This is a genomic window from Collinsella sp. LCP19S3_D3 (assembly GCF_052121455.1).
Taxonomy (GTDB): Bacteria; Actinomycetota; Coriobacteriia; order Coriobacteriales; family Coriobacteriaceae; genus Collinsella.
Genome location: NZ_JBQKEF010000005.1, coordinates 57,672 through 115,342, shown reverse-complemented (window position 1 = coordinate 115,342; position 57,671 = coordinate 57,672). Strand labels below are relative to the sequence as shown.

Annotated in this window: 46 protein-coding genes, 4 tRNA genes, 1 other RNA gene and 1 pseudogene; 41 read left to right on the top strand and 11 right to left on the bottom strand. The window is 61.9% G+C overall.

Annotated features, from left to right (window positions below; genetic code table 11):
- The first annotated feature begins 115 nt into the window (after nucleotides 1-115).
- Entirely contained in the window at nucleotides 116-1,366 is a 1,251-nt protein-coding gene (locus ACTQXM_RS03480; protein ID WP_427719692.1) for an MFS transporter, read from the top strand.
- A 1,407-nt stretch (nucleotides 1,367-2,773) separates the two neighbouring features.
- Here the strand turns inward: ACTQXM_RS03480 and ACTQXM_RS03475 are convergent.
- The 3 genes from ACTQXM_RS03475 to trpS all read right to left on the bottom strand — a co-directional run bounded on the left by ACTQXM_RS03475 (nucleotide 2,774) and on the right by trpS (nucleotide 5,380).
- Nucleotides 2,774-3,136: an MGMT family protein gene (locus tag ACTQXM_RS03475; RefSeq protein WP_199407147.1), complete on the bottom strand. Its 363-nt coding sequence runs from the start codon at nucleotides 3,134-3,136 to the stop codon at nucleotides 2,774-2,776.
- Nucleotides 3,137-3,330: 194 nt separating this feature from the next.
- Nucleotides 3,331-4,170, bottom strand: coding sequence for an HAD family hydrolase (locus ACTQXM_RS03470; RefSeq protein ID WP_441031853.1), 840 nt, complete (start codon nucleotides 4,168-4,170; stop codon nucleotides 3,331-3,333).
- 160 nt (nucleotides 4,171-4,330) lie between these two features.
- Complete coding sequence (trpS, locus tag ACTQXM_RS03465; RefSeq protein WP_441536918.1) at nucleotides 4,331-5,380, bottom strand: tryptophan--tRNA ligase; 1,050 nt, start codon at nucleotides 5,378-5,380, stop codon at nucleotides 4,331-4,333.
- A 298-nt stretch (nucleotides 5,381-5,678) separates the two neighbouring features.
- Between trpS and ACTQXM_RS03460 the strand changes: the two genes are divergently transcribed.
- Nucleotides 5,679-6,068: a hypothetical protein gene (locus ACTQXM_RS03460; RefSeq protein WP_118098410.1), complete on the top strand. Its 390-nt coding sequence runs from the start codon at nucleotides 5,679-5,681 to the stop codon at nucleotides 6,066-6,068.
- Nucleotides 6,069-6,155: 87 nt separating this feature from the next.
- Here the strand turns inward: ACTQXM_RS03460 and ACTQXM_RS03455 are convergent, their stop codons facing one another.
- Nucleotides 6,156-6,914: an HAD family hydrolase gene (locus ACTQXM_RS03455; protein ID WP_441536919.1), complete on the bottom strand. Its 759-nt coding sequence runs from the start codon at nucleotides 6,912-6,914 to the stop codon at nucleotides 6,156-6,158.
- A 315-nt stretch (nucleotides 6,915-7,229) separates the two neighbouring features.
- On the opposite strand from ACTQXM_RS03455, the gene rpsA reads away from it, so the two are divergent.
- The 3 genes from rpsA (at nucleotide 7,230) to ACTQXM_RS03440 (ending at nucleotide 10,093) form a co-directional block, all read left to right on the top strand.
- Nucleotides 7,230-8,396, top strand: a complete 1,167-nt coding sequence (rpsA, locus tag ACTQXM_RS03450; RefSeq protein ID WP_154515317.1) for a 30S ribosomal protein S1 — start codon at nucleotides 7,230-7,232, stop codon at nucleotides 8,394-8,396.
- 341 nt (nucleotides 8,397-8,737) lie between these two features.
- Nucleotides 8,738-9,099: RNase P RNA component class A (gene rnpB, locus ACTQXM_RS03445), an RNA gene on the top strand.
- Between the two features lie 355 nt (nucleotides 9,100-9,454).
- Nucleotides 9,455-10,093: a YigZ family protein gene (locus tag ACTQXM_RS03440; RefSeq protein ID WP_441535886.1), complete on the top strand. Its 639-nt coding sequence runs from the start codon at nucleotides 9,455-9,457 to the stop codon at nucleotides 10,091-10,093.
- A gap of 67 nt (nucleotides 10,094-10,160) precedes the next feature.
- On the opposite strand, the gene ACTQXM_RS03435 is transcribed toward ACTQXM_RS03440, so the two are convergent.
- Nucleotides 10,161-10,667: a C-GCAxxG-C-C family protein gene (locus ACTQXM_RS03435; RefSeq protein WP_427727569.1), complete on the bottom strand. Its 507-nt coding sequence runs from the start codon at nucleotides 10,665-10,667 to the stop codon at nucleotides 10,161-10,163.
- Nucleotides 10,668-10,837: 170 nt separating this feature from the next.
- On the opposite strand from ACTQXM_RS03435, the gene ACTQXM_RS03430 reads away from it, so the two are divergent.
- From ACTQXM_RS03430 to ACTQXM_RS03415, 4 genes are all read left to right on the top strand, one after another.
- A complete protein-coding gene (locus ACTQXM_RS03430) occupies nucleotides 10,838-12,121 on the top strand; it encodes an O-acetylhomoserine aminocarboxypropyltransferase/cysteine synthase family protein (protein WP_427719685.1) in 1,284 nt (427 codons plus the stop codon).
- 141 nt (nucleotides 12,122-12,262) lie between these two features.
- Entirely contained in the window at nucleotides 12,263-12,652 is a 390-nt protein-coding gene (locus tag ACTQXM_RS03425; RefSeq protein ID WP_441536920.1) for a hypothetical protein, read from the top strand.
- Nucleotides 12,610-13,188, top strand: a complete 579-nt coding sequence (locus ACTQXM_RS03420; protein ID WP_154515325.1) for a xanthine phosphoribosyltransferase — start codon at nucleotides 12,610-12,612, stop codon at nucleotides 13,186-13,188. Before ACTQXM_RS03425 ends, ACTQXM_RS03420 begins: the two co-directional genes overlap by 43 nt.
- 83 nt (nucleotides 13,189-13,271) lie before the next feature.
- Nucleotides 13,272-13,652 (top strand): peptide chain release factor family protein, encoded by a 381-nt coding sequence (locus ACTQXM_RS03415; RefSeq protein WP_441536921.1) that lies wholly within the window; start codon nucleotides 13,272-13,274, stop codon nucleotides 13,650-13,652.
- Nucleotides 13,653-13,739: 87 nt separating this feature from the next.
- On the opposite strand, the gene ACTQXM_RS03410 is transcribed toward ACTQXM_RS03415, so the two are convergent.
- Both ACTQXM_RS03410 and ACTQXM_RS03405 read right to left on the bottom strand, forming a co-directional pair.
- Nucleotides 13,740-14,702: a diacylglycerol/lipid kinase family protein gene (locus tag ACTQXM_RS03410; protein ID WP_441536922.1), complete on the bottom strand. Its 963-nt coding sequence runs from the start codon at nucleotides 14,700-14,702 to the stop codon at nucleotides 13,740-13,742.
- Nucleotides 14,703-14,789: 87 nt separating this feature from the next.
- Nucleotides 14,790-16,211, bottom strand: a complete 1,422-nt coding sequence (locus ACTQXM_RS03405; protein ID WP_441536923.1) for a chloride channel protein — start codon at nucleotides 16,209-16,211, stop codon at nucleotides 14,790-14,792.
- 210 nt (nucleotides 16,212-16,421) lie between these two features.
- Here ACTQXM_RS03405 and ACTQXM_RS03400 point away from each other — a divergent pair, with 210 nt between their 5' ends.
- From ACTQXM_RS03400 to ACTQXM_RS03255, 30 genes and pseudogenes are all read left to right on the top strand, one after another.
- The gene (locus ACTQXM_RS03400) at nucleotides 16,422-17,684 is read left to right on the top strand and encodes a molybdopterin molybdotransferase MoeA (protein WP_441536924.1); all 1,263 of its coding nucleotides are present in this window, start codon (nucleotides 16,422-16,424) and stop codon (nucleotides 17,682-17,684) included.
- 10 nt (nucleotides 17,685-17,694) lie between these two features.
- Nucleotides 17,695-18,174: a MogA/MoaB family molybdenum cofactor biosynthesis protein gene (locus ACTQXM_RS03395; RefSeq protein ID WP_441536925.1), complete on the top strand. Its 480-nt coding sequence runs from the start codon at nucleotides 17,695-17,697 to the stop codon at nucleotides 18,172-18,174.
- Nucleotides 18,175-18,379: 205 nt separating this feature from the next.
- Complete coding sequence (gene modA, locus ACTQXM_RS03390) at nucleotides 18,380-19,252, top strand: molybdate ABC transporter substrate-binding protein (protein ID WP_441536926.1); 873 nt, start codon at nucleotides 18,380-18,382, stop codon at nucleotides 19,250-19,252.
- A 68-nt stretch (nucleotides 19,253-19,320) separates the two neighbouring features.
- A complete protein-coding gene (gene modB / locus ACTQXM_RS03385; RefSeq protein ID WP_441536927.1) occupies nucleotides 19,321-20,763 on the top strand; it encodes a molybdate ABC transporter permease subunit in 1,443 nt (480 codons plus the stop codon).
- Nucleotides 20,764-20,766: 3 nt separating this feature from the next.
- Nucleotides 20,767-21,837 carry a sulfate/molybdate ABC transporter ATP-binding protein gene (locus tag ACTQXM_RS03380; RefSeq protein ID WP_441536928.1) on the top strand — a complete coding sequence of 357 codons (1,071 nt, stop codon included), beginning with the start codon at nucleotides 20,767-20,769 and terminating at the stop codon, nucleotides 21,835-21,837.
- A 429-nt stretch (nucleotides 21,838-22,266) separates the two neighbouring features.
- Nucleotides 22,267-23,433: a double-cubane-cluster-containing anaerobic reductase gene (locus ACTQXM_RS03375; RefSeq protein WP_441536929.1), complete on the top strand. Its 1,167-nt coding sequence runs from the start codon at nucleotides 22,267-22,269 to the stop codon at nucleotides 23,431-23,433.
- A 155-nt stretch (nucleotides 23,434-23,588) separates the two neighbouring features.
- Nucleotides 23,589-24,353, top strand: coding sequence for an acyl-CoA dehydratase activase (locus tag ACTQXM_RS03370; protein ID WP_441536930.1), 765 nt, complete (start codon nucleotides 23,589-23,591; stop codon nucleotides 24,351-24,353).
- An 84-nt stretch (nucleotides 24,354-24,437) separates the two neighbouring features.
- Nucleotides 24,438-25,487: a selenide, water dikinase SelD gene (gene selD, locus ACTQXM_RS03365; RefSeq protein WP_427795784.1), complete on the top strand. Its 1,050-nt coding sequence runs from the start codon at nucleotides 24,438-24,440 to the stop codon at nucleotides 25,485-25,487.
- 60 nt (nucleotides 25,488-25,547) lie between these two features.
- Nucleotides 25,548-26,174: a sulfurtransferase-like selenium metabolism protein YedF gene (gene yedF, locus ACTQXM_RS03360; RefSeq protein ID WP_441536931.1), complete on the top strand. Its 627-nt coding sequence runs from the start codon at nucleotides 25,548-25,550 to the stop codon at nucleotides 26,172-26,174.
- 19 nt (nucleotides 26,175-26,193) lie between these two features.
- Entirely contained in the window at nucleotides 26,194-26,445 is a 252-nt protein-coding gene (locus ACTQXM_RS03355) for a DUF3343 domain-containing protein (RefSeq protein WP_427795782.1), read from the top strand.
- A complete protein-coding gene (locus tag ACTQXM_RS03350; protein WP_441536932.1) occupies nucleotides 26,442-27,581 on the top strand; it encodes an aminotransferase class V-fold PLP-dependent enzyme in 1,140 nt (379 codons plus the stop codon). The genes ACTQXM_RS03355 and ACTQXM_RS03350 overlap by 4 nt, the downstream gene beginning before the upstream one ends.
- 67 nt (nucleotides 27,582-27,648) lie before the next feature.
- Nucleotides 27,649-29,007 carry a branched-chain amino acid transport system II carrier protein gene (brnQ, locus tag ACTQXM_RS03345; RefSeq protein WP_441536933.1) on the top strand — a complete coding sequence of 453 codons (1,359 nt, stop codon included), beginning with the start codon at nucleotides 27,649-27,651 and terminating at the stop codon, nucleotides 29,005-29,007.
- A 91-nt stretch (nucleotides 29,008-29,098) separates the two neighbouring features.
- Nucleotides 29,099-29,175: transfer RNA gene (locus ACTQXM_RS03340), tRNA-Pro, on the top strand.
- A 6-nt stretch (nucleotides 29,176-29,181) separates the two neighbouring features.
- Nucleotides 29,182-29,255, top strand: a tRNA-Gly gene (locus ACTQXM_RS03335).
- Between the two features lie 421 nt (nucleotides 29,256-29,676).
- Nucleotides 29,677-29,826, top strand: a complete 150-nt coding sequence (locus tag ACTQXM_RS03330) for a hypothetical protein (protein ID WP_427747744.1) — start codon at nucleotides 29,677-29,679, stop codon at nucleotides 29,824-29,826.
- Nucleotides 29,827-29,837: 11 nt separating this feature from the next.
- Nucleotides 29,838-30,047, top strand: coding sequence for a hypothetical protein (locus ACTQXM_RS03325; protein WP_441536934.1), 210 nt, complete (start codon nucleotides 29,838-29,840; stop codon nucleotides 30,045-30,047).
- 39 nt (nucleotides 30,048-30,086) lie between these two features.
- Nucleotides 30,087-30,926, top strand: coding sequence for a formate/nitrite transporter family protein (locus ACTQXM_RS03320; protein WP_441068074.1), 840 nt, complete (start codon nucleotides 30,087-30,089; stop codon nucleotides 30,924-30,926).
- Nucleotides 30,927-31,066: 140 nt separating this feature from the next.
- The gene (selA, locus tag ACTQXM_RS03315) at nucleotides 31,067-32,524 is read left to right on the top strand and encodes an L-seryl-tRNA(Sec) selenium transferase (RefSeq protein ID WP_441536935.1); all 1,458 of its coding nucleotides are present in this window, start codon (nucleotides 31,067-31,069) and stop codon (nucleotides 32,522-32,524) included.
- A complete protein-coding gene (gene selB, locus ACTQXM_RS03310; protein ID WP_441536936.1) occupies nucleotides 32,521-34,488 on the top strand; it encodes a selenocysteine-specific translation elongation factor in 1,968 nt (655 codons plus the stop codon). The genes selA and selB overlap by 4 nt, the downstream gene beginning before the upstream one ends.
- Before the next feature lie 36 nt (nucleotides 34,489-34,524).
- Nucleotides 34,525-34,621: transfer RNA gene (locus ACTQXM_RS03305), tRNA-Sec, on the top strand.
- 349 nt (nucleotides 34,622-34,970) lie between these two features.
- On the top strand, nucleotides 34,971-36,326 hold the full coding sequence (gdhA, locus tag ACTQXM_RS03300) for an NADP-specific glutamate dehydrogenase (protein ID WP_154515369.1): 1,356 nt from the start codon (nucleotides 34,971-34,973) through the stop codon (nucleotides 36,324-36,326).
- Between the two features lie 133 nt (nucleotides 36,327-36,459).
- Nucleotides 36,460-37,362: an FAD binding domain-containing protein gene (locus ACTQXM_RS03295; RefSeq protein WP_441536937.1), complete on the top strand. Its 903-nt coding sequence runs from the start codon at nucleotides 36,460-36,462 to the stop codon at nucleotides 37,360-37,362.
- A pseudogene (locus ACTQXM_RS03290) lies at nucleotides 37,362-37,805 on the top strand ((2Fe-2S)-binding protein); the annotation flags it as partial. The gene ACTQXM_RS03295 and the pseudogene ACTQXM_RS03290, both read left to right, overlap by 1 nt.
- Before the next feature lie 180 nt (nucleotides 37,806-37,985).
- Nucleotides 37,986-40,193: a xanthine dehydrogenase family protein molybdopterin-binding subunit gene (locus tag ACTQXM_RS03285; RefSeq protein ID WP_441536970.1), complete on the top strand. Its 2,208-nt coding sequence runs from the start codon at nucleotides 37,986-37,988 to the stop codon at nucleotides 40,191-40,193.
- Between the two features lie 270 nt (nucleotides 40,194-40,463).
- Nucleotides 40,464-40,547 (top strand) — tRNA-Leu (locus ACTQXM_RS03280).
- Nucleotides 40,548-40,635: 88 nt separating this feature from the next.
- Nucleotides 40,636-41,937, top strand: a complete 1,302-nt coding sequence (tig, locus tag ACTQXM_RS03275; RefSeq protein ID WP_441068066.1) for a trigger factor — start codon at nucleotides 40,636-40,638, stop codon at nucleotides 41,935-41,937.
- A gap of 163 nt (nucleotides 41,938-42,100) precedes the next feature.
- Nucleotides 42,101-42,721, top strand: a complete 621-nt coding sequence (locus ACTQXM_RS03270) for an ATP-dependent Clp protease proteolytic subunit (RefSeq protein ID WP_022095182.1) — start codon at nucleotides 42,101-42,103, stop codon at nucleotides 42,719-42,721.
- Between the two features lies 1 nt (nucleotide 42,722).
- Nucleotides 42,723-44,138 carry an ATP-dependent Clp protease ATP-binding subunit ClpX gene (clpX, locus tag ACTQXM_RS03265; protein WP_441536938.1) on the top strand — a complete coding sequence of 472 codons (1,416 nt, stop codon included), beginning with the start codon at nucleotides 42,723-42,725 and terminating at the stop codon, nucleotides 44,136-44,138.
- Between the two features lie 309 nt (nucleotides 44,139-44,447).
- Complete coding sequence (locus ACTQXM_RS03260) at nucleotides 44,448-47,144, top strand: valine--tRNA ligase (RefSeq protein ID WP_441536939.1); 2,697 nt, start codon at nucleotides 44,448-44,450, stop codon at nucleotides 47,142-47,144.
- 246 nt (nucleotides 47,145-47,390) lie between these two features.
- Entirely contained in the window at nucleotides 47,391-48,734 is a 1,344-nt protein-coding gene (locus ACTQXM_RS03255; RefSeq protein ID WP_441536940.1) for a bifunctional folylpolyglutamate synthase/dihydrofolate synthase, read from the top strand.
- A 239-nt stretch (nucleotides 48,735-48,973) separates the two neighbouring features.
- On the opposite strand, the gene ACTQXM_RS03250 is transcribed toward ACTQXM_RS03255, so the two are convergent.
- The 4 genes from ACTQXM_RS03250 to ACTQXM_RS03235 form a co-directional block, all read right to left on the bottom strand.
- Entirely contained in the window at nucleotides 48,974-50,062 is a 1,089-nt protein-coding gene (locus ACTQXM_RS03250; RefSeq protein WP_441536941.1) for a M24 family metallopeptidase, read from the bottom strand.
- A 467-nt stretch (nucleotides 50,063-50,529) separates the two neighbouring features.
- Nucleotides 50,530-50,928 (bottom strand): DUF1667 domain-containing protein, encoded by a 399-nt coding sequence (locus tag ACTQXM_RS03245; protein WP_427728710.1) that lies wholly within the window; start codon nucleotides 50,926-50,928, stop codon nucleotides 50,530-50,532.
- Between the two features lie 2 nt (nucleotides 50,929-50,930).
- Nucleotides 50,931-52,352: an NAD(P)/FAD-dependent oxidoreductase gene (locus ACTQXM_RS03240; RefSeq protein ID WP_441536942.1), complete on the bottom strand. Its 1,422-nt coding sequence runs from the start codon at nucleotides 52,350-52,352 to the stop codon at nucleotides 50,931-50,933.
- 1 nt (nucleotide 52,353) lies between these two features.
- Nucleotides 52,354-53,826, bottom strand: a complete 1,473-nt coding sequence (locus ACTQXM_RS03235) for an NAD(P)/FAD-dependent oxidoreductase (RefSeq protein ID WP_441536943.1) — start codon at nucleotides 53,824-53,826, stop codon at nucleotides 52,354-52,356.
- A 797-nt stretch (nucleotides 53,827-54,623) separates the two neighbouring features.
- On the opposite strand from ACTQXM_RS03235, the gene ACTQXM_RS03230 reads away from it, so the two are divergent.
- A complete protein-coding gene (locus ACTQXM_RS03230; RefSeq protein ID WP_441536944.1) occupies nucleotides 54,624-55,055 on the top strand; it encodes a double zinc ribbon domain-containing protein in 432 nt (143 codons plus the stop codon).
- A gap of 255 nt (nucleotides 55,056-55,310) precedes the next feature.
- The gene (gene thrS, locus ACTQXM_RS03225; RefSeq protein WP_441536945.1) at nucleotides 55,311-57,074 is read left to right on the top strand and encodes a threonine--tRNA ligase; all 1,764 of its coding nucleotides are present in this window, start codon (nucleotides 55,311-55,313) and stop codon (nucleotides 57,072-57,074) included.
- The last annotated feature ends 597 nt before the right edge of the window (nucleotides 57,075-57,671 follow it).

The following is a 57,671-nucleotide window of genomic DNA, read 5'->3' as shown; positions in this document are numbered from 1 at the left end:
CTCTAGATTTGGAAAGGGGAGCTGCACCATGCTTGCTTCCATTTGGCTCTAGCCACGGTCGCGTGAGCGACCGGTACTTCGCTGCATACCACCGATCGCATCAAAGGATTATTCCATGACACAACCGAACCCCTGCGCTTCTTGGAAGCGCTCGCTCGCCATCGTCTGGATCGGCGAGTTCTTCTCCGTGCTCACGAGCTCCATTCTGCAGATGGGTCTCATCTGGCACGTCACCCTCACCACCGGCTCCGCGAGCGCCCTGTCGTTCGTGAGCCTGGCGGCCTTCTTGCCCATGGCGCTCCTCGGCGCCTTCGCGGGCACCATCGTGGACCGCACGTCCATCAAGCGTCTCATGATCGGCGCCGATCTCTTCATCGCGGCCGTGAGCCTCACGCTTGTCTTCGGCTCGCTTCGGGGCGACCTTTCTGTCGCCGTTGTGGCGGCGGTGCTGTTCGTCCGTGCGCTGGGCAGCACGCTCCATACGCCCGCCTTCAACGCGCTCACACCGCTCATCGCCCCGCCCGAGGTGCTCGGCAAGCTGGCGGGCATGCTGCAGTTCATGCAGTCGGGTAGCTATATCATCGGCAACGCCATCGCCGCGGCGGTCTACCCGGCGTTTGGTCTGACTTTCATGATCGCGCTCGATGTCGCCGGGGCGGTGCTCGCGAGCATCGCGGTGGCGACCTCCGGCATCAAGACGCCGGCGCCCGAGCGCCATACGCCCGAGGAGAACGCCGAGGCGTCGCACCGCGCGGTGCGGGCCTTCCTATTGGAGACGGCCAACGGGTACCGCGAGCTCAAACGCCATCACGGTCTGTTCGCCATGCTCTGGATCGGCTTCGCCTTCTCGGTCCTGTTCTCGCCCATATCCGCGCTGTTCCCGCTCATGGTGTTCGACCATTTTGGGGGCACCACTACGCAGTCGGCTATCGCGGAGATCGCGTTCTCGGTCGGCATGATCGCGGCGAGCGGCTGGATCGGGGCGACGGGTGGCCTTAAGAACCGCGCTCTTTCGTGCACGCTGGCCATCGGCCTCATCGGAGCCGCCGCGCTCGCGGGCGGCCTCGTGCCCCCTTCCGCGCTCGTTGTGTTTCTGGGGCTTACGTTCGCGATGGGGGTCTCGAGTCCGCTGTACAGCGCGCCGCAGATGGCGCTCATGCAGGAGCGCGTCGATCCCGAGTGCATGGGCCGCGTCTTCGGTCTGTACGGAGCGGTCTGCAGCTGGGCTATGCCCGTGGGGCTCGTCGCATCGACCTTGTTCGCGGACGCCATCGGCGTAAGCGCGTGCTTCGTGCTCATCGGTGCTGCAATGGTGATCCTAGCAGGCATCACCTGGGCGATCCCGAGCATCCGCAAGATTGGGTAGCGCTCTGGCGGAGTGCGTTTCGTTTCGGACGGCTCGTAGGGTCGCTGCGACGTGAAGGGTGGTCGACGGTGCGCCTGCGAGGGCGCCGTCGACCACCCTTTTGTTTAATTCGTCTGGCCCGGCGCCGATCATCATCTGTTCGCCGGGCGATTGCGATGCCGCCGCTTGCCGATACGCGGCTCCTTACGTTGTGCGCATCCCATCGTTCTGGCAGCGTTTCCTGCAGTTAATCTCCAGAGCTCGAGGCGGTGGCCCCTATGAGTAATCTGCTCGAATCCATTCTGCGCGTCGGTATGACCGTGTTCATCGTCGGCCCGCTCACTGCATGGGTCGCCCGCCGCGGCGCGAGCGAGCGCAGCGAGGCAACGGACAGCCTCGATTGCTTCACGGTGCGCATGCCCGCAGCCATCCGCACGATCATCGCCTGCTGCGCCGTCGCGTTCGAACTGCTCATGCTGGGTGTCTACGTCTGGCAGGGCGTCTCGCTGGGCGAGTGGGACCACGAACTTGTGTGGTTCGGTCATGCCATGGCGCTCGCGGGTATGGCTATCTGGGCCTTGCTGAGCATCCCGCGTATCGACGTGGACGGTGGGCGCATTCTCTCGCGTAACGCCTTCGGCATCCGCAAGGAGACGACGTTTGGCAACATCACCCGTGCAACGCTTCACGCGCAGATGATGAGGATCGACCTGTTCGAGGGCGACCGGAAGTTCTGCTCGATAAGCCTCGAGGGGGTGTGCTCGCTCAACCTCCTCGCCCGTCTGGAGGAAGAGGGCATCGAAGTCTCGGACGCCGTCGACGGTCCCATGACCAAGGCGGGCCTGTGTTGGTCTGCCATCAAGCCGTTGACGATTGTTTTCAACGGCATGGCCCTCGTCTTCTCGCTCGTCCTCGCCTTCATGGCGGTCTTCACCGACGAGGGTGCGCGCCTGCTCGTGCTCATCCCGTTCCTGTTCCTGTTCATAGGGGGGTTCCTGCCCCTGCTCATGCTCGGCATGCCGGCCCGCGGCATCCTCGAGATCGGCAGGCAGGAGCGCGCGCTCGGTTTCTCCTTCTCCGAGGAGATGGCAAGCCGAGGTGCCACGGGTACTTCGCTTGTCGATGACGATTGGTTCATCGAGATCAGCAACGCCCGCGTCGTGGCGTTTCGCCGCGATTACCTCAAGAAGATCACGGCGCACGAGAACAGCGAGAGCGGCGACCGCTGCACGGTGACCACGAGGGGTGGTCGCAAAATCAAGGTGTATGCAAGTGGGCAGCACGCTCGAGGACCTGCGCACGTGGTTCAAACAGGGTGCCAAGGTCAGAAGCACACTCGACCGCGCGGGGGACGCACTCGAGGCGACCGTTTGATTGGGTTGCCTGCCAAGGATCCAAAACGGGAAGGGGCGCTGTCGGCGCCCCTTGTCATACCAGGCCCGCTGGCCAGCGAGAGGCCTGCAGGTCGACATGTCCGTTGGCGAGGAAGGCAACGCCTTCGTCCTCGAGCAGTGTGCGCTGCGCCTCGGGCCCACCGAAGGCGAACCCCTCCGCGAGGCGTCCGTCGGCGAATACGATGCGATGACAGGGGATGGTGCCGGGTTCCGGATTGACGTGCAGGGCGTATCCCACGTATCGGGCTCGACGGGGCTCACCAACGAGCTTGGCGATCTGACCATATGTGGCAACCATGCCGCAGGGCACCTGGCGTACCATGTCGTATACGCGGTTGAAGAATCCGTCGGTGTCCCGGTCTGCCATGCCGCCCTCACTTTCAATCGATATCGCCATTGTAGTCAAGAAAGGCGCCCCACATGCGCGGGGCGCCTTTCCAAAGAGGTGTTGCGCGAGGGGAGGGAAGGCGCAACGTTCGTGTCGAAGGTCTTTAATTCGCCTGTGCCTTCATTAAGTTAACTATAGCTAATTCTCTGAGACCCAAGTCGTAGACCGACGAGCACACAGCCTCTCCATAAGTTAATCAAGGGTTACAAATAGAAAGACACAGCGACATGTGGTCGTTGGGGTTCAAGGAATCGCTCGATGAGTTCGGAGAACGCACCCTCAGTCCCAGCCGTTTCAAGGACGACATCGCAATACGGCCGCACGTCGTCGGTGACATTCGCCACGCCGACGCCCAGTCCCGCCGCCTTGATCATGGAGAGGTCGTTTGCGGAATCACCAACGGCGATGACCTCGGACATCGGAATTCCCAGCATATCGGCAAGGCGCGTGAGCCCCGTCCCTTTGTCAACGCCTGCGGGCATGAGTTCGAGGTAGCGCTTGGAGGAGAAGGTGATGTCAACGCCGAGTCGCTCGGCCATCGGCGCGAGCTTGCGGCCCAATTCCTGCAGCTCATCGAAGTCCCAGTCGACGTACAGGATCTTCACGATGCCACGGCCTTCAAGGAATGAGAGGTCGGGATGGTCAGATCCGCGAAAATGAGTGACCCCGGTGATCGATTCCAGATAGTCGCGCTCCCGTGTGGGTGCGTCATTCACGAACACGTGGCCGTCGGCGACGTTGACGTGCATGCAGAGTCCGAGTTCGAGCCCCTTTGCATAGATCGCGTTCGCGCATTCGTTGGAAAGGCCGCAGGTGGTGAGCGGGGTGGGGTCTCCCACGCGGTTGATGAAGCCGCCGTTATAGGAGAGCACATAGCCGTCTTCGATCAGCTCGCGGGCCTCCCCCGAGAAGTTGTCCATGATAGAGGAATACCATCGCCCGCTCGAAGGGACGAACAGCACACCGAGCTCCCTCATGCGTTTGAGTGCTCGGAGATTGGACGCCGGGATGGCGTGGTCGGCATCGAGAAACGTCTCATCCATATCGCTGGCAACAAGTCGGTACATGCAATCCCCCATACAACGTAAAAAACGAGGCGGGCTTATTATCGCCCACCTCGTAAGACCTTGGCTATGTCGAAGGCGTGGACACGTGAAGATGGCCCATTCGCGTGTCGCGGCGCGTTTCCGCGAGCCGGATGGCTTAGTACACCATTCCCATGGCTTCGCGTACCTCGGCGAGCGTGGCCTCGGCGACCTCGTTAGCGCGGCGGTTGCCCTCGTGCAGCACGTCCTTCACATAGTCCAGGTCGTTCTCATAGCGCTGGCGACGCTCGCGGATCGGCGCGAAGTACTCGTTGACCGCCTCGGTCACGTATTTCTTAAGCTGACCGGAGCCGCCCATGCCAATCTCTTCGGCAATCTCAACCTCTGAACGACCGGTGCAGATGGCGGCTGTCGAAAGCAGACCGGACACGCCGGGGCGGTTCTCGGGGTCAAACGTGATCATGCGCTCGCCGTCGGTCTGGCTCTTCTTGATGCGCTTGGCCGTCTCCTCGGCGGTCATGGAGATGTTGATGGCGTTGCCGTAGGACTTGCTCATCTTGCGCCCGTCAAGGCCGGGCAGCAGCGGCGTATCGGACAGCAGCGCGTCGACCTCGGGGAACACCTTGCCGTAGCGGTTGTTGAACTTGCGTGCGATGGTGCGGGTGAGCTCGATGTGCGGCAGCTGGTCGCGCCCGACCGGCACCACGTTGCCCTTGCAGAACAGGATGTCGCACGCCTGGTGCACGGGGTAGGTGAGCAAAAGGCCGGTGAGCTCATGACCGCTGGCCTCCATCTCGGCCTTGACGGTGGGGTTGCGCTGCAGCAGGGCCTCGGAGACGAGCGACAAGAACGGCAGCATAAGCTGGTTTGCCGCGGGCACGGCGGAGTGCGTGTAGATCATCGTCTTGTCGGGGTCCAGGCCGCAGGCCAGGTAGTCGATGACCATGTTGTAGACGTTGTCCTGGATGTTATCGGTGCTGTCGCGGTCGGTGATGACCTGGTAGTCGGCGATGAGCACGTTGGTGTGCACGCCCATGTTCTGCAGCTCGACACGGCTCTTGAGCGTGCCGAAGTAGTGGCCCAGGTGCAGACGGCCGGTGGGGCGGTCGCCGGTGAGCATGGTGTACTTCTCGGGGTGCTGCGGCAGGTCGGCGCGGATCTGGCTGCTGCGCTCGAGGCTGACCTCATAGCTGAGCTCGTTGGGCATGCTGTCTCCTTTTGGGTTAAGTGCCTGGCCGGCATTGTCGGTCTGGGTTGAAGATGAAGGTACCAGAGAAACGGCGTCTCTTGCCGGAATCAACGATGGTTTTCGCCGTGTCGTCCCGCAGGGTCGTTTCCCTTCTTGGGAAGGAGCCCCTCGATATGCTCGAGCCGCTCCTCATGGGCCACGTGCGCCGCGCGTTCCTCGGCGGCGAAAGCGGGGTCTTCGGGCGTGACGGTCTCATCTCGCTGTCGACTCCGGTAACACCGCGACGGCGCTCCTGAGCCTGCTCGTCGACAAGCCGGTGACTATCTACACCACCAACGGCTATGCATGTCGGTTTACGGGCGAGCTTGCTGCTAAGGTGGTGGTAATTGGCGGCGACTTCAACCCCGTTACCTGCTCGCTCACCGGTCCTATGGTTGAGAGCGCGCTGCGCGAGCTGTACTTTGACCGGGCGTTTATAGGTGTCAACGCGGTGGACGAGGACCGCGGTATCATGACGCCAGGTTATCCCGAGGCTATCAAAAAACGTATCGTGATGCAGAATTCCCAAGCGAGTTACGTACTCGCCGATAGCTCCAAGTTCCACGTGTTTTCAAATGTAAAGGTGTGCGACCTGGAGGGCTTTACTGTTATTTCCGACAAGCGCGACGCCAAAATCGGCGAACGCGTCAAAATGATCACGGCCTAGGACACTGGGGCATCGCATCTTGCCCTCAAGCCGTTGCCCACGTAACGAAGCGTGGGGCAAATGTGCGCCCCATTCCTGATTTGGGGACTAGCTTAGTTCGTCGGCTATTTGGTGCTCGTAGAAGGCTTCTACTACGGCGTTAAAGTCGCGGGCGAAGTCTTCCATGGTTCCACGCCAGGTGGCTCGGCCGGGCTTTCCTTGGCCCACATAGGCGGTTTGAATGCCGCAGTCGGGGCTGGGGAAGTCGCGCTTGGGGTCGTTGCCCACCATAAGGACCTCGTGCGGCTCGAGCCCCATGACCTGCAGCTGCTCTAGATAATATGTGGCATCGGGCTTGCAGCGCGTGGCGTTGCCCATGTGCGTTACGAGCTCGAAGGGCGCGTCTGCCAGCTCGCCCCAGCCCATGCGGCACTCGATGGCCCCTTGGGGAAAGCTGGGGTTGGTGAAGAGCGCGCAGCGCAGCCCCGCGTCCTGTACGGCTTGAAGCGCGGCGTGCGCACCCGGCATGGCTTTTGCGTTGATCATGTCATCGTTCTTGTACGGCAGAACTTCGTGATCGTAGTAGGTAAACGCCTCGTAGATAAGTGGGTCCGAGAGGCAAATGCCGCACCGGCGCTCGACCTCGGTCTGGTAAAACTCAAGATTGGTGCGATTGTCCGTGCTGCTGCGGCGATTGGCGTTGAGGTCGACCAGGATGGTGCCGAGGCGCGCCATCGTGCCCCCGCGGCTGCGACGTCCGATATCCGCGAGCATCGACGAGACATCCTTAAAATAGCGAAGGATGAACGCGTTGAGGTTGATGCTAAGAAGCGTCTCGTCCATATCGAAAACGACTGCTTTGAGCACGCGGGCACCTTTCTCGAAAAATCGTTCCAGAATCGTATGTCTGGGATACTTTACCCCAAAGCAGTGTGCCTAGCTGCTCATCGTCAACTTATGGAGACGGTCGTTCACAAGATTGCGAAAAAGTCTCCATACGAGTAAAAAATCGCAGTTCACGCTTGAAATCGAAGTGATTTCCACGTAACCTATACGAACGTGATTGCATAAGCGTCACATTAGTATCTGTCGGCTCCCGAGTGTTCCTAAACGTTGTGTGCTTGTCGCACCCTTCTGTAGGTCCTAGCAATCGGGGCCCCGTAGTTCGAAAGGGGTCCACCTTTGAGTGAGATTCAGAACTCGTCCATTTTCTCTCTTGACGATGTCAACGAGGAGGAGATGAACAACCTCATCGACGGTACGATTACCGACTTTGATGAGGGCGATCTCGTTAACGGTACTGTCGTTAAGATCGAGCATGACGAGGTGCTCGTTGACATCGGATTCAAGTCCGAGGGCGTTATCCCGGTCCGCGAGCTGTCCATCCGCAAGGACGCTAACCCTGCAGACATCGTTGCACTCGGTGATTCCATCGAGGCCCTGGTTCTCCAGAAGGAGGACAAGGACGGTCGTCTGGTCCTTTCCAAGAAGCGTGCCGAGTACGAGCGTGCTTGGAACCGCATCGAGGAGAAGTTCAACTCCGGCGAGAACGTCGAGGGCGAGGTTATCGAGGTTGTCAAGGGCGGCCTGATCCTCGACATCGGCCTGCGTGGCTTCCTGCCCGCTTCCCTCGTCGACCTCCGTCGCGTCAAGGACCTCACCTCCTACATGGGCACCCGCATCGAGGCCCGCGTCATCGAGATGGACCGCAACCGCAACAACGTCGTTCTCTCCCGTCGCGTCGTGCTTGAGGAGTCCCGTAAGGCCGAGCGTTCCGAGATCCTGTCCAAGCTCAAGTCTGGCATGCGTCTCCAGGGCACCGTTTCCTCCATCGTCGACTTCGGCGCCTTCGTCGACCTCGGCGGTATCGACGGTCTCATCCACATCTCCGAGCTCTCCTGGAACCACGTCAACCATCCTTCCGAGGTTGTCAAGGTCGGCCAGGAGGTCGAGGTCGAGGTTCTCGATGTCGATCTCAACCGCGAGCGCATCTCCCTGGGTCTCAAGCAGACCACCGAGGATCCGTGGCGCGCACTGGTCAAGAAGTACCCCGTCGGCGCTATCGTCGAGGGCACTGTGACCAAGCTTGTCCCGTTTGGTGCTTTCGTCGATCTGGGCGAGGGCATCGAGGGCCTGGTGCATATCTCCGAGATGGCCAACAAGCACGTCGACCAGCCTTCTCAGGTCACCCACGTTGGCGACAAGGTTCAGGTCAAGGTCATGGAGATCGACCTCGACCGTCGTCGTATCTCCCTGTCTATGAAGTCCGCTGCTGAGACTCTGGGCGTCGAGATCGAGGTTACCCCGCTGCCTTCCGAGAAGAAGGACGAGGAGACCGACGCCGAGTAAATCGGTTTGACGATCACTTGCTTTAAGGGATCCGTCCGCAATGGACGGGTCCCTTTTTGCGTTTGCCGGTGAGGTGCGCAATGCTACTCGTGCGCAACGCTGTCCGGACTGTTCACAGGCTATTGGGTTGTCGGTGCATGAAAATGCCGACATCCCGCCTCGGGGAGGAGGCGGGAACGCACCGAGTAGACGGAGGGGTGCGGAGCGCGGTCGCGTCTCGACTGGCGACGTTGCCCATCGACGACCCTATTGTACCGCATGGCATGGTTCTTGGTATATCGTGTCGAACGCTTGTGTTGTGTCTTTGCCTGCGGCAACGGTGTGTTACACTCTTGCACTGCTGAGTGGGCCAGACGGTCGCGCGATGTGCTGCTTGCGGCACGCGTGAGGAAAGTCCGGGCTCCAGAGGGCGGGATGCCGGCTAACGGCCGGGCGGAGTGATCCGACGGAAAGCGCCGCAGAAAAGAAGACTCCCACCTGCGCCGCAAGGCGTAAAGGGAAAAGCTGAAACGGTGGTGTAAGAGACCACCAGCGTCGTGGCAACACGGCGGCTTGGCAAGCCCCATCCGGAGCAAGCGCGAATAGGAACGCTATGGGCCGGCCCGGTCCGCGTTCGGGTAGCGTGCGTGGAGCTGCACGGTAACGTGCAGACAAGATAAATGACCGTTCACGACAGAACCCGGCTTATAGGCCCACTCGGCACTTTGTTGACGCTGCGAACCCGTCAGCGCGACAATCTGCCTTTCAAGCCTTCGGGCATGACCATAAGGTCAATGCCCTCGTCTTTCAAGGCACCTTGCTCGCGCTGACGGGTTCTCGCTTTCGTTGACGGAATCATCGGCGGTTCCGTTCTTGGCATCTCGCTGTTTTTGCCTGGTCATCGGCAGCCTCATTTCTGTTGCAATCTCGTCTTTCAAGGCACCTTGCTCGCGCTGACGGGTTCTCGCTGTTGGTGACGGCATCATTGGCATTTTCGCTCTTATTGGCGAGGGCAACGGTGCTGTCTTTGCCGTATTATTGAGGCTGTTTGTTGCCGCGCTTAGTTTTGTTGAGGGGCTTTGTTGGACAGCTACTTTACTCTGCGATCGAATATTGAGGCTTCTGGCGAGTTTGTGGATCGCAAGAGCCGGTTTATTGCCCAGCTGGTCCATATTGAATCCGAGGATGAGGCGAATGCCTTCATCGAGATGGTTCGCAAGCGTCATTACGACGCTCGACACAATGTTCCCGCATGGATTTTGGTCGATGGACGCGAGCGTCAGAGTGATGACGGTGAGCCGAGCCGCACGAGCGGCATGCCGACGCTCGAGGTGTTGCGCGGCGCTGGGCTCAAAAATGTTTGCTGCGTGGTGACGCGCTATTTTGGCGGCACGCTGTTGGGGCCCGGTGGCTTGGTGCGCGCCTATACCGCGGCGACGCAGGCGGCGGTGGCAGCTGCTCAGGAGGCAGGGCAGGTCGTTGAGATGACGAGCATCGTGCCTGTTGACGTGCACGTGGCCTATCCGCAGTATGAGCAGGTGCTTCGTTTGGCGCAGGATTCGGGTGCCAAGGTTTCGGATACCGATTACGCGGATGCCGTGACGATTCATTTGGTGTTTAAGGCGGGGGAGCAGGAGCCGTTTTGCGCTAAGATGCGCGAGCTTATGGCGGGGCGCGAGGAGATTGAGGTTGGCGCTCCCAAATTTGCCGAGTTCTAACGGCGACGGCCGGCGTGCTTTTGGATGAATCCCAAGCACGCCAGCCGTCGTTTTCTGTTGCCGCCGTTTACTCGGCGAGCTGCTTTAGCACATCGCAGGCGATCTCGATGGCGTCGTCGATGCAGCCGGGGCAGCTGCGGAGCGGACCATTGTCCGATCCGATGCCCTTGAGCGTGCCGCAGACGGTCGTCGTGTTTTTCGTTTTAAAACGCTTGGCGATTTCGCGCGACAGCTTGTAAGTCTGGCCCTTGGTCTTGGGGTTATCCATGCCGTCGCTCATTACAAAGCCCATGATGGCCACGGCGCCCGAGATAGCGCCGCAGGTCTCGGTCATGCCGCCCATGCCGGCGCCAAAGCCCTCGGTGAGGATAAAGGCGGTCTGGGGGTCGAGCCCGACGGCGGGTGCGAGCGTGCAGGCGACGGCCTGTGCGCAGTTAAAGCCACGGGCGTGGTATTCGGCAGCCTGAGCCTGACAGGCGGTGATGTCGAGCTGGGCAGTATCGATTTGCTTCATCGTTGTCTCCTCGGTAACGGTGTACTCGCCTATGGTACCCTTGCCGATGCATTTGTTCATCGAAAGCCTCATGTATGCCTCATTTTTATCTATCGAATAAATGCCAAGATCTGCGATAAATGCCCCCGGTTGATTTGTCTCATAACCTACCTTGGGGATGGGTTGAGAGGGGTGCGGGGTAGCGGTATCGTGAACCGGATAAAAATGTAACCCAGGCAAGGGAGCTAGATATGAGCGAGCAGACCATCGGTACGACATGTGTTCAGGGCGGCTATCACCCGGGAGACGCGGAGCCGCGCCAGGTGCCCATCTACCAGTCCACCACGTGGAAGTACGACACGTCCGAGCACATGGGCAAGCTGTTTGACCTGGAGGAGTCTGGCTATTTCTACAGCCGTCTGCAGAACCCTACGTGCGATCTGGTTGCTGCCAAGATCTGCGAGATGGAGGGCGGCACCGCTGCGATGCTCACGAGCTCGGGCATGGCCGCGAACTTCCTCGCGATCTTTAACGTGGCCGGCGCCGGCGATCATGTGGTCGCAAGCTCGGCCATCTACGGCGGTACCTACAACCTGCTTGCCCATACCATGGGTCGTATGGGCGTTACCTGCACGTTCGTTGCCCCCGATTGCACCGATGAGGAGCTCGAGGCAGCCTTTGAGCCCAATACCAAGCTCGTCTTTGGCGAGACGATCGCCAACCCCGCCCTTGCCGTGCTCGATATTGAGCGCTTTGCCAAGGCCGCGCATGACCACGGCGTGCCGCTGATGGTCGACAACACCTTCCCGACGCCCGTGATGTGCCGTCCCTTTGAGTGGGGCGCCGATATCGTTACGCACTCCACCACCAAGTACATGGATGGACATGGGGCCTGCCTGGGCGGCGTGATCGTCGACCACGGCCAGTTTGACTGGATGGCCCATGCGGACAAGTTCCCGGGTCTCACCACGCCCGATGAGAGCTACCACGGCGTGACCTATGCCGAGAAGTTCGGTCGCGAGGGCGCCTTCATTACCAAGGCAACCGCTCAGCTCATGCGCGACCTCGGCCCCATGCAGAACCCGCAGGCGGCGTTTTTCCTGAACAGCTCGCTCGAGAGCCTGCATGTGCGCATGCCGCGTCATTGCGAGAACGGCCTGGCTGTTGCCAAGTTCCTGCAGAGCCATCCCAAGGTGCGCTTCGTGAGCTATCCGGGTCTGGAGGGCGACAAGTACTATGACCTAGCTCAAAAGTACATGCCCAACGGTACCTGCGGCGTTGTGAGCTTTGGCTTTAACGGTGGTCGCGCGGCGGCCGAGACCTTTATGAAGAGCCTCAAGCTCGCTCAGATCGCCACGCATGTGGCCGACGCCCGCACTTGCTGCCTGCATCCCGCTAACGCCACGCACCGCCAGATGAACGATGAGGAGCTTATCGCCTGTGGTATCTCCGCCGACATGGTGCGCCTGTCGTGCGGCCTCGAGGACACGGCCGATCTGATTGCCGACCTTGAGCAGGCGCTCGAGCAGTGCTAGGCTAGCGTTCGTGCAAGGCGCCGATGCCGGCAGAAAGCTTCGGCGACCTTTCGTTCCGATACCGTAGGCGGGGCCCCAATCGCGACTGTTTGCAGGCGATTGGGGCCCCGTTTTTGTGTTGCGCCACTCGAAAGGATGGATATGGAGAAAACCGCAGAGCAACTGCGCCGCGAACACATCGCTCTTGAGGGAGACACCCATGGCAAGAGCAAATGGGCGATTCTGTTTACGGTGCTCATCATGACGTTTATGGTGTGTCTGGATTCGACCGTCGTGACCGTGGCGCTGCCCGTGATGCAAAAGGAGCTGGGCGTGGGCCTCGATCGCATTCAGCTGGTAAGCTCGGTTTATCTGCTTGCGGCTTTGTGGTGCGATGCGGCTTTGTGGTGCGATGCGGCTTGTGGGGCGGGCGGGGGTCGGTCCGTGGTAGACTATCGAGCAACGTTTATTAATCGCGCGGTATCGTTGCCGCGAGAAGGGGTTGCGCCATGCAGGAGCTTGAGGACCGTATTCGCCATGACGGCATCGTAAAGGCCGGTAATGTCCTTAAGGTTGATGCTTTCCTCAACCATCAGTGCGACGTTGAGCTGTTTGACCACATGGGCGCCGAGTGGGCCCGTCTGTTCGAGGATGTCGAGATTAACAAGATCCTTACGATCGAGGCTTCGGGCATTGGCATGGCCTGCATCGCAGCCCAGCATTTTGGCGGCGTGCCGGTGGTCTTTGCCAAGAAGGCGCAGTCCATCAACCTCGACGGCGAGCAGTATGCCACGACCATCTATTCCTTTACCAAGCAGAGGGAGTACCCGGTCATCGTTGGCAAGCGCTTCCTGTCCGAGGGCGACAAGGTCCTGATTATCGACGACTTCCTGGCCAACGGATGCGCGCTCGAGGGTCTTATCAAGATCTGCGAGGCTGCGGGTGCCGAGGTGTCCGGCATTGGCATTGCGGTGGAGAAGGGCTTCCAGGGCGGTGGCGATAAGCTCCGCGAGCGCGGCTTCCGCGTTGAAAGCCTGGCCCGTATCGCCGATATGGACTGTGAGAACGGCGAGATCACCTTCGCCTAAGCGCGCAACACAAGCGATTGGTATGCGATGTGACAAAGGGACTGTCCCTTTGTCACATTTTTTGTATGAGGGGAGGTGTTGATATGGATGAGAACACGATGGGATGGCGTGAGTATGCGCGCTATGCCGAGATGTCGGTCGAGGAGCTGGCGCGCGATTGCGAGGTGCAGATGTTTCGCGCGACGGGTCCGGGTGGGCAAGGCGTGAACACGACGGACTCGGCGGTGCGCATGAAACATATCCCTACGGGGATTACCGTGACGGCGCGCGAGAGTCGCAGTCAGTTCCAAAATCGTAGCTGCTGTTTACGTAAGCTGCGCGCTGAGCTTGAGCGTCGCGGGCGTCCACCGCGTCGACGCGTAAAGACCAAGGTGCCTCAGCGCTCTCGCCAGCGCAGACTTAATGACAAGCACTTCAACGCCATTAAAAAGGCCAACCGCCGCAAGCCGGGCGGGGAGGAGTGATCTTCTCGATAAGTTGCGGTGAAATAGGGGCTGTTTTGCGGCTTTACCTGCATAAACAGTTCCTATTTCACCGCAACTTAGGGGTGGTTAGCGGGTTGGACGCCAGACTTGGAGGGCGCCGGGTAGGATGTCGACTTCGATGCGGGAGGCGATAACAGGTTCGCCGTCGGCCTGGATGGGGTAGTCGGGCTCCCCAAAGGTGAGCTCGGCATGGCGGCAGCGGCGCATGCAAACCGGCGGCAACTTGGTATGGTGGCCGTCCTTGGCCGAAAGGAACATGGGAAGCGCGACCGCGCGCGGAACGGGGCCGCAGGCGTAGCAAACGTCGAGCATGCCGTCGCACGGGTCGGCGTCGGGACAGATGCGATAGCCCGAGCCATAGGTGGGGCCCAGCTGAATCGCCATGATGATCGCCCTCACGCGCTCGGCGGGCGCGCCGTCAAAGCTGACTGTCATGGGGTAGTTGCGATAGCGCAGGCCAAACTGTTCAAGTCCCGAGAGGGTGTAGAGCGGAGCGCCGGTGAGGCCCGTCTTTTTGCGCAGCTCGGTGGTGCCCAGGCCGATGGCGGCGTCAATACCGACGGAGAGCGTCTGGTCGTAGTACTCAACGGTAGCCTCGCCGCTACCGCTTGCGGGGTTCCATGAGCGAATGCGACCGATGTCCTGACGCTGCGGCTCGCAGGTGAGCAGCGCGCCAAAATCATTGCCGGAGAAATCTTCTATACCGAGCGTTTGGGCAAAATCGTTGCCGGAACCCACGGGTAGGATGGCAAGAGCGGGGCGGGGGTCCTCCTTTTGTGCCATAAGCCCGTTGACGACCTCGTGGATCACGCCGTCGCCGCCAAGGGCGATAACGGTGCGATAGCCCTGAGCCTGTGCGGCCAGCTCCTTGGCGTGCCCCATACGCTCGGTCAATACCAGGTCAAACTGGGATGCGCGTGCAGTCATGTCCAAAAAGCGTTGCAGGCGCTCGGCAACTTCGCGCGCCGCACCCGATTGGGCGGCTGGGTTGGCGATGATGAGCGTGCGACCAAAATCAGTTGCGTGCATGGGCGACTCCCGGCATATGGCGTGACGGTGCGGTCGCGCTCGGGTCGAATTGCCCCCCGATTGTGGCTGCACGGCGAATACTTACGTCTACTCTATCAGGTCGTTGTGGCGCTCGATAGCATCCGCTACCGTACCGCCCTCATCCACTATAAGCGAACGGCGCTTGGGTGAGATGATGCGCTGGGCAGGGTACACGCCGCGGTGTCCGCCGGCGAGGTAGCTGATAAAGGCCACGATGACAAAGAACCCGGCGGCCGTGCCGTGGAACAGGTCGATGGCCATCATGCAGGTGGTGATGGGCACGTTAAGGCCGGCACAGAACACGCCGAGCATGCCGAGAGCCGCCAGAAAACTGGGGTCGAGCCCGGTAAGGCAACCGATCCAGCCACCGAGTGCCGCACCGATGCCAAACAGGGGCGTGACCTCGCCGCCTTGGAAACCGGCACCCAGGGTGAGTGCCGTTACGACGAGCTTGATGGCGGCGTCGGCGAGGGTGGTGTTGCCGGCAAACCCGGCGCCCGAAAGCCACGTGGAAAGGCCGGCGTAGTCCCAGGCGTCGAGGAGGGCATAGACAGCCAAAACCACGAGTGCGCCTATAAGTGCGCGAACGAGGTAATTGGTGATAAAGCGACCGTACAGGCTCTTGACGGTTCGAACCGACCAGGCAAAGAGGCGTGCCGTCAGACCGAAGATAATGGCGCTGATAACAACGATAACGACCGTTTTGGGTGTCATGGCGGGAACGCTGGCGATGGCATTCGCTTCGTACTCGGTACCCAGGGCGAGTGATGTAAAGTAGCCGGTAAACGAGGCGACCAGGCAGTAGATCCCTGCGGTGTAGTCGATCTTGCCGATAAAGCACATCTCCATGCCAAAGAAAGCTCCGGCAAGGGGCGAACCGAATACGGCGCCAAAGGCCGACGAGATGCCGGCGAGCATGAGGTCGTGGTGGTCATGCTTTTTGAGGTGGGCGAGGCTTGAGATGTTGCTGGCGATGGTGCCGCCAATCTGCACCGCGGCTCCCTCGCGACCGGCCGATCCGCCCGTTAGGTGCGTGAGCGTGGAGCAGACGAAGGTGAGGACGGCCATGCGCTTATGGATGAGGCGTGTGCCCAGAGCGGAGTCGATGACCAGGTTGTTACCGCGTTTGGCGGCAAGACCGTGGTTTTTGTACACCCATGCGGTGGCAACGCCCACAACGGGAAGCAGCGCGTAAATCCACGTATGGTGCTCGCGATAGTCGGTCGCGATATTCAACGAGGCCAAAAACGCCCAAGCGGCAACGCCCATGGCGAGCGAGACGATGACGACGAGTACGAGCAACTTAGCGCTCGCGAGTAGGTTGTGGGCATTGCGGCGCGTGTCGGCAGCCAAGAGATGCTCGGAGCGGGTGAGCTGTTGCCTGCCTGCCATGATGACGTCGTTGAGGGAGAAAAAGCCGCCGTCGTCGAGCGGCTGGGAATGATCCTGCGCCTCGTTTGTGCTTTCGGGTTTGTCGGTAAAAGCCATACGTTCCTCTTTTAGGTTGCAACACGAGCATTATAGAACGTGCCAAACGTGACAAACCGGCAGGTTGGTTTCGGTTCTGTTTCGCGGCTTGCGGCCGACAGATGTATTCGAGAACGTGGGTCGTTTCGCCGTCGTGCGGCAGGGGATTATACTGAGACAAGCATAAAGAATTGGCGCCCCCGTTGTGCGCTGTGGCATTAAGAGGTGCATATGGCAGAGAAACTCATTCCGCTGGAGGACGCGCAGTCGATTGTTCTGTCGCACGTTGCTCCGACCGATCTCGTCGAGATTCCCGTGTGGCAGGCCGCCGGTCTTCCCTTGGCCGAGGACGCGGTGGCCGATATCGACATTTCGCCGTTTGCTAACAGCGCTATGGACGGATATGCCGTACGCGCCGTCGACCTCGCCAAAGCGTCCACCGATGCGCCCGTGACGCTTTCTGTCGTGGGGCACGAGGCGGCGGGCCATGTCTTTGAGGGCGCAATCGGCGCGGGCGACACGGTTCGTATCATGACGGGCGCGCCGGTACCCGAAGGTGCCGATGCCGTGGTGAAGTACGAGATCGTCGATGTGCTCGACGGTGACGGCAACGAGGGTTCGCGTGTGAGATTCTCGGCGCCGGCCAAGGTGGGGGAGAACGTTCGATCGGCTGCTGAGGAAGCGCATACTGGCGACGTCGTGATGTACGCTGGAGAGGTTGTGGCTCCGGCGGGCGCCGGCTTGCTGGCGAGCGCCGGGTATGCGAGCGTGAAGGTGCATGCCGCGCCGCGCGTGGGCATTATCTCGCTGGGGACGGAACTGGTCGCACCGAGTAACGTGCCGGCGCGCGGGCAGATTCGCGACTCCAACTCGTCGGCGTTGATGGCCGAGGCGCTCGATGCAGGAGCCGAGCCCGTGTTCTACGGCATTGCGCCCGATGATGAGCGGGCGATTGCCGAGCTGGCGCATCGCGCCGCGCAGGAGTGCGATTTTGTCATTACGAGTGGTGGCGCCTCTGCGGGTGATTACGACTATGTGACGGCGCTCGTTCGGCGCGAGGGCGAGGTGCTGTTCGACCGCATCTCGATGCGTCCCGGCAAGGCCATCACGTTTGGCCTGCTGGGGGGCAAGCCATATTTGGGACTTTCGGGCAATCCCGCGGCGGCGTATGTGGGCTTTGAGATGCTCGCCCGCCCGGCGATCCGCAAGATGCGCGGCTTTGCCGAGGGCGTGCGTCCCGTGCAGCAGGCGAAGCTCACACACGGCGTGAAGAAGCGGCAGCATCGCCGCTTCTTCGATCGTGCCACGGTTTTGCGCGACCCCGAGACCGGTGAGCTGTTGGTGACCGAGGCCAAGACGCAGAATTCGGCGCTGCTCGGCACGATGCAGCGGGCCAACTGCCTGCTGCGTATTGACGAAGGCCCGTGTGACCTCAGGGCGGGCGACGTCGTGGATGTCGTGCGTGTCGACTTGCCTGAGGGCACGGTGCTATAGGAGGAACGCTATGGAGTTGAAGATTTCGATTGTGACGTGCTCGGATACGCGCGATCTTGCCCAGGACGAGGCGGGTGCTGCGCTCGAGGAGCTCATCGCGGCGCAGGGCTGGGCGGTCGCCTCGCATGTGGTCGTGCGCGACGACGTCAGCGAGATCGGTGATGCCATTGTGGAAGCGGCCGATGAGTGCCACGCCAATGTCGTGCTCACCTGCGGCGGCACGGGCCTTTCGATGCGCGACGTGACGCCCGAGGCGACGCGTGCCGTCTGCGACCGCGATGTACCGGGTATTGCAGAGGCAATCCGTGCGTACTCCATGACCAAGACGCGCCGCGCTATGCTTTCGCGCGCCGTGTGCATGCAGCGTGGGCATACGCTTGTCATCAACTTTCCGGGATCAACGAAAGCGGCCCGCGAAAGCTGGGAGGCTGTGAGCGACCAGCTGGAGCACGCAGCTCAAATGACGGCGGGGGGCGGGCACGCCAAATAAGCGCATTACCTGCGGCGGAGTGACCTTACGGGCTGCTCCGCCTTTTTTATGCAGCGACAGTGCGGGCCGTCTCGTGGTTATCGGTAAAGGAAAATTATTAGACGAGAAATATTTATCACAAACACTATTCGCGCAAAAGTATAATCTAGTAACAGAATAAAGCTTGCGGCGGGGTGCCCGGGCGTAGCCTTCGAAAGGGTTGAACATGTTCGATACGGTTTCTCGCCGCGGGTTCGTTTCACTTTCCGCTGTCGCCGCAGCCGGCCTTGGGCTTGCTGGCTGCTCCGGCAGCAAGACGTCTGGGCCGACTGGCTCCGATGCCGGCTCCGCCAAGATTTCGTCCAAGAAGGCTGTCGAGCTGCAGGTCTTTGCTGCCAACTCGCTCGAGAAGGCCTTGCCCGAGGTTCAGAAGCTCTATACCGACCAGACTGGCACCACGTTTGCCGACACGCAGTTTAAGGCGTCTGGCGACCTTGTCGAACAGATGCGCGCCGGTGCCGCCGCCGACGTACTCATCACGGCCTCCAAGGGCACCATGGACGACGCCGAGGCCGCCGAGCTCGTCGACGCCGACACGCGTGAGGACATGTTCGTCAACGACCTCGTGATCATTCGCGCCGAGGGCTCCGACACCAAGGTCGAGGCCATCGCCGACGTCGCGAATCTGGACGGCAAGATCGCCATTGGCGACGCCAAGACCGTTCCCGCTGGCAAGTACGCCAACCAGGCCCTGGCTTCTGTGGGCCTCTACACCGGCACCGAGGGCGACGACGGCGAGTATGCGCCCGATCTCGCCGACAAGGTGGCTCTGGCCGACAAGGTCGGCACCGCCGCGTCTTACGTCTCTACGGGCGACTGCGTGGCCGGTTTTGTCTACAGCTCCGATATCTTCCGCTACGACGGCATCGAGGAGGCCTTCGTGTGCCCCGAGGACTCGCACAAGACCATCGTGTATCCCGGCGCTGTCGCCGAGAGCTCCGAGCACGCCGACGAGGCCAAGGTGTTCATCGACTTCTGCCTGACCAACAAGAAAGCCCAGAAGATTTGGGCTAAGTACGGCTTTGAGCTTTCCGCGTAGTGCGGCTTGGCGCGATAATTCCATCGTTTTGTGTTTCACTCCGTCCTTGTATTCGCTTGGAGCTTTTTGTGCTTAATAGATTCCGCATGCTTGTCGCCTGTGCTTTGACCATCGCGCTTTGCTGGGTGCCGGGATTTGCGTTTGCTGGGGACGCTGAGGACGGGGCCCAGGTTGCTGCGACCGCTCATGGGCTTTCCTATGGGATCGAGGGTTTTGAGCGGTTGGCCAAGGGGACCGCTCGTGCCATGGAGGGGCAGCCTGAGGGCTATCGGTTTCCCGTTGACGAGGACGTGGACCTTGTGGTGGCGCCCGCTGCCGATCGCGTTGTGGCGTGGATATCGCCTAAGGCGGTCGAGAAGTATGGATTGGATCCGCAGGACAACGAGTGCGTATCGGGTCTCAAGGACCTCGTCTGTAAGCTCGACAGCTCAAACTGCATGGGAGGTGCGCAGCTAGGGGACGTGGATCTTCCTTGGTATGTCACGGCGGAAACAACTTTTGATGCCGGCGGGTATACCTATGGCTTTGACGAGCGCGGTGCGGATGGGGACCGCTATGTGGTGATTGCATCAGCCTCGGGTGATGCCAAGGGCGGCGCGCGTTGGCTTGATAGCGCTCAGATGGTAGAAGCGTCGTCTGTCGTGTTGCGGGATGAGCGGGGGCCCTTGACCTCTCTGGCCTCCTTTTTGGGCGACATCGATTATCGCCCGTTTTGGGTGTCCATAAAAACGAGCGGCCTTGCCCTGCTGATCTCCTTTGCGCTGGGGCTGTTCGCCGCGTGGAAGACTATGGGTACCTCGAGTCGCATCAAGGGCCTGCTCGATTCGGTTTTTACGATTCCTATGGTATTGCCGCCCACGGTCTGCGGCTTTCTGCTCCTCATGCTGTTTGGTCGCTCGACCGGGGTGGGCCAGTGGCTTATCGCGCACGGCATCTCGATCGTCTTTACGTGGCCGGCGGCGGTGATATCTGCCGTGGTGGTGTCGTTCCCGCTCGTCTATCGTACGGCACTCGGAGCCTTCGAGAGCCTCGACACGCAGATGCTCGATGCGGCGCGCACGCTGGGATGGTCCGAACGCCGTATCTTTGCCAAGCTTATGATGCCCCTTGGGTGGCCTTCTATTGCCGCCGGTACGGTCCTCGCCTTTGCCCGCGCGATGGGAGAGTTTGGCTGCACCCTGTTCTTTGCGGGCAACTACGCCGGTATTACGCAGACCATTCCCATCGCCATTTACTTTGAATGGATGGGCGGCAACACGTCGGTGGCGCTCTTTTGGGTCATCGTCGTGATCATGTTCAGTTTCCTGGTCATTCTGTTCATCAATATGTACACCGCTCATTCGCAAAAGTATCGCGAGCGGGGCCTTTCCCGTGCGGAGCGCAAGCAGGCCAAAGATCTCGCCGGACGGGGCGATTCGCTCGATCCGGTGGGCGGCGATGCCTTGCGTATCGATCGCGAGGCGCTGGCCGAGCTCATGCGCGATGATGCGGCGCCGCGGGGAGGTCGATAGGCCATGTCGCTCGTTTTGGATATCAAAAAGCGCTATCCCGGCTTTACCCTCGACATGCAGCTCGAGGCCGGCGAGGAGCGTGTGGCGCTGTTGGGCGCCTCGGGTTGCGGCAAGAGCTGCACACTTCGCTGCATCGCCGGCGTGGAGACGCCCGACGAGGGCAAGATCGTCGTCAACGGCATGACCTTTTTTGACTCGGCGGCGGGCATCAACCTGTCGCCCCAGGAGCGCAAGTGTGCCCTGCTGTTCCAAAACTATCAGCTGTTTCCCAACATGACGGTGGCCGATAACGTATGTGCCGGTGTAAAGGACGCGGGCGACGCCGCGGCGCGCAAAAGGTTGGCGGAGCGCTATCTGGGCATTTTCGGCCTGGCCGATTTTGCCGACCGCTACCCCGCGCGCCTTTCGGGCGGGCAGCAGCAACGCGTGGCGCTCGCCCGCATGGTGGCGGCGCATCCGGGCATCTTTATGTTCGACGAGCCCATGAGCGCGCTTGATTCCTATCTTAAGAGCGCCCTCGAGCAGAACATGCTCGACTTGTTCGATGTCTGCAACCGCACCGTGCTCTACGTGAGCCACGACATCGACGAAGCGTGCCGCCTCTGCCAGCGCATCTGCGTGATGCATAACGGGCGCGTCGAGGAGATCGGTTCTGTCGAGGACGTGGTCCGCCGTCCGCAGACGCTGGCGGCGCTGCGCTTGACGGGCTGCAAGAACACAAGCCGGGCGCGCAAGATCGGCGATGAAGAAGTTGAGGCGCTCGATTGGGGCATGACCTTTAACGTGGGTCGCGAGGTTCCCGATAATGTGGCGTACCTGGGCATTCGCGCAAGTTACTTCCATGTTGACAACCGTGCCGAGCGGGGCCGCAACAGCTATGATTTGCACGTGGCCCGAGTGAGCGATTCGCGTTTTGAGCGCCTGGTGCTGCTGGACGTACCGCGCGTCGATGCGCCCACGCGCCTGCAGTGGAAGGTCAACAAGGTGAGCGTGCCTGTCGACGAGCTACCGCAAGCAGGCGAGACGCTGCGCATGCATTTTGATGCCAGTAGGATCCATTTGGTCTGTCGATAGCGCCGGGTAATGCCGTCGGGGATATAAGCCTCGGTGGCTTTGCCTTGCCGTTCGCCGAATGAGGGATGACAAACTCTTATCAATCAAGATAATAATTTATTAAACGGCGACACACGACGTTGTCGTACGAATGTCAACGGTGCTCGCATGGTCGATGACCGTTGATATAGTTGACCTCAACTGGTTAAGGAGGGTGCGCACATGCCGCAGACGACATACATTCGCCGCGTTGCCGCGCGTGCCCTATATATGGCTCGGAGCCGCATATGAGCAGGTATGTTCACGGCTCCGGGAGAGACGACGCACAACTAAATAATCAGCTGCAAAGCAGGTTCCCCATAATTCCGGGTTTGAGCACGGCCGGGCAATCGCCGTCCGTCGTGCATCGATACCGCTGTTATCCGTTTTTGGTTCGAGAGGGGAACCGTTATGACTGAAGCGATCGAAGAGGTTAAGCTGCCCAGCACGTTTGAGGAATTCAACGAGCAGCGCAAGGCGGCGTTTGTTCGCGTCAAGGATTACAAGCAGGCCGGCAATCGCCTGGTCGGCTTTTTGTGCAGCTATACGCCGCTCGAGATTATCGATGCCGCGGGGGCTGCAAGCGTGGCTCTGTGCGGTACGTCCGACGAGGTGATTCCCGAGGCCGAGAAGGTGCTGCCGGCAAATCTATGTCCGCTCATCAAGTCGACGTACGGCTTTGCCTACTCGCAAAAGTGCCCGTTTACGTTCTTTAGCGACATGATCATCGGCGAGACCACCTGTGACGGCAAGAAGAAGATGTACGAGCTGCTGGGGGAGCTCAAGCGCACGCACATTCTGCATCTTCCGCAGGGTCGCGATCGCGCCTACGAGCGTGAAGGCTGGTACGAGGAGTGCCGCCTGCTCAAGGAGGAGCTCGAGGGCTTCTACGGTATCACGATTACCGACGATGACCTGCGCGCTGCCGTCCGTCGTCGCAACCGCTTGCGTGCGGCCCAGCTCGACATGTTTGCGCTGCAGGCCAATCAGCCGGCGGCCATGAGCGGCGTCGACCTGATGAGCACCATGTTTGCCGGTACGTTCAGCTTTGATATCGAGGCCTATACGCAGCAGTTGGAGCAAAAGGTTGCCAAGCTGCGCGAGGCCTATGACGCGGGCGAGCGCCCGGTCGCGGCGGATGCCAAGCGCATTCTGATCACCGGCTGCCCGGTGGGCGGCGTGATCAACAAGATCGGTCGCACCATCGAGTCCAACGGCGGCGTGGTCGTGTGCATGGACGACTGCTCGGGTGAGCGCACGGCGGCCATGATGATCGACCCGGATGCACCCGACATTCTGCGCGCCATCGCCGACCGCTACCTGGACATCAACTGCTCGGCCATGACGCCCAACGACGGTCGTATGGAGAGCACGCTGGCCATGTGCGAGAAGTACCACGTCGATGGTGTGGTGGAGAGCGTGCTGCAGGCTTGTCACACCTTTAACGTGGAGAGTGCACGCATGCAGGAGGCTGTTGAGGGCGCAGGCATTCCGTATATGAAGATCGAGACCGATTACAGCAATGGCGACATGGGCCAGATCGAGACGCGCATCGCCGCCTTCATCGAAACCCTCTAGCTTCCTCAGGTACCGGATCTTGCCCCTCAAACCGTCGCTTGCGTACCCAAAGTACGCTGCGCTCCTCTTTCGGGGTAATCTCCGGCACCTGAGAAACCTAGAGCTAAGGCGCCTGAACGCGCCGCTACCTTTGATGTTTAGATTAGGAGAGAGCCATGATAGGGATCGGGATCGATATCGGGTCTACGGCGGCTAAGGCCGCTGTGGTCGATGGGGAGGGTTTGGTGGCGTGGACGTGCGTGCAGCCAACCGGGTTCTCGTCGGTCGATGCGGCCGAGCGTCTGCGTGGCGAGCTTGCCGCGGCTGCCTATGACGTGGCTGCCGACGATGTGCGCGTGGTCGCGACCGGATATGGTCGTGTCGCCGTGCCCTATGCGCACAAGGTTGTGACCGAGATTACCTGCCACGGTACCGGTGCCGTGCGTCTTTTTGGAGACCATGGCACGGTGATTGACGTGGGCGGCCAGGATACCAAGGTCATTACGATCAAGGGCGGCCGCGTGGCAAAGTTCGCCATGAACGACAAGTGCGCCGCCGGTACGGGGCGCTTTTTGGAGATCATGGCCGACCGCCTGGGCATTACCCAGCAGCAGATGTCCGACCTGGCGCGTTCCGGCGAGCCCACCAAGATCAGCAGCATGTGCACGGTGTTTGCCGAGAGCGAGGTCATTAGTCTGATCGGCCGCGGCGAGCCGCGCGAGAACATTGCGCGTGGCGTGATCGAGAACGTCGTGTCGCGTGTGGCGACCATGGCCTCGCAAGCCACGGGCGCCCCGTACTATCTGACCGGTGGTCTGTGCGAAAACGCCTATGTCGTCGAGCGTCTTGGCGCATTGGTGGGCTCGCCAGTCACCACCTCGCCCCAGGCCCGCTTTGCCGGTGCCATCGGCGCGGCCATTCGAGCCCAGGCGCTCGCGTAGGGGGCCGGTGCGATAGATTGCCCGCTCTCGGCGCCGTCATGCGTATACTGGGAGGAACTGATTGACCGATGAGAGGAGGTATCGATGGCTGACGATCTCATGAAGCTCACGCAGATGACTGCCGCGAGCGGTTGAGCCGCTAAGTTGGCTCCTGGAGCCCTCGCCCAGGTCCTGGGCGACTTACCCAATGTGCATAACGACAACCTGCTCGTGGGGTTCGATACCTCCGACGATGCGAGCGTCTTCCGCGTTGGCGATAACTTGGGCCTCGTGCAGTCCATCGACTTCTTCCCACCGATGGTCGACGACCCGTTCCTGTTTGGCCAGATCGCCGCGGCAAACTCGCTGTCGGACATATACGCCATGGGCGGACGGCCGAGCCATGCCATGAACCTGCTTTGCATACCCAGTTGCCTGGGCGTTGAGGTTGCCGGCCAGATTCTGGCGGGCGGCGCCGACAAGTGCGTCGAGGCCTGCTGTGCCATCGCGGGCGGCCACACCATCAACGACGACGAGCCCAAGTACGGCCTGTCCGTGAGTGGCTTTGTCGCGCTTGACCGTATGCTCGCCAACAGCGGCGCACGCGTGGGCGATGTTCTGCTGCTGACCAAGGCGATCGGCTCGGGCATCATCACTACGGCCATTAAGGGCGAGCTCATCGAACAGGACGAGGCCGCAGCCATGTTTGACTCGATGCGGACCCTCAACGAGGCTCCGATTCGTCTGGCCGAGGACCTCGAGCTTCATGGCTGCACCGACATCACGGGCTTTGGCCTGATCGGACATGCGTGCGAGATGGCCGAGGGCTCGGGCGTGCAGATTGAGCTTGTGTCGGGGGCGGTGCCGCTCTTTGACCAGGTGCTCGACATGGCACGCCTTGGCATTATCCCTGCCGGCGCCTACCGCAACCAGGACTTCTTTGGCCCGCGCGTGGCAGTTGACGATGGTCTGGAGCCGGGGATGCTCGACGCGCTGTACGATCCGCAGACCTCGGGCGGCCTGCTTATCGCGGCGCCTGCTGCCGATGTGGATGAGCTTGCGCGCCGTCTGCATGCCGAGGGGCGCGTTGCCGCCGTCGTCGGCCGCGTGTGCGAGCCGGTGCCGGGCGGTCCTGCCGTCCACGTTGTCCGCTAGCCCGCACATTTATGTAACTGTTTACCGTTCTCTAGAACGGTTCTTTCGAAAGGAAATGCTATGTCTACCAAGATTGAAGTCAATGCCATGGGCGACGCCTGCCCGCTGCCCGTCGTCAAGACGCTTAAGGCGCTCAAGCAGCTCGATGGCGAGGGTGTTGTCGTGACCTCGGTCGATAACGAGACCGCCGTCAAGAACATCTCCAAGATGGCGCAGGAGAAGGGCTGCACGGCCTCGGTCGAGAAGGTTTCTGACGCCGAGTGGCACGTGACCGTGGCGACCTCTGGCGCCGTTGCCGTGGCTGATCCCGAGCAGGATGGCGCTGCCTTCTGTGATGCCAGCGCCGGCAAGGGCAAGCTCGTCATTTCCGTCTACACCGACTGCATGGGCCGCGGCGACGACGAGCTGGGCCACAAGCTCATGAAGGCGTTTATCTTTGCCGTGACGCAGCAGGAGGAGCTGCCCGCGACCATGCTGTTCTACAACGGCGGCGCCAAGCTCACCGTCGAGGGCTCTCCGGTACTCGACGACCTGAAGGGCCTGGCCGAGCAGGGCGTCGAGATTCTCACCTGCGGTACCTGCCTGGACCACTTTGGCATCAAAGACCAGCTTGCGGTGGGCGAGGTCACCAACATGTACGTGATCGTGGAGAAGATGGAGCAGGCCGTGCGCGTCGTGCGCCCGTAGCGTATTGGTTGGAGTTGCCATGAGGGAGAAGCGCCCGGCGCTTGTCATCACGTTTCCCACCACGGCGGCCGCCATGGGCTGCGAGACCCTATGCATCGAGCGCGGCCTTCCCGGGCGCACGATTCCCGTGCCCGGGGAGGTCGCTGCCGGCTGCGGCTTGGCGTGGAAGGCGCTGCCTGCCGATGAGGAGCTGCTGCGCGCCGAGCTTGCCGCAGCTGGTGTTCCCACCGAGGGCTTTACGGTGATTGACATGTGGGAGGTCGTGCGATGATCTATCTGGATAATGCGGCGACGACCATGCATAAGCCGCAGACGGTCATCGATGCCGTGACGCAGGCGATGTGCTCGCTCGGCAATGCCGGGCGCGGCGCGACGTCGGGTGCGCTCGACGCGGCTCGTACGATTCACGGTTGCCGTGCCAAGCTCGCGCGCCTTTTGGGTTGCCCCAGAGCGGACCATGTGTGCTTTACGCCCAACTCCACGGCTGCGCTCAACACCGCCATCTGTGGCGTGGTGCGCCCCGGCGACCGTGTGGTCACGACGGTGCTCGAGCACAACTCGGTGTTACGCCCGCTCAATCGCCTGGCGGCGGAACAGGGTGTGGCGGTTGAGCGTGCGGGCTGCGACGCGAACGGCGCGCTCGACTACGACGAGCTCGAGCGGTTGGTTACGCCGGACACGCGTGCTGTGGTGGTGACGCACGCCTCCAATGTGACCGGCAACGCGGTCGACATCGCGCGCGTAGCGGCCATGGCCCATGCGGCAGGTGCGCTGGTGATCGTCGATGCCTCGCGGTCTGCCGGTACGGCGCATATCGATATGCACGCCATGGGGCTCGATGTCGTGTGCTTTACCGGTCACAAGGGGCTTATGGGTCCGCAGGGGACCGGCGGCCTGGCCGTGGCAGAGGGCGTCGACGTGGCGCCCTGGGCCATGGGCGGCACCGGTGTACACAGCTTCGATGAACTGCAGCCGCTTGAGTGGCCCACGCGCCTTGAGGCGGGCACGCTCAACGGTCACGGTATCGCGGGCCTTTCTGCCGGCCTCGACTTTATCGAGGCACAAGGCGGGGTCGAGGCGATTGCGGCGCATGAGCGCTTGCTTGCAGAGCGCTTCCTTGCCGGCGTGCGCGAGATTCCGGGGATTAAGCTTTACGGTGCCTTTGACCAGCCCGTGCGCTCGGCGATCGTCTCACTCAACGTGGGCGATATCGACTCTGCCCAGATTTCGGATGCGCTCATGCAGGGGTGGGGGATTGCGACGCGCCCCGGCGCCCATTGTGCCCCGCTCATGCACCGCGCGCTCGGGACTGAGCGTCAGGGTGTCGTTCGTTTCTCGTTTGGGTATTTCAACACGGACGGGGAAGTCGACACCGCGATTGACGCGCTCCGCGATTTAGCCTGCTAGAGCGTATATACTTGCGGGACGGGTCTTTTGCCCGTCCCGTTTTTGTTTCGACCCGAAAGGTGGTCCCATGGCCTCATCCGCCCCGCGCGGCCTGCGCTCCGACCATGTCGTTACCGTCGGCATCGCCCTGTTCTCGATGCTCTTTGGCGCCGGCAACCTCATCATTCCGCCGCTGCTGGCGCTGCAGGCAGGCTCTGCCACGCCGCTCGCCATGCTCGGCTTTCTCATCGCCGCCATCGGTCTGCCCGTCATGGGCTTTATCGCCGTGGCGCTTGCCGGAACGGCGCGCGAGCTGGCCGGGCGTGTGCATCCTAAATTTGGAGAATTCTTCGTTGCGGCGGTGTATCTAGCCATCGGCCCGTGCCTGGCTATTCCGCGCACGAGCTCCACGGCCTTCGAGATGCTGGTGCCGCTGCTGCCGGAGGGCGTCTCGCTCGGCACGGCACGTCTGGTGTTTGCCGTTGGCTTCTTTATCGTCGCGTTTGCGCTCACGCTGCGTCCGGGCGTTATCACGCGCGTGCTCGGCCGTATTACGGGCCCCGCGCTCATTGCGCTCATCGTGCTGGTCGTGGGTGCCGCCGTGGTCTCGCCGTTGGGACCGGCTGCCGCGCCTCAGGCTCCCTACGATGCGGGCGCCGCCGTGCAGGGCTTTTTGACCGGCTATCAAACCATGGACCTGCTCGCTTCGCTCGCCTTTGGCATTATCATCGCCGAGACCATCCACGAGCTGGGCGTGACCGATGACAAGCGCGTGGCCTTCGAGATTTCACGTTCCGGTGTGATCGCCGGCGTGCTCATGGCCATCATCTACTGCGGCCTGGCGCTTGCCGGCATGCAGCTCGGCACGGTTGTGCCCGATGCCACCAACGGCGCCGCCATCCTTGCCCGCTCTGCCTCCATACACTTTGGTCTTGCCGGCACGATCGTGGTCTTTGCGATCTTTTTCCTCGCCTGCATGAACGTGTGCATCGGCCTCATCAGCTGCTGCTCGCGCTACTTCTGCGAGACGTATGTGGTCGAAGGGGGAGCGGAGGCTTCCGAGGAGGCTATGCGCCGTCCCTTTGCGGTTCTCGCCTTTGTGTTCGCGGCGTTTTCTTGCGTGCTCTCCAACGTGGGCCTCGACGCGATCCTCATGTTCTCGGTGCCCATGCTCAACGCCTTGTATCCCGTTGCCATCGTGCTGGTGCTTATGGGCCTGGTGCACGGCTTTTGCGACGCGCATCCGCAGGTGTGGGTCTGGGTCGGCGGCGTTGTCGCGGTGCAGAGCGTAATCACCTCGGTCCGCGACGCGTTCTTTGCGGGCGCGTGGCTGCCGTTCGATGCACTGCCGTTTGCAGACATTGGAGCCGCGTGGGCGCCGGCCGCCGTTGTGGCGTTTGTGATTGGTCTGCTCCATAGCCAGTTTGTCGCACATTCGAGGAGCTAGGGTATCGTCGCTTGCACAAGCGGGAAGTCTCCCCTATAATTTCCTTCGCTTTGGGACACGCAAGGTTTAGACCTTAGCTGCTCAACACCTTCGGGACGTGGCGCAGTTTGGTAGCGCGCCTGCTTTGGGAGCAGGATGTCGCAGGTTCAAATCCTGTCGTCCCGACCATATCTTGCGGGCGTAGTTCAATGGTAGAACCCCAGCCTTCCAAGCTGATGACGCGGGTTCGATTCCCGTCGCCCGCTCCATAGGATAGTTTTAACGGCTTTGGCTCCATTTGGTGCCAGAGCCGTTTTCATAAGCGTGCCGGGCGACGGGAATCGAACCCGGCAGGGTGCGAAGCTGAGAAAATGCGTGAGCATTTTCCAGCGCAGCACGTAAGGGCCAATGGCCCGCAGCGAAACAAGGGTTTGCGAAGCAAACCCTTGGACTTCCCGTCGCCCGCTCCATAAGATTGATGAATGGCTCTGCTTCCTTTTGGAAGCAGAGCATTTTCATATACCTGCCGTGGATCCCACATCCCCTTCTAAGTTGCGGTGAAATACGGACTGTTTTCCGGCTTTTATAGCCCATGTAGTCCGTATTTCACCGCAACTTGCACCTGAGCTTCAGGTTGAGATTGCTCGGCCAAGAAACGCCGGCTATTATCTGGCAGATTATGGTTGGCACGTGCCGTCGCTACTCGAGGCCTGCGATGCGCTGCTCGACGAGCGCGGTTTTCGCGGGTCGGCCAAGGCCGGCATCTCGGTGTTTGACGACGACTTTGGCCTGCATGCTCAGCAGGTGGCACCATCCGCCTGCTCGACAAACGCGACGTAGCCCGCAAGTCGATGTTCACCACGCATTCGCTCCCTTTGTCGATTCTGACCGAAGAAATCGAGCAATCGTGCGATGATATCTTCTTCATAGGGATTCAGCCGGGCGACACGGAGTTCTACAACCCCATGTCCCCGGAAGTCTTTGACGCCGTTGACGCCGTGCACGACGCCGTGGCCGCCAACGACTTTTCCCACTTTGTCCGCTTGGGACAGGAGCTGTAGCAGCGCTTGTCCCTGGTGATTAGGAAAGAAGTGATTGACATGGCAGATTCCAAGGTGGAGTACCCTGCTCCCGATTGCCTGGCGCCCGCCGCGATCGAGGCCAAGACCGAGGCCGCCGGCGTGACTAAGGCTAACCTGCCGGTCGCTCAGGCCTTTCTGTTGGCAATGTTCGCCGGTGCGTTTATCGCCTTCGGCGGTCTGTTCTTTACGGTGTTTTTGAGCGACAGCACGCTGGGCTGGGGTGCCCAGCGCGTCGTGGGCGGCCTGTGCTTTTGCCTGGGCCTGGTGCTGGTGCTGGTGTGTGGCGCCGAGTTGTTCACCGGTAATTCGCTTATGGTCTGCGCGCTCAAGAGCAAAAAGATCACCCTGGTCCAGATGCTCAAGGCTTGGGTCGTTGTATGGCTTGGCAACTTTGCCGGTGCCTTGTTCATCGTCTTTTTGGTGTACATGGCCGGCGTTTACAAGCTCAACGGCGAGGCGGTCGCCAATTCCATGGTGAGTGTCGCCGCCGGCAAGGTGACGATCGACTGGCTGACGATCTTCTTCCGCGGCATCCTGTGTAACATCTTTGTGTGCCTGGCCGTGTGGATCGGTACCGCCGGCAAGACCGTGGTCGATAAGGTCGTGGGCATTCTGCTGCCCATCGCCGCCTTTGTGGCCTGCGGTTTTGAGCACTGCGTTGCCAATATGTATTTTTTGCCCATGGGTGCCGTGATGCACGCGTGCGGCTATGGTGCCGACGTCGCCGGCGCCGATGCGCTCAACGCCGCGGGCATTGCGTTTAACCTGTCCGCCGCCACGTTGGGCAACATCGTGGGCGGTGCGGTTCTGGTCGCGCTCGGCTACTGGTTTATCTACGCCAAGAAGTCTGAGGCGTAGGGTACCGTCTGTTTGACGTTGGACCTCCCGCGGGGCGTCGCCGTGCGAGGATAATAGCGATTGATTGACTCATCCGATCGAATCGGCTGATAGTTTGACGTTCGAACGATTGATTCACCTTTGGTTTTGAAAGGCCGCACATGAGCGATAGCCAGAACATGTCCGATGAGGTTCGCACCCGCCTGCGCGCCATTCCCTCCGTCAACGAGCTGCTCGCCGAGTGGCCGGTAGTGAAGGCGGCGGGGGAGACCTGCGACGCGGTGGTGCATGCCGCCGTCACGGCCGAGCTCGACGAGGAACGCGCCGCCATTCGCGCCGGTGCCGCCCCGCGCTCTAAGCGCGACCTGGCCTTGGCAATTGAGTGGCGTGCGCACCGCTCCGCGCTGCCGAGCCTGCGCCCTGCCGTCAACGCCACGGGCGTGGTCATCCATACCAACTTGGGCCGCGCCCCGCTCGCGGAGTCGGCGGCAAAGGCCGTGGCCGAGGTTGCGCGCGGGTACAGTACGCTCGAGTACAGCGTGGACACCTGCTCGCGCGGGTCGCGCAAGGAACACGCCGCGCAGCTGATCCGCTCGCTCACCGGTGCCGAGGACGCGCTTGTGGTCAACAACAACGCCGCCGCGGTGCTGCTGGTGCTGGCTACCCATGCCGCAGGCAAGGAGGTCATCGTTAGCCGCGGCGAGCTTGTCGAGATCGGCGGCAGCTTTCGCATCCCCGATGTCATGGCGTCTTCGGGCGCCAAGCTCGTTGAGGTCGGCGCCACCAACCGCACGCACCTAGCAGATTATGAGCAAGCCATCACGCCCGATACGGCCATGATTCTCAAGGTCCATCCTTCCAACTATCGCATCGAGGGCTTTCACGAGGAGGTGAGCTCTCGGGAGCTTGCGGCGCTTGCTCACAAGCATGGCCTGCTGTTCTATGAGGACCAGGGTTCGGGCGCGCTCCTGCCCGATGACATCCTGGTGCGCGGTGGCGAGGAACCCACGCCGGCTTCGGTCGCGGCGGGGCTCGATATCGTGTCGTGCTCGGGCGATAAGCTGCTGGGCGCGGCGCAGGCGGGCATCATCATGGGCCGTCGCGATCTGGTCCAGGCCTGCGGCGCACATCCGCTCATGCGCGCTCTGCGTCCGGGCAAGTTGGCGCTTACGGCGCTCGAGGCCACGCTGCGTATCTACATGGACGGCGCCGATGTTGCCCATCGCGATATTCCGGTGCTCAGCATGCTTACGCTGCCGCAGGCCCATTTGGAGCGACGTGCCCGCAAGCTGCGCGATCGTATGGTCGCCGGGCTCGATAAGGCCGGTTGCCCGTGCGCCGTTCAGGTGGAGATCGTCGAGGAATCGTCGACCCCCGGTGGCGGCTCGCTGCCTACCATGGAGTTGCCCACGATGTGCGTTGCCGTGCGTCTTGTTGACGCGCGCCTGACGGTCGATGCGCTCAAGCGCTCGCTTGTCCAGGACTTCGACACGCCGGTCGTCACGCGAACCTCGCACGATCGCATTTTGTTTGACGTTCGTACGCTCGTGGGCGACCGCGATATCGAGACGGCGGCGTCGACGCTTGCCGCATGCGTTGAGAAGGCGATTGCTCGATGAGTGAGGTCCAGGCGCTGGCGGAGTGTCCCGTTATCGTTGGCACGGCGGGCCACGTCGACCACGGTAAGTCGGCATTGATCGAGGCACTGACCGGCAAGAATCCCGACCGTCTGGAGGTTGAGCGTCGTCGAGGTATGACCGTTGAGCTTGGCTTTGGCGAGCTGGCGCTGCCGAGTGGCAAGATTGTCGGCCTGGTCGACGTGCCTGGCCATGCCCACTACCTGCGCGCCATGGTGCAGGGCGCCACGGGTATCGACGTGGCCGTGCTGGTGGTTTCGGCCGTCGAGGGCGTGATGCCGCAGACCCGCGAGCACGTGCATGTGCTGGAGCTGCTGGGCGTTACGCATATGGTGGTCGCGTTGACGATGTGCGACCTGGCCGATGCCGAGATGACCGAGCTTGCCGAGCTCGATGTCGATGACTTTTTGTCGGGTACCGTGTTTGCGGGCGCGCCGATGGTGCCCGTGTCGTCCAAGACGGGCGAGGGGATCGACGGGCTGCTTGCGGTGCTCGACGAGCAGGTTGCCGCTTGCTGGGATTCCTGCCGCGACCGTTCCGATTGGAGCGATGCCGCGTCTCGCCTGCCGATTGACCGCTGCTTTACGATCAAGGGTGTCGGCACCGTCGTTACGGGAACGCTGCACGATGCGCCGGTTGCGGTGGGCGACGAGCTGATGGCTTTGCCGTCGCGTACGGTCTGTCATGTGCGCGGGATTCAGGTGCATGGCGATACGCCGCGCGCGCTGCCTGGGCAACGCGTGGCGCTTAACCTGGTCGGTGACGGTGTCGCGGCGCTTGACCGTGGTGAGATGCTGGGCGCGGAGGGTCGCTTTGGTCAGACGTTGCGCTTTATGATGACGTTTACCTACCTGGGCCGCGAGGGCGCCAAGCCGCGCGTGCTCGAGTCGGGCGCGCGCGTGCACGTGATGGCCGGCACGGCCGAGGTCATCGGCCGCGTCATGCTTTTGGAGGGAGAGGCCCCCATGGCGGTGGGCGAGACCCGTACCGTGCAGGTGCGCCTGGAGGAGCCATTGCCGCTGCGCGCCGGAGACCATGCCGTGGTGCTGTCGTATTCGCCCGTTATGCTCATCGGCGGCGGGCGTGTGCTGCTTTCGCGTTGCCGTCGCTCGCGCGAGCTTTCGGCCGGCGAGCGTGCGCTGTTTGCGGCGCTTGAAGCCGGCGATGCCGTTGCTGGCGTAGACGCGTGGCTGGCGCTGCAGGCGCTGCCGGTTGCGGCGGCGGATGTTGCCGAGGCGCTCGATCTTGTTGCCGGTGAGGCCGATGCCGCGCTGGGCGAGTTGGTGGCGCGAGGCGTTGTTTGCGAGCTTGCCGGCTCGGGCGGCACGTTGTATGCGAATGGCGCCGTGCTCGATGCCGCCATGGACGTGCTGGCGGCTACCCTGTCTGCCATGCACGCGGCGGCTCCCAGGGAGACGGGTTTTACGCCCGGCACCGTTGCCCATGCTGCGTGGCCTGCCGCCGATGAAGGCGTTGCCGCGGCTCTGATTGCCGCGGGCTGCTCGCGTGGCGTGTGCGCCGCCGAGGGCACCGAGGTGTTCGACCCGCACTCCGCTGCTGCCGCGGCGCGTGTGGTGCGCGAGGCGTGTGAGCGCATTGTGGCGCTGCTCGACGGGGCCGGCCTCGATGCGCCGACGCTGCCCGAGGTGGGTGAGCGACTGCAGCTCGACCGCGACACCATGACGCGCGCCCTGCGCGAGCTTTCGCTCAACCGCTCGATCGTTAAGGTCGAGCGCGACGTTGCCCTGTCCGCCGCCGCCGAGGTCCATGCGCGCGAGCTTGTCGCCGCCGCCATTGAGGCAGCCGGCGGCGCTGCCACCACGAGTGTGCTGCGCGAGGCGCTGGGCGTGTCGCGCAAACGTGCCATCAGCATCTTGGAGCACCTGGATGCCGTGCGCTTTACGGTGCTCGACAAGGAAGCCGGTGGCCTGAGGTCCCTGCGCTAGACTGGCTGCTCGGTTTGGTAAAATACCGCCGCACTTGGGAACGGATGGGCTCCGGTGGGCTCCGCGGTCCTCAAAACCGTTGCGAGGCGTGCAAAACGTCTTGGATGTGTTCGATTCACATACGTTCCCGCCACACGCCACCAGCGCTTTTGTGTTCGCGGTCTTGCTGCGTGCCGCAAAGGCGCTGTTTTGTTTTTGTGCGGGTCCGCCGTGTCGTCTGTCTTGTCGCCGGTGTGCCCGGGCGCATCATGTGTCCCCAATGTGGTGGTTTGGAACATGTGGACGAAACAGCTTCGAAACACGCGATTTGTACGTCGGGCGCTCAAAAACGCTTCTACCTGCATCGTAATCAAAACGAAACATCTGCTCGTCGGCTTATGCGAAACTTTGCTGCAACAGTGCGATATTATCCATACACGATAAAGTTCGCGGCGCATAGGGTGCCGTGACCGACATTTTCGTTTCCCATCATTGGAGGAAGCATGAGCTACACGCAGAAAGTTCTCGAAGAGCTCAAGGCCCGCTATCCCGAGCAGCCTGAGTTCATCCAGGCCGCGACCGAGATCCTCGGCACCATCCAGCCGGCGCTCGATGCCCACCCCGAGTACGAGGAGGCCGCCCTGCTGGAGCGCCTCGTCGAGCCCGAGCGCATCGTCATGTTCCGTGTTCCCTGGGTCGACGATCAGGGCAAGGTTCAGGTCAACCGCGGTTACCGCGTCGAGTTCAACTCTGCCATTGGACCCTACAAGGGCGGCCTGCGCTTTAACCCGACGGTCACCCTGGGTATGCTCAAGTTCCTGGGTCTGGAGCAGATCCTCAAGAACAGCCTGACCACCCTTCCCATGGGCGGCGGCAAGGGCGGCTCCGACTTTGACCCCAAGGGCAAGTCCAACAACGAGATCATGCACTTCTGCCAGTCCTTCATGACCGAGCTCTATCGCCACATTGGCCCCAACACCGACGTTCCCGCCGGCGACCTGGGCGTTGGCGGCCGCGAGGTTGCCTACATGTTCGGTCAGTACAAGCGCCTGACCAACGAGTGGACCGGCGTCCTTACCGGCAAGGGCCTCTCCTTTGGCGGCTCGCTCGCCCGTACCGAGGCCACCGGTTACGGTCTGGTCTACTTTGTGGACGAGTACCTCAAGAGCCGCGGCGACTCCTTCGAGGGCAAGAACGTTGTCGTTCACGGCTCCGGTAACGTCGCTATCTACGCGGTCCAGAAGGTCGCCCAGCTCGGCGGCAAGGTGCTCGCCTGCTCCGATACCCACGGCTGGGTCGAGGATCCCGACGGCATCGACTACACCGTGCTCGAGCACGTCTACAACAAGAAGCGCTCCGGCCACGACAAGGGCGTCACGCTCGCCATGTATGTTGACGAGAAGCCCAACGCCGTGTGGCACGAGGGCGACGGCCGCGGCGTGTGGCAGCTGCCCTGCGACATCGCGCTGCCCTGCGCTCGCGAGAACACGCTGCTGCTCGAGGACGCCCAGGCGCTCGTCGCCAACGGCTGCAAGGTGGTCGGCGAGGGCGCGAACATGCCCACGACCATCGAGGCCACGACTTACTTCCAGGAGAACGGCGTCGCCTTTATGCCCGGTAAGGCTGCCAACGCCGGCGGCGTGCTCGTGTCCGGCCTGGAGATGAGCCAGAACGCCGAGCACCTGTCCTGGACCTTCGAGGAGGTCGACGGCAAGCTCGAGCAGCTCATGCGCGGCATGTTCCACAACGTGGACGACACCGCCAAGGAGTACGGCCAGGAGGGCAACTTTGTCATGGGCGCCAACATCGCCGGCTTCCTGAAGGTCGCCGACGCCATGCTCGCCCAGGGCGTCTGCTAAATCTTCGCTCGACATAGCATGTGATGAGGCTCCCAGCCATCCGGTTGGGAGCCTTTTTCTATGGTGGCGAGGGCTGTGCGCCCTCGTTTGGTACACTTAGAGGTACTGGACAAGTGAAGAGATGGGGGAGAACGTGCTCAGGTTCGGTACCTACGTTCGCGTTGGAAACGCGGCCGAAGCCTATGAGCTCTTACAGAAGAACCGCAACAACAAGATTGTGGGCGGCGGCATCTGGATGCGCCTGGGTTCGCGTCGCGTGGCGACGGCGATTGACCTTTCGGCCTGCGGACTCGATCAGATCGAGGAGACCGAGACCGAGTTTCGCATCGGTGCCATGTGCACCCTGCGCCAGCTCGAGCGCCATGCCGAGCTCAACGCGCTTGTCAACCATGTCTTTGAGTTCGCCGTCCACGATATCGTGGGCGTGCAGCTGCGCAACACCGCCACGGTGGGCGGCAGCATCTACGGTCGCTTTGGTTTCTCGGACGTGCTCTCGGCCTTTTTGGCGCTCGATTCGTACGTTGAGCTGACGGGTGCCGGCCGCGTGCCGCTCGCCGAGTTCGTGGATATGGGCTACGTGCGCGACGTGATCGAGCACGTGGTGGTCGTTAAGCACGATTACCGCGCAAGCTACGAGGCCGTGCGCAAGGCCGCGACCGACTTCCCCTCCTTAAACGTCACCGCTGCCTGGTGGGACAACAGCTGGCATGTCACCGTGGGCGCACGCCCGCTGCGCGCGACCCTGCTGCAGGGCGAGGCGTGCGGCCTGGTGAGCGAGCAGCCTTCCGAGGACGAGCTGCGCGCCCTGGCAGCGTCCGTACGCGCGCTGAGCTACGGCACCAACCTGTGGGGCTCGGCCGACTATCGCCGTTGCATCTCGGCGCCGCTGGCGATTCAGGCCGTGCGCCGCGCCGCCGGCATCGAGCTTTCGGCCTCGCTTGCCCGCGAGCTCGAGGGCGTGCAAGTGCCTAAGTTTGCCACGGACGAGTATTCCTGCCGCCGCGTGCCCGGCGTCGATTCTAGCGAGGTGCGCTAATGGCTGCCAAACTCATCGATCTTTCCTTTACGCTCAACGGCCGCAAGGTCAAGGTTCAGATTGCCCCCGACACCATGCTCTTTGCGCTGCTGCGCGAGCAGGGCTGCGCGTCGGTGCGCTGCGCCTGCGAGACTACTAACTGCGGTCTGTGCACGGTGTGGCTCGACGGCGACCCGGTGCTGAGCTGCTCGGTTCCCGCTGCGCGCGTCGAGGGCCGCTCCGTCACCACGCTCGAGGGCCTCAAGGCCGAGTCCGAGGCGCTCGCCCACGCAATGGCTGCCGAAGGCGCCGAGCAGTGCGGTTTTTGCGCCCCCGGCCTCATCATGAACGTGCTGGCGCTTGCCCGCGCCGCCAAGGAGGACCCGAGCCTCGTCGCCACGCGCGAGGAGCTCTCGCGCCAGCTCGCCGGCAACCTCTGCCGTTGCAGCGGCTACGAGAGCCAGCTGCGCGCCATCGTCCGCTTCCTTAACGAGTCCGGCGTGCAGGTGGGCTTTGAGATGCCCGAGCTTCCGGTCAACGACACCAGCTGCGATGGTGTCTCGTACAAGCAGATCACCCATAAGCAGCCCAAGAAGGACTCGAAGGCCCTGCTCGAGGGGCGTCCCGTCTACACAGGAGACCTGGTGCCCGCCGGCGCCCTTATCGTCAAGCTCAAGCGCAGCCCGTATGCCCGTGCCAAGATCCGCTCCATCGATACGTCGCGCGCCCTGAAGGTGCCCGGCGTCGTGGGCGTCTACACCTACGAGGACGTGCCCAAGCGCCGCTTTACCATCGCCGGCCAGAGCTATCCGCAGCCGAGCCCCTACGACCGCCTGATCCTCGAGAACCTGGTGCGCTACCAAAACGAGGAGGTGGCGATCGTCGCCGCCGAGACCGAGGAGGCCGCCGACAAGGCACTCAAGCTCATCAAGGTCGACTACGAGGTGCTCGAGCCCCTGCTCGACTTTACCCAGGCGCTCGATAACGACATCGTGGTCCACCCCGAGGGCGACGTGACCTTTATGTTCCCGCAGGGCGGCGACGTTGCTCGCAACCTGGTGTGCAGCGGTACCAGCGATTTTGGCGACCTGGACGAGGCCTTCGCCCAGAGCGACATCGTCTTTGAGCGCACTTACACCAGCCAGGCCACGCAGACCGCGCCCATGGAGACCTTCCGTGCCTTCGCGACGACCGACGCGTTCGGCCGCATCTCGGTGACCACCTCCACTCAGGTGCCCTTCCATGTGCGCCGCATGGTCGCGCAGTCGCTCGACATTCCGCAGTCGCAGGTGCAGGTTATTAAGCCGCGCATCGGCGGCGGCTTTGGCTCCAAGCAGACGGGCTGCTGCGAGATCTTCGTGGCGTTCGTGACGCAGCAGACCGGCCGTCCGAGCTATTGCTGCTACACCCGCGAGGAGACCATCACTGCGGGCAACTCGCGTCACCAGATGCAGATGACCGTCAAGCTGGGCGCCATGAACGACGGCACCATCACGGCCATCGACCTGCACGCGTTGTCCAACGCCGGCGCGTATGGCGAGCATGCCACCACGACGATCGGCCTCTCGGGCCACAAGAGCCTGCCCATCTACAACCACGTGAAGGCGAGCCGCTTTAGGTGGGACGCCGTCTACACCAACACCAACCGCGGCGGTGCGTATCGCGGCTACGGCGCCACCCAGGGCCAGTTTGCCGTGGAGAGCGCCGTCAACGAGCTCGCCGACATGCTGCACATGGATCCCGCCGACCTGCGTCTTAAGAACATCGTGCGCGAGGGCGAGATTATGCCGCAGTACTACAACGAAAAGCTCAACGCCTGCGCGCTCGACCGCTGCCTGCTGCGTGCGATGGACATGATCGGCTGGCGCGACAAGCCGCTGGCCGTGGACCTGGGCGACCGCGTGCGTGCTCTGGGCTGCGCGCTCACCATGCAGGGCTCGGGCATCTCCAACGTGGATATCGGCGGCATCGACATGCGCCTGGAGGAGGACGGCTTCATTACCATCGGCACCGGCGCCACCGATAACGGCATGGGTGTCGACACGATCCTGGCGCAGATTGCCGCCGAGGAGCTGGGCGTGGAGAGCTCGCTTATCGTGGTGCGCGGCGTGGACACCGACGTCTCGCCGTTCGATGCCGGCTCGTACGCGAGCTCGGGCACGTACGTGACGGGCCTGGCAGCCAAGAATGCCGCGACTGAGCTGCGCGAGAAGATCTGCGCTAAGGCCGCCCAGATGTGGGACGTGGACGCCGCCGACGTGGTCTTCGACGGCCAGTACGTGCGTCTGTCTGATGAGCGCGCCGCTCGCGAGTGCGGCCGCTACCTCACGCTGCGCGACTTTGCCAACCTGTGCGTCAAGAACATCGCGGGCGGCGACGCGCTCACCTCGCATGCTTCTGCCTGCCTGCCCGTTTCGCCTCCGCCGTTTATGGCCGGCATTGCCGAGGTCGAGGTCGACAAGGCCACCGGCAAGGTGACTGTGGTGGACTATGCGGCGGCTGTGGACTGCGGCACCGTGATCAACGAGGCACTCGCGCGCGTCCAGGCCGAGGGCGGCATTGCCCAGGGCATCGGTCACGCGCTCTACGAGATTGTCGAGCACGACGACCGCGGCCGCCTGCGCACCGGTAACTTTATGAGCTACAAGCTGCCCACACGCCTGGATATCGGCAGCATTCGCGTGGCCTTTGAGCCGAGCTACGAGCCGACGGGCCCGTTTGGCGCCAAGTCGATCGGCGAGGTCGTCATCAACACACCGCTCGCCGCCGTTGCCTCGGCCGTGGCGCACGCCACCGGCCACCAGGTTCGCTCGCTGCCGATCACGCCCGAGAAGGCCCTGCTGGGGGAGTAGGCGAGGCGCGGCAGCCGCCGCTCTTTGGCAAGCCCGAGGAAACCGCAGCCCACTTTTCAACCGAATTGTGGGCTGCGGGAGATAGCCGATGGGGGTAGCTAATTTGGGACGGGGCTTTTTTAGCTACCCCCCCAAGCGGGGTAGCTAAAAAAGCCCCGTCCCAAATTAGCTACCCTGTTCCGCTGTAACTCGTGGTGAGGTCGTGGGCCAAAAAAGGTGTGCGTGCGCTTGCCGTTCGTATCTGCTATCATTCCTAGTCTGTGCGCTCATGCGGGCGTGGCGGAATTGGTAGACGCGCCAGATTTAGGTTCTGGTGGGATTCCCGTGAAGGTTCGAGTCCTTTCGCCCGCACCAACGCACCTGCGTCGGCCTCGGCCGTCGCGACACTTTGTTGCATAAAGGTACCAGCACCTCAGATAAGCTGGGCAGTATGAGGAGGAACGTGTTGAACATCACCGCTTCTGACGTCAAGGACGCCAAGCTCACCGCTACGGTCACCATCCCGGCCGCCGACGTCGACGCCGCGATCAAGAAGGCCTACAAGGACACCGCCAAGAAGTACCGCTTCCCGGGCTTCCGTGCCGGCAAGGCTCCCCGTCCGGTCATCGACGCTGCTCTTGGCGCCGAGGCCACCCTCGCTCAGGCCACCAACGATCTGATCGCCGCCAACGAGCCCGCCGTCCTCAACGAACTGGACATCGTCCCCACCAAGAACGGTGACTACAAGGAGCTCGACCTCGCCAAGGATCACGAGGACTACACCTACACCGTCGAGTTCTCTCTGCGTCCTGCCGCCGAGCTCTCCTCCTACGACGCCGTCGAGATCGAGATGCCTCCCGCGGAGGTCACCGAGTCCGAGATCAACAACCAGGTCGAGATGCTCCTCAACTATCGCGCTACCTTCGAGGACGTCGAGGATCGTGCCGTCGAGGCCGAGGACTACGTTACCGTCGACCTCAAGGCTGTCGAGAACGCCGACAACTTCGCTGCCGAGGGCCGCATGCTCATCGCCGGTAGCGACAGCAACCCCAAGGAGTTCAACGAGGCTCTGATCGGTGCTAACGTCGACGACGTCAAGACCGTCACCTGGACCGACGAGGTCGAGGAGGGCGAGGAGGCCGAGACCCACACCGTCGAGGTCACCGTCAAGGGCATCAAGGTCCGCAACACCCCCGAGCTCACCGACGAGCTCGTCAAGTCCGACTTTGGCTTCGACAGCATCGACGCTATGCGCGACGCCATCAAGCTCGAGATCGAGCAGGACAAGGCTTCCCGCCTTCCGGCCGAGAAGGAGAACCGTTGCGTCGCCGCTCTCGCCGAGCGTCTGCAGCTCGAGGAGATGGACGCCGACTACGAGCAGTCTGTCTTTGAGGAGCTTGGCCAGAACTTCCTGTCCAACCTCGCTGCCCGCGGCATGACGCTGGACACCTGGCTGCCCGCTTCCGGCCTGACCATGGAGCAGTTCATCGGCGACCTGCACAAGCAGGCCAACGATGTTGCCCGCGAGTCCCTGGCGCTCGACGCCCTCGCCCGTGAGCTCAAGATCGAGGTCACCGAGGACGACGTCAACGCCGAGTTCGAGAAGGCTGGCGTCAAGGACGTCGAGGCTTCCAAGGCCGAGTTCATCGCCGATGGACGCATGCCTGCCGTCCGCGAGTCCATCCGTCGCTCCAAGGCCGTCGACCACCTGGTCGAGAACGCCAAGGTGACCGAGGTCGACGAGACCGCCAAGGACGCCGAGTAATTCTCGCCACCTTTCCCGCGAGCGCATGCAGGCGCCCGTGATGGGGTAAAGTTATAAACCGGTTATTCGGTTGCTTCGTACGGTGCCAGCCAATGCATAGCATGCGGGCACCGTACGTTTATCTAGAACCAATTTGGTCCGCAAGAGAGAAATGGAGATGCGTATGATTGCTAAGTTCGATTCCGCCCTCGTGCCATACGTTATCGAGCAGACGCCGCGCGGCGAGCGCAGCTACGATATCTATTCGCGCCTGCTCAACGACCGCATCATCTTCTTGGGCGAGGAGATCAACTCCGTCAGCGCCAACCTGGTCGTTGCCCAGCTGCTGCATCTTGAGAGCCAGGATGCCGAGAAGGATATCTCGCTCTACATCAATTCGCCCGGTGGCGAGGTCTACTCCGGCCTGGCGATTCTGGACACTATGAACTTTATCAAGCCGCAGGTCTCCACCATTTGCGTCGGTATGGCCGCGTCTATGGCCGCCGTGCTACTTTCGGCCGGCGCCAAGGGCAAGCGCTTCTGCCTGCCGCACTCCAAGGTCATGATTCACCAGCCCAGTGGCGGTGCCCAGGGTCAGCAGACCGAGATCGAGATCGTGGCCGAGGAGATCAAGAAGACCCGTCGCGAGCTCAACCAGATCTTGTCCGACGCCTCGGGCCAGCCGATCGAGAAGGTCCAGGCCGATACCGAGCGCGACAACTACCTGACCGCTGCCGAGGCGCTTGACTACGGCCTGATCGACCGTATCGTCACCTCGCGCGATCTTGCCGCGAAGGACGCCTAGGATGGCCGGTAACATGCAGGACAACTTTGACGAGAACGGCAACCCCATCCGCTGCTCCTTCTGCGGAAAAGAGCAGGGTCAGGTGCGCCGCCTTGTAAAGGGCCCTACCAACATCTTTATCTGCGACGAGTGCGTTGCCGCCTGCTCCGAGATCTTGGAGGAGTCGCTGGCTTCGGACTTTATGGATGCCGCCCGCAACGGCAAGCTGCCGGGCTTCCTCAACGACCACGGTCAGGCTGCCGGGCAGCCTGCCATGGATTCCGAGGCCGAGGGCTTTGAGCTCGAGGACGACGTACGTCAGGTCATCACGCACGTGCCGACCCCGCACGAGATCTATGACGAGCTTTCGGCCTATGTCATGGGTCAGGAAGACGCCAAGCGCGCCATGTCGGTTGCCGTGTACAACCACTACCGTCGCGTGATCGAGGGCGGCGCCGCGCTTTCGGCCTTTGACGAGGCCTCGGGTGCGGGTTCGCGGATCGACGACGATATGGACGAGGTGGAGCTCGCCAAGTCCAACATCTTGCTGCTCGGTCCCACCGGTACCGGTAAGACCTTGCTCGCCCAGACGCTCGCGCGCATCCTCGAGGTGCCGTTTGCCATCGCCGACGCCACCGCACTCACCGAGGCTGGTTACGTGGGCGAGGACGTGGAGAACATCCTGCTCAAGCTCATCAATGCTGCCGATGGCGATATCGAGCGTGCGCAGGTTGGCATCATCTACGTGGACGAGATCGACAAGATCGCCCGCAAGGCCGAGAACCTCTCCATCACCCGCGACGTTTCGGGCGAGGGCGTTCAGCAGGCGCTGCTTAAGATCCTTGAGGGCACGGTGGCAAGCGTTCCGCCCACCGGCGGCCGCAAGCACCCCCAGCAGGAGCTGCTGCAGATCGACACGACCAATATCTTGTTTATCTGCGGCGGTGCCTTTGTGGGTCTGGACAAGATTATCGCCGATCGCGTGGGCAACAAGGGCGTGGGCTTTAACTCCGAGATCGCCGGCCCCACCTCGGTCGACGAGAACGACCTGCTGCGTCAGGTGCTCCCGCAGGACCTCAACGCCTTTGGTATGATCCCCGAGTTTGTGGGACGTACGCCCGTCGTCACCCAGACACAGGCGCTCGACGAGGACGACCTGGTGTCGATCCTGACCGAGCCAAAGAACGCCGTTGTGCGTCAGTACCGCAAGATGTTCCAGCTCGAGGACGTTGAGCTTGAGTTTGAGGACGCCGCCCTGCACGAGATTGCCCGCATGGCGCTTGCCCGCAAGACCGGCGCCCGCGGCCTGCGCTCCATCTGCGAGGACGTGCTGCAGCAGACGATGTTCGACCTGCCGAGCGAGGAAGGAGTCGCCAAGGTCATCGTGACCGAAGCCTCCGTAAAGGGCACCGAACAGCCCCAGCGCATCTACGGGTAAACCTGCCAAAAAGGGACAGGTTTATTTTGGCAGGTTTTATCAGGGAGAATGACGTTTGCCCATATAAAACCGACCAAAATAAACCTGTCCCTAAATAGTAGGTTTCGCAAATGTGAATTTGAATAGCCTCCGACCACCCGCGGTCGGAGGCTATTTTATATATACGCATTAACCCCAACTACCTGTGTTATTCTGTGTGATTGTTTAAGCCTCAGCGAAGTCGTATCAGACTGAAGTAATCGATACCTAAGGGGAGGAATGCAGACCCTGGCGGGCCTACATTCCTTCCCGGTGGGACGGGAGAGATATATGGAAGAGATGCCCAAAAACTATGATCCGTCGACCAACGAGCCGGCGATCCTGCAGAAGTGGCTCGACGGCGGCTACTACAAGCGCCGCGAGGGCGTGGGCGACTGCACTGTCACCATTCCGCCTCCCAACGTGACCGGCAAGCTCCACATGGGTCACGCCACCGACGACTCCATCCAGGATGCCATCATCCGCATGGCCCGCATGCGCGGCAGGTCCACCCGCTGGGTGCTCGGTACCGACCACGCCGGCATCGCTACGCAGACCAAGGTCGACAAGAAGCTCAAGAGCGAGGGCATCAGCCGCCTGGGGATCGGCCGCGATAAGTTTGTCGACGCCTGCTGGGATTGGACCCACGAGTACGGCGGCATCATCGTCGAGCAGATCAAGCGTATGGGCTGCTCCGTCGACTTTGATAACGAGCGCTTTACCATGGACGAGGACTACGCCCAGGCCGTGCGCAAGGTGTTCTGCGACTGGTACCACGACGGCCTGATCTACCGCGGCAAGCGCATCGTCAACTGGTGCCCCAACTGCACCACCGCCATCTCGGACGACGAGGCCGAGTACAAGGACGAGAAGGGTCACCTGTGGCACCTGCGCTACCCGCTGACCGAGCCGGTCAACGGCCAGGACTACATCGTCGTCGCCACTACGCGCCCCGAGACCATGCTCGGCGACACGGGCGTGGCTGTCTCCCCGAAGGACCCCGAGAAGGCCGCCTTTGTGGGTAAGACCGTCAAGCTCCCCATCGTCGACCGTGAGATCCCCATCTTTGAGGATTGGCATGTCGACGCCAACTTTGGCTCCGGCTTTGTCAAGGTCACCCCGGCCCACGACCCCAACGATTACGCCATGGGTCAGGCCCACGACCTGCCGCAGATCAACATCTTTGACGAGCATGCGGTGGTCGTCGAGGGCTACGGCGAGTTTACCGGCATGACCCGCGAGGAGTGCCGCGAGGCCGTCATCAAGTGGTTTGAGGAGCACGACCTGCTCGATCACGTCGAGGATCACGATCACTCCGTCATGCACTGCTACCGTTGCGACTCCGCACTGGAGCCGTGGCTGTCCGAGCAGTGGTTTGTGGCCGTCGACAAGCTCAAGGGGCCGGCGCTCGATGCCGTCAACTCCGGCAAGGTGACCTTCCACCCCGCGCGTTGGACGCAGACCTATACCACCTGGATGGAGAACCTCAAGGACTGGTGCATCAGCCGCCAGCTTTGGTGGGGCCACCGTATTCCCGTGTTCTACTGCGAGGACTGCGGCTGGGAGGATGCCCTTACCGAGGACACCGACGTGTGCCCTAAGTGCGGCGGTCATCACGTGCATCAGGACGAGAACGTGCTGGACACCTGGTTCAGCTCGCAGCTGTGGACTTTCGCCACGCAGGGCTGGCCCCAAAAGCCGGAGCTGCTCGAGGGACATCACCCCACGACGGCACTCGTCACCGCGCGCGACATCATCGCGCTGTGGGTCGCCCGCATGGTCATGAGCTCGCTGTACTTCCTGGACGAGGTGCCGTTTAAGGACGTCGTCATCTACCCGACGATTCTTGCCAAGGACGGCAGCCGCATGTCCAAGTCCAAGGGCAACGGCGTTGACCCCATGGACCTCATCGGTATGTACGGCGCCGACGCCATGCGCTTCAACCTGCTGACGCTCTGCACCAACAACCAGGACGTCAAGTTTGACGCGAACATCGATAAGAAGACCAAGAAGCTTATCGACAGCCCGCGTACCGAGCAGGCCAAGTCGTTTGTGACCAAGATCTGGAACGCCAGCCGCTTCCTGCTTATGAACATGGAGGGCTACACGCCCGGCGAGCCTGTCGTAGAGACGCCGGCCGACGCCTGGATGTTCAGTCGTCTGGCCAAGGCCGTCAAGATGGTTACCGAGGGCATCGAGAACTACACCTTTGGCGACATGGCCCGCGGTGTTCAGCAGTTCTTCTGGAACGAGGTCTGCGACTGGTACGTCGAAGTCACCAAGGCGCGCCTGAAGGGCGAGGGCCGTCTGCAGGCGCAGCGAAACCTGATCTTTGTGCTCGATACCTCTATTCGCCTGATGCACCCGCTCATGCCGTTTGTCACCGAGGAGATCTGGGACAACATGCCGGCGAGCGTGCTCGACCTGGACGCCGAGGGCAACGTGGACCGCGCCGAGGCGCTCATGATCGCCAAGTGGCCCGAGCCTGCCGACTATGTCAAGTATGTCGACGAGGACGCCGAGCGCGCGTTTGAGCTGTGTCGCACCGTCGTTTCTGCCGCCCGTGCCACGCGTTCGCGTTATCGCTTGAGCCCCAAGGCCGAGCTCGACGTGGTCGTGCGTGCCGGTGCCGAGGACATCGAGAAGCTCGAGAGCCTGCGCTCGACCATCGAGCCGCTGGCCAATACCGCCTCGCTGGTCATGGGTACCGATGTTGAGAAGCCGGCCGCGAGCATCGCCGTGGTCGACAGCGGCGTCGAGGTCTTTGTGGTGCTCGAGGGCAAGGTCGATCTTTCGGCCGAGAAGGCACGTCTGGAGAAGGAGATTGCCGCGGCCCAGAAGGAGCTCGCCGGCTGCGAGAAGACGCTCGCCAACGAGGGCTTTGTGGCCAAGGCCGCGCCCGCGGTGGTCCAGAAGAAGAGGGACCGTGCAGCTGAGCTCAAGGAGATCCTGGAGGCGCTGACTGCTCAGGTTGCTGACTTCTCGTAGGGCTTACTGAGGGGCGCGTCCCGACGCTTTGCTCTCCGCTGCGGACACCTATTCCGCCGTTCTAACGAACGGCGGCTGACTCGACGCTGCAAACGCCTCTGATGGCCAATCTGCCGTTCAACTTCGGGCGCATGGGCATAAGCCCTATGCGCCCTTGTTTCACGGCACCTTGGCTCATCAGAGGCGTTTTCGCTGACTATCCTCAACCTATACTGTTTTATTTTTCTATGAATGGCGGTTCTGAAAATGCCTAAGCGTTCTGGCTTGTATACCGTTCCTTTTGAGTTTGATTTGCTTTCGTTTGGTGAGGCTGTGGGGCTTGCTGCCGATACGGGGCGGATTTCTGGGGATGCTGGTCCTCTGCTCGAGACGGTTGTCGATATGCTCGATGAGCTGGGGCGGCCGGACGAGTACTTTGATTGCATTCAGGTTGCCGGTACCAATGGCAAGACTTCGACGACGCGTTTTTCGGCTGCTATCCTTCGCGGCGAGGGGCTCAAGACTGCGCTTTATACGTCGCCGCAGCTTGTTCGCTATCCCGAGCGCATGGAGGTCGATGGGCACGTCGTGAGCGATGAGGCGTTTGCCCGTGGCGTTTCTGCTGCTGTTGAGGCGGGGCATCGAGTGAATGCGCGCCGCGTGGTGGCGGGGGAGCGTGCCTATACCATCACGCCGTTTGACCTGCTGACGGCCGCCGCGCTTGTGGTGTTTGCCGAGGCTCGCGTGGATGTCGCCGTGCTCGAGGTCGGCATGGGCGGTCGCTGGGACGCCACGAGCGCGACCGATCCCGTTGCCGTTGCCATCACGGGCATCGGACTCGATCACACGCGCATTCTGGGCGATACGCTCGAGGCCATTGCGGGGGAGAAGGCCGCCGTCATTAAGCCCGGACGCCTGGTTGTGCTGGGCGAGGGCACGCATGAGCCGAGCGTTCAGCGCGTTATGGACAACCGTTGTCGCGAGTGTGGTGTGGTGCCGCTGGTGGTGAGCCACGCCACGACCAAGGTGCCGGCGAATGTGGGCGATACGGTTGAGTTTAGCTGTACCACAACGCGTACGATTTATACGTCGAGCATGGTTAAGCCGGCGTATCAGCCGCAGAATGCCGCGTGCGCGATTATGCTCTGCGAGGGGTATCTGGGTCGCGAGCTCGACCACGAGGCGCTTGATGCTTCGCTTATGGGCTGCCCCACGCCGGGCCGTTTTGATGTGCTGGGAACCGACCCGCTCAAGCTGATCGACGCCTGCCATAACCCCCAGAGCTGCGAGAACTTTGTGAGCGCCTTGGACGAGATCGATCCGTGCGTAGAGAGCCGCCCCACGTTGCTGTGCGCCGCGCTGGCAGACAAGGACGTGGCGGGTATCGTCGACGTGCTGATCCCGGCCTTCCCGCGCGTGGTCGTCACACAGACCGATTCCGATCGCGCCCTGCCGGCGGAGGAGCTTGCTGCCCTGGTGGATTCCGATAAGCTCGCAGGCGTGTACCCCAGCGTGTCCGAGGCCCTCGCAGCCTTTGAGGCCGCAGGCGAGCCCTTCATAGCGGCAGGCACCATCACCCTGGCCGGCGAAGTTGCCGGTCTGCTACGCTAGATCCCTTCCGCAGGGTAGCTAGTTTGCCTGCTCGCCACGAAATGGGCCTATCTACTACGTTTGACCGGCTACCCTCAACCATGCCGAGAATCGCAAAATCAAAACCGCAGGTAGAAGGCTTGTAAATTTTCAAAAAATACCCGCATGGTCGCCCCATGCGGGTTAAACGTAGTAGATAGGCCCATTTCGTGGCGGCATTCATGTGATGCGGCAAAGGGGCTGTCCCTTTGCCGCATTGCCTAGTCTAGGCGGACCGGATCGTGGGGGTAGGCGTTGAGGATCTCGACGCCGCTCTCGGTGACCAGGGCAAGGTCCTCGATGCGGACGCCGGTGCGGCCGGGGAGGTAGATGCCCGGCTCGATGGAAAACGTCATGCCCGGCTCCACGACTTGCTCGTTGACGAGCGAGACGTCACCCAGCTCGTGGTCTTGCAGGCCGATCGAGTGTCCCAGACGGTGCGTAAAGTACTTGCCATAACCCGCGTCCTCAATCACGTCGCGCGCGGCACGGTCCAGGTCGCACATGCGCACGCCCGGGGCGATGAACGCCTCGGCGGCCTCGTTGGCGCGGCGCACGATGTCGTAGATGCGTGCCGTCTCCTCGTCCGGCTCGCCCCAAAAGAACGTGCGCGTCATGTCCGAGCAATAGTTGCGGCGACGCCCGCCAATGTCGAACAGCACCACGTCGCCACGCTTGAGTACCGTATCGTCTGGCTCGTGGTGCGGGTCGCCGGCGTTGGCGCCAAAGCTCACGATGGGCGGAAAGCTAAAGCCCTCGCAATCGTGCTTGCGATACAGGCCAAGCATCTGGTCGGCGATCTCGCGCTCTGTCACGCCTTCGTGGACGAGCTCGATCGCGTCGGCCATCACGGCGTCGTTAGCGGCCGAGGACACGCGCATAAGCTCCTGCTCGGCGGCGTCTTTGTAGGTTCGCGCGGCGGTCACGGCAAAATCGCCTAGGAAGAATTCGCTCGCGGCATGGCGCTCCATGAGGGGCATCAAGAAGCCGGAGCGCATGACGGTGTCGATGCCGAGCGGTTTGGTCGGATCAACCTCGCGAGCGATGGCGTCGGCCACGACGTCGGTATCGGTGTGGTACGCGACGCGGGCATTGTCATACTCGGGCAGCTGATGCAGCGCGTTGACCAAGATCACGGGCTCGCTACCGCGTGCGAGCAGTACGCCGCAAAAACGCTCGAACATATCGGCATAAAAGCCGGTCAGGTAATAAATCGACCACGGGTCGTTTACGAGCAGCTGCGCGCCGGGGTGCTGAGCCTCGAGCGCATCGAGCACGCGTGCCACGTGCTGGTCATCGACATGTGCCATACATCGTCCTTTCGTTAGGTTGCCACCATGGTATCCCCAATGCCAGGGTAGTCAATTTGGGACGGGGCTATTTTAGCTGCGTCAAACATGCGAGCTGATAGGTAAAAGTAGTCAATATGGTCCCGTCCCAAATGGGCTGGTTTCAAAACTATGGCGGATTACGGGGCTGGACCTGTATTACTTGACCATGGGAAAAATCGCGAAATTAAAACCGCAGGTAGAAGGCTTATCAAAAATCGAAAATTGCCGGTATGGGTGGGGGTCTCCGAATCAGCCCCGTAATCCGGCATAGTTTTGAAATGGCACTAAAGTAGGCACAAGCTAAATACCGATCCCAAGGCAAGTTGCGGTGGAATAGTTCCTTGATGCCGGGGTTTTGGCGGAAATCGGGAATTATTTCACCGCAATTGAGGAGGGGCGGGGTGGATGACGGGGTAGCTAAAAGAGCACCGTCCCAAACGAGCTGCTTAGGCCGGGTCGATGTCCATGCTGGCGATGAGGTCGGTACCGGTGTCTAGGAGGTTGGGGAGGACTACATCGCCCATGCGGATGGGGGCTTTGACCACTAGGCCGCGGATGAGGTCCATGGTCTGGGCATGGAGTTCGAGCGGGATGGCTTCGGCCGTGCGGACGGGCAGCAGCGCCTCGTCGCCGCCTGATACCGCCACGGTGGTAGTGAGGACGCGCATGGGGCAGGTGAGCTCCTGATGTGCGAACTTATCGCCGCGTGGGCAGCTGTTGCCGGTCACGGCGCGCACCGTCGCCACGCGGTCGTCGGCCCCGCGCTCCACTTCCACCGTAAGGAGGCACTCGGATGGGCAGGTGGTGCAGTTGAACTGTAGCGTCTCGATCGCATTTGTGCTCATGGCTATGCCTCCTCGACGGGCTCGACGGAAAGGATAATCTCGCTGGCACCCAGGTCGAGCGCTCGCTGTATCACCTTTGCCGGCAGCGTGAAGCTTTCCATAACACTCGGTTTAAACGCGCGGACCTTGCCCGTAAGCAGTTCCTCGTCGCCCGCCAGAATGCGCACGCGGGCGGCATCGACCGGCCGGCGCACGCGGAAGTTGAGCCTGGTGAGTGCCACGGCCGTAATGCGTCCCGGCAGCGCGTAGCCGGCGATGCCGGCAGGGGAGACCGTGAGCTGGCAGCCAGCGCCCGTTTCGACATCCGCGCCGGTCCCCAGCGCGTACGCCGCTGCAGCCGCACCGGCACGCTCGGACTCGGCCGTCACGTTATCGGCCAGGTCGTGCACGTGCAGCACGTTGCCGCAGGCAAAGATGCCTGGCACGCCCGTCTGCAGGATCTGGTCCACCACGGCGCCGCGCGTGCGCGGGTCAAGCTCAACACCCGCGCCTACCGAAAGCTCGTTCTCGGGAATCAAACCTACCGAAAGCAGCAGTGTGTCGCACGAAACGATGTGCTCGGTCCCCGGAATGGGCGCCAGATTTTCGTCGACCTGGCTCACCTCGACGGCCTCCACGCGGTCATGCCCAATCACGCGCGTGACGGTGGTGGACAGGTGCAGCGGAATGCCAAAATCGTCCAGGCAGTTCTTCACATTGCGGCGCAGGCCGTTGGCGTATGGCATAAGCTCGTACACGCCCTCGACCGAAATCCCCTCGAGCGTGCAGCGACGCGCCATGATGAGCCCAATGTCGCCCGAGCCTAAAATGACGGCGCGCGAGCCGGGCTTGAGGTTGTCGATGTTGATGTATCGTTGCGCCAGGCCGGCGGTAAACACGCCGGCGGGGCGGCTGCCGGGAATCTTGATCTCGCTGCGCGTGCGCTCGCGACACCCCATGGCAAGGACGACGGCGCGCCCGGTGAGCTGCAACATGCCGGCGGGGCTCATGAGCGTGACGGTGTGTGCCGAGGCTTCGCTCGCCGCGCCACTTGCGCCCGTGCCTGCGACTTTGTCCTCGCTTGAGTCGATCCCAATCACCATACTGTCCAGGAACAGTGCGATATCGGTTTCGCGCACCTGGTCGATAAAGCGCTGTGCGTACTCGGGACCGGTCAGTTCCTGCTTAAAGTGTGAGAGGCCAAAGCCCGGGTGGATGCACTGGCGCAGGATGCCGCCCAGGTGCTGTTCGCGCTCCACGATGGCCACGCGCGCTCCGGCCTTGTGTGCGGCAAGTGAGGCCGCCATGCCGGCAGGTCCGCCGCCGATAACGACTACGTCGAACGCCTGCGTCTGCACGGCGCCGGCAGCAATTGATGCCCTGTCGGCATCTGCGCAAGTGCACTCGACGCCCGATACCGCACCCATATCGATACTCGTCGCCATCCTAGCGCACCCCCTTCAAAGGTCCCTCAACGAGCCACGAGCCAGTGTCCTCCAGCAGCACCTCGCTGGGATCGCAGCCCAGCTCGCGGGCCAGAATCCGCACCACGCGGCTCTGGCAAAAGCCGCTCTGGCACCGACCCATGCCGGCGCGGCAACGGCGTTTGACGCCCTCGACCGAGACCGCACCCGGGCGGCGTCGAATCGCGGCCACGATCTCGGCCTCGGGCACCGTCTCGCAGCGGCAGACAATCTGCCCCCACGCGGGGTCGGACTCGATCAGCTCTTCCTTGCGCGCAAGCGGCGCACGGTCGAAGTCGTCCGGCGCACGGCGAATCGGATCCCAATCGGCCCGCTCGCGCAAAGCAACACCCGTCTCGCGCAGCACTTGCTCCATTCGCTCGGCAATGGCCGGAGCGCTCGCTACGCCCGGCGACTGAATGCCCGCGGCCTGGAACAGCCCCGGCACCACGGCGGACTGTCCAATAAAAAAGTCGTTCGTTCCCTTAATGACCGGACGCCCGCCGGCAAACGTTCGCACCACGCGGCGCGTATCCAGATCGGGCACCAGCTTGCGCGCGCCGCTCAACAGCGCGTTTACGTCGCCCGCATAGGTCTGCGTGTCGCCCGCCTCGCGCACAGCGGCCGTCGCGGTGATCACCGTGTTGCCGTGGACGGTGCCCGTAACGATGACGCCCTTGGAAACCGGCGTGGGAACGGGGTAGAGCGGCATGAGTGCGCGCGGCTCCTTGTCCAGCACCACAATGTTGCCCTGGCGCCAGACCATCTGGAACTCCTCGGCGCCCGCCATATGCGAGATGTCTGCGGCGCCGTTGCCCGCCGCGTTAATCAAATAGCGGCAGCGCACATCACCGGCCGGTGTCACCAGCGTAAAACGAGCGGTCCCGTCACCGCTCTTGTCGCCAGCGCCGGGAGCTACCTCGATCGTCTCCACCGGTGCGGAGCGCACAAACGTCACGCCGTTGGCTACGGCGTTTTCCATCGCGGCGATGGCGACCTCAAACGGATCGACATAGCCGGTCGAGGGACACCACAGCGCGTACGTGGCCTGGGCGCTGGCGCGCGGCTCCAGCTCGTGGATGTGCTCGGCCCCGATGATCGCCAACTCGGGTACGCCGTTTGCCAGCCCGTTGCTTTGCAGCTGCTCCAGCTGCGCGCGGTCTTGGTCGCTAAATCCCAGCACCATGGACCCGGTGCGGCAAAACAAAAAGCCCAGCTCCTGGGCCCACGTGCCATATAGCTCGCAGCCGCGGGCGTTGACCTGGGCCTTAACCGTGCCCGGCGCCGGATCGTAGCCGGCGTGCACCAGGCCGCCGTTGGCCTTCGACGCGCCCAGGGCAATGTCGTTGGCCGCCTCGACCACGCAGATGGACAGGTCATAGCGTGCGAGCTGCCGCGCGATGGCGCATCCGGTGATGCCCGCGCCCACAATCGCGATATCAAACGTTTCTGTCACAGTGCCTCCAAGACGAGTTGACAGGCTGTCAATAAGGCTATCCTACGGTGTGCGCATCCCCCGCGCAGCGGCAATGCGGCGAACAGCCCCGCTGCATCCGCCAACGGCAGGCGAGGGGAGACTCAGGTCAATCGGTGACCTCGTCTGGCACCCCTGTTGTCAAAGGTTTGTCTCGTTCTGTAACGGTAAGCAGAAGAGTTGGGTTCCAGATGTTACAGATCGAGACGTTTGCCAGGCGGGCCCTCTGTTTGTCTTGATTTGTAACAGTAAGAGTAGAAAATCGGTCCTATGTGTTACAGATTGAGATTTAAAGTCAGGGAGAGGTCATCTGTCTCGATCGGTAACATCTCGGGACCGTTTTGGGGTCTAGATGTTACAGATTTAGATGAACCCATCAGTCGGTTTCGAATGTCTAAATCTGTAACAGTTAGACCTGTTTTTGCCGAGTTGATGTTACAGATTGAGATATTGAGATTGGACATTTTCCTTTGTCTTGATCTGTAACAGATAAAAGGGTTTCTGGCCCCTAGTTGTTACAGATTGAGATATTTAACGGGGGGCTCACCGTTCATCTTGATCTGTAACAGTAGGGACTGATTTTGGAGTCAAGATGTTACAGATTGAGATTTAAGTCTGGGAGAGAACGGTTTGTCTAATTATGTAACATCTGGACCTGGATTCCGCTCTCACCTGTTACAGATTGAGATGTTTCTATCCGCCCATGCCTGCGACCTGCCAAATCGTTAACCCCCGTGTTACACTAACTCGAGTTGTAACTACCCCGAAAGGTACCCGTAATGTCCAAGTACATCTCCGAGCTCATGTCGCCGCAGCTTATGGGCGTCATCTATGCCTTTGTTGGCTTTATCATCGCCCTGTACGTGCTGTCGGTCGTCTATGTGTTTATTGACGCCCGCCGCCGCGGCGCTAGCGCTTACGTGGCATGGGGCATCATTGCCCTCGTCCCGTTTGTAGGCCTTATTGCCTACCTGGTCCTGCGTCCGCACTCCTATGCGGCCGACCGCGAGGAGCAGGAGCTGGACATGGCCCTGCGCGAGCGCCAGCTTGCCCAGTACGGCACCTGCCCGCAGTGCGGTGCGCCCATCGAGAAGGACTTTGTGGTCTGCCCGGTGTGCGACACCCAGGTTCGCAACGTGTGCCCCAGCTGCCATCGCCCGCTCGACGCGCACTGGAAGGTCTGCCCCTACTGCCGAACTCGCATCCAGTAGCGCATCCATCGCCGGGCCGGCCGCAAGCCACGGGCCCCGCGCGCCGCGCGCAAGCCGCACGCAGCCCCGCCCCCACGCGATGAAGCATGCGTAGAAATTCGCCCGCCGTGCCATTAAGGTGCGGCGGGCGCTTGTATACCTAGGTAACCTGCCTATAATGATGCAAGTCAAAACGCACGCGCCGGCAAGCGCAATGCACACTGCACGGCGCCAAGCAGCACTTGCACAAGGCATCCGAGAGGAGAAAACATACCCATGAAGGCACTCTACAATGACGGTTCGGTGGCCGAGCTCCCGCAGGACGAGGTCACGCACGTCATCCGCCACTCCGCCGCGCATATCATGGCGCAGGCCATCAAGCGCCTGTACCCCCAGGCCGATTTTGCCTACGGCCCCGCGACCGACAACGGCTTTTACTACGACGTCGACCTGCCCGAGGGCGTCAAGATCAGCGAGGACGATTTCCCCGCGATCGAGGCCGAGATGAAAAAGATCGTCAAGGAGAACCTCAAGTTCTCCGTGTACGAGAAGTCCCGTGCCGAGGCCATCGCCCTTATGGAAGAGCGCGGCGAGAAGTACAAGGTCGAGCACATCGGCGATCTGGACGACGACGCCCGCATCACCTTCTACCAGCAGGGCGACTACATCGACATGTGCGTCGGCCCTCACATCTGCTACACCAAGGCCCTCAAGGCCTTTAAGCTCACCGGTGTCTCGGGCGCCTACTGGAAGGGCGACAAGGACAACAAGATGCTCACCCGCATCAACGGCGTCGCCTTTGCCACCAAGGAAGAGCTCGACGAGCATATGCACATGCTGGAGGAGGCCAAGAAGCGCGACCACCGCAAGATCGGCCGCGAGATGGACCTCTTTATGATGCGCGACGAGGCCCCCGGCTTCCCGTTCTTCCTGCCCAACGGCATGATCCTTAAGAACACGCTGCTGGACTACTGGCGCGAGATCCACCACAAGGCCGGCTACGTGGAGATCTCCACGCCGCTCATCATGAACAAGCAGCTGTGGAAGACCTCGGGCCATTGGGACCACTACAAGGACAACATGTACTCCACCGTCATCGACGACGAAGAGTACTGCATTAAGCCCATGAACTGCCCGGGCGGCGTACTGGTGTACGCCTCCAAGCCGCACTCTTACCGCGAGCTGCCCATCCGCGCCGGCGAGATTGGCCTGGTGCACCGCCACGAGCTGCGCGGCGCCCTGCACGGCCTGTTCCGCGTGCGCTGCTTTAACCAGGACGACGCCCACCTGTTTGTGCGTCCCGACCAGCTGACCGACGAGATCGTGGGCGTGGTCAACCTCATCGACTCTGTGTACCAGAAGTTTGGCTTTAAGTATCACGTTGAGCTTTCCACCCGCCCCGATGACTCCATGGGTTCTGACGAGGACTGGGCTCGCGCCGAAGAGGGCCTTCGCACCACTCTGGAGAAGCTGGGCATGGACTACGAGGTCAACGAGGGCGACGGCGCCTTCTACGGCCCCAAGATTGACTTCCACCTGGAGGACTCGCTCGGCCGTACCTGGCAGTGCGGTACCGTCCAGCTCGACTTCCAGATGCCGCTCAACTTTGATCTGGAGTACGTGGACGCCGACGGCACCAAGAAGCGCCCCATCATGCTGCACCGCGTGTGCTTTGGCTCCATCGAGCGCTTTATTGGCATTCTGATCGAGCACTTTGCGGGCAAGTTCCCCACCTGGCTGGCTCCCGTGCAGGTCAAGGCGCTTCCGGTCTCCGAGAAGAGCCGCGACTATGCCCACGAGGTGTGCGCCAAGCTGGAGGAGGCCGGCATTCGCGTGGTCTGCGACGACCGCGACGAGAAGATCGGCTACAAGATCCGCGAGGCCCGCAGCATCGACCGCGTGCCCTATATGCTCATCCTGGGCGAGAAGGAGGTCGAGGCCGGCAACATCTCCGTCCGCGATCGCTCCAACGAGACCGTTCAGATGAGCGTTGACGAGTTTGTTGCGAAGGTGCTCGAGGAGATCAAGACCCGCGCCTAGCACAATCAATACAAGAATTAACAAAGGCGATCGTCCTCGCGGGCGGTCGCCTTTTTTGTTGTGCAAAAAGGTACAGGCTTTTGAAGTGGGGTATGGAGATGTGCCCGCTCGCGCCGCAATTTGCGCAAGCTGGGAAAACGATCTGAATTTACCCGTATAACGAGCTTCGTCGAAAGATACGAAAACCTGTACTTTTGCGACTGCGCGTAGCTGCGAGCGAGAAGCCTGTTCTTAACGCCCCTGCATCCGTGTGTGTCGCGGACGCAAGTTAAGGGGGCAAGGGATGGAACAGACAATGCGGCGCCAAGGGTGTTCGCGAGTCAGAGGTGGCTAAGGTGCTCGCCCTTCTTGATTACTATGGCACTTCGCTTGGTATTGCTGGACGTAGCAGCAACCGCGCACGCAAGCTCATGCTGGAGGGCGGGCTCGTCGTTCGGGAGATTTAGGTCAATTTGCTCTAAAGGTTGTTTCCGAGTGGTCTCTTATCGTGCCTTTGCCTTTGGGTGCTTGGTTTTCATCCTCTGAAGATGTTCTTAAAACTGCCTTAAAGGCGTCCCGGCTCGCGTTGACGGCGTACAATACGCATGTTTGACTATG

What these genes read in the sequence shown, in the direction of transcription:
- ACTQXM_RS03480 (WP_427719692.1), top strand. Translation starts at nt 116, where the DNA reads ATGACACAACCGAACCCCTGCGCTTCTTGGAAGCGCTCGCTCGCCATC.
- ACTQXM_RS03475 (WP_199407147.1), bottom strand. Translation starts at nt 3,136, where the DNA reads ATGGCGATATCGATTGAAAGTGAGGGCGGCATGGCAGACCGGGACACC.
- ACTQXM_RS03470 (WP_441031853.1), bottom strand. Translation starts at nt 4,170, where the DNA reads ATGGATGAGACGTTTCTCGATGCCGACCACGCCATCCCGGCGTCCAAT.
- trpS (WP_441536918.1), bottom strand. Translation starts at nt 5,380, where the DNA reads ATGCCCAACGAGCTCAGCTATGAGGTCAGCCTCGAGCGCAGCAGCCAG.
- ACTQXM_RS03435 (WP_427727569.1), bottom strand. Translation starts at nt 10,667, where the DNA reads ATGAACAAATGCATCGGCAAGGGTACCATAGGCGAGTACACCGTTACC.
- ACTQXM_RS03430 (WP_427719685.1), top strand. Translation starts at nt 10,838, where the DNA reads ATGAGCGAGCAGACCATCGGTACGACATGTGTTCAGGGCGGCTATCAC.
- ACTQXM_RS03425 (WP_441536920.1), top strand. Translation starts at nt 12,263, where the DNA reads ATGGAGAAAACCGCAGAGCAACTGCGCCGCGAACACATCGCTCTTGAG.
- ACTQXM_RS03420 (WP_154515325.1), top strand. Translation starts at nt 12,610, where the DNA reads ATGCAGGAGCTTGAGGACCGTATTCGCCATGACGGCATCGTAAAGGCC.
- ACTQXM_RS03415 (WP_441536921.1), top strand. Translation starts at nt 13,272, where the DNA reads ATGGATGAGAACACGATGGGATGGCGTGAGTATGCGCGCTATGCCGAG.
- ACTQXM_RS03410 (WP_441536922.1), bottom strand. Translation starts at nt 14,702, where the DNA reads ATGCACGCAACTGATTTTGGTCGCACGCTCATCATCGCCAACCCAGCC.
- ACTQXM_RS03405 (WP_441536923.1), bottom strand. Translation starts at nt 16,211, where the DNA reads ATGGCTTTTACCGACAAACCCGAAAGCACAAACGAGGCGCAGGATCAT.
- ACTQXM_RS03400 (WP_441536924.1), top strand. Translation starts at nt 16,422, where the DNA reads ATGGCAGAGAAACTCATTCCGCTGGAGGACGCGCAGTCGATTGTTCTG.
- ACTQXM_RS03395 (WP_441536925.1), top strand. Translation starts at nt 17,695, where the DNA reads ATGGAGTTGAAGATTTCGATTGTGACGTGCTCGGATACGCGCGATCTT.
- modA (WP_441536926.1), top strand. Translation starts at nt 18,380, where the DNA reads ATGTTCGATACGGTTTCTCGCCGCGGGTTCGTTTCACTTTCCGCTGTC.
- ACTQXM_RS03380 (WP_441536928.1), top strand. Translation starts at nt 20,767, where the DNA reads ATGTCGCTCGTTTTGGATATCAAAAAGCGCTATCCCGGCTTTACCCTC.
- ACTQXM_RS03375 (WP_441536929.1), top strand. Translation starts at nt 22,267, where the DNA reads ATGACTGAAGCGATCGAAGAGGTTAAGCTGCCCAGCACGTTTGAGGAA.
- ACTQXM_RS03370 (WP_441536930.1), top strand. Translation starts at nt 23,589, where the DNA reads ATGATAGGGATCGGGATCGATATCGGGTCTACGGCGGCTAAGGCCGCT.
- yedF (WP_441536931.1), top strand. Translation starts at nt 25,548, where the DNA reads ATGTCTACCAAGATTGAAGTCAATGCCATGGGCGACGCCTGCCCGCTG.
- ACTQXM_RS03355 (WP_427795782.1), top strand. Translation starts at nt 26,194, where the DNA reads ATGAGGGAGAAGCGCCCGGCGCTTGTCATCACGTTTCCCACCACGGCG.
- ACTQXM_RS03350 (WP_441536932.1), top strand. Translation starts at nt 26,442, where the DNA reads ATGATCTATCTGGATAATGCGGCGACGACCATGCATAAGCCGCAGACG.
- brnQ (WP_441536933.1), top strand. Translation starts at nt 27,649, where the DNA reads ATGGCCTCATCCGCCCCGCGCGGCCTGCGCTCCGACCATGTCGTTACC.
- ACTQXM_RS03325 (WP_441536934.1), top strand. Translation starts at nt 29,838, where the DNA reads ATGTTCACCACGCATTCGCTCCCTTTGTCGATTCTGACCGAAGAAATC.
- ACTQXM_RS03320 (WP_441068074.1), top strand. Translation starts at nt 30,087, where the DNA reads ATGGCAGATTCCAAGGTGGAGTACCCTGCTCCCGATTGCCTGGCGCCC.
- selA (WP_441536935.1), top strand. Translation starts at nt 31,067, where the DNA reads ATGAGCGATAGCCAGAACATGTCCGATGAGGTTCGCACCCGCCTGCGC.
- selB (WP_441536936.1), top strand. Translation starts at nt 32,521, where the DNA reads ATGAGTGAGGTCCAGGCGCTGGCGGAGTGTCCCGTTATCGTTGGCACG.
- gdhA (WP_154515369.1), top strand. Translation starts at nt 34,971, where the DNA reads ATGAGCTACACGCAGAAAGTTCTCGAAGAGCTCAAGGCCCGCTATCCC.
- ACTQXM_RS03270 (WP_022095182.1), top strand. Translation starts at nt 42,101, where the DNA reads ATGATTGCTAAGTTCGATTCCGCCCTCGTGCCATACGTTATCGAGCAG.
- clpX (WP_441536938.1), top strand. Translation starts at nt 42,723, where the DNA reads ATGGCCGGTAACATGCAGGACAACTTTGACGAGAACGGCAACCCCATC.
- ACTQXM_RS03260 (WP_441536939.1), top strand. Translation starts at nt 44,448, where the DNA reads ATGGAAGAGATGCCCAAAAACTATGATCCGTCGACCAACGAGCCGGCG.
- ACTQXM_RS03255 (WP_441536940.1), top strand. Translation starts at nt 47,391, where the DNA reads ATGCCTAAGCGTTCTGGCTTGTATACCGTTCCTTTTGAGTTTGATTTG.
- ACTQXM_RS03250 (WP_441536941.1), bottom strand. Translation starts at nt 50,062, where the DNA reads ATGGCACATGTCGATGACCAGCACGTGGCACGCGTGCTCGATGCGCTC.
- ACTQXM_RS03245 (WP_427728710.1), bottom strand. Translation starts at nt 50,928, where the DNA reads ATGAGCACAAATGCGATCGAGACGCTACAGTTCAACTGCACCACCTGC.
- ACTQXM_RS03240 (WP_441536942.1), bottom strand. Translation starts at nt 52,352, where the DNA reads ATGGCGACGAGTATCGATATGGGTGCGGTATCGGGCGTCGAGTGCACT.
- ACTQXM_RS03230 (WP_441536944.1), top strand. Translation starts at nt 54,624, where the DNA reads ATGTCCAAGTACATCTCCGAGCTCATGTCGCCGCAGCTTATGGGCGTC.
- thrS (WP_441536945.1), top strand. Translation starts at nt 55,311, where the DNA reads ATGAAGGCACTCTACAATGACGGTTCGGTGGCCGAGCTCCCGCAGGAC.